Source organism: Streptomyces sp. NPDC048420 (genome assembly GCF_040651535.1).
GTDB lineage: Bacteria > Actinomycetota > Actinomycetes > Streptomycetales > Streptomycetaceae > Streptomyces.
This window is the reverse complement of record NZ_JBEZKG010000011.1, coordinates 169,541-225,592: the sequence shown is the minus strand read 5'-3', so window position 1 is coordinate 225,592 and position 56,052 is coordinate 169,541. Positions and strand designations below refer to the sequence as shown.

Annotated in this window: 50 protein-coding genes, 3 pseudogenes and 1 riboswitch (2 of these 54 only partly in view); of the genes and pseudogenes, 22 read left to right on the top strand and 31 right to left on the bottom strand. The window is 71.2% G+C overall.

From position 1 onward, the window contains the following. Positions 1–1,612: the 5' portion of a glycosyltransferase family A protein gene (locus tag AB0D34_RS22150; protein ID WP_362663884.1), read on the bottom strand. Its footprint begins 335 nt before the window's first position; 1,612 of the gene's 1,947 nt are visible here — the first part of the coding sequence; it begins with the start codon at positions 1,610–1,612; its stop codon lies off the left edge, out of view. 197 nt (positions 1,613–1,809) lie between these two features. On the opposite strand from AB0D34_RS22150, the gene AB0D34_RS22145 reads away from it, so the two are divergent. Next, positions 1,810–2,310 (top strand): metallophosphoesterase, encoded by a 501-nt coding sequence (locus AB0D34_RS22145; RefSeq protein WP_362663882.1) that lies wholly within the window; start codon positions 1,810–1,812, stop codon positions 2,308–2,310. A gap of 36 nt (positions 2,311–2,346) precedes the next feature. On the opposite strand, the gene AB0D34_RS22140 is transcribed toward AB0D34_RS22145, so the two are convergent. From AB0D34_RS22140 to AB0D34_RS22110, 7 genes are read right to left on the bottom strand one after another with little or no spacing between them, the layout of a single operon-like run. Further along, positions 2,347–2,967, bottom strand: coding sequence for an SRPBCC family protein (locus tag AB0D34_RS22140; protein WP_362663880.1), 621 nt, complete (start codon positions 2,965–2,967; stop codon positions 2,347–2,349). Positions 2,968–2,986: 19 nt separating this feature from the next. Beyond that, a complete protein-coding gene (locus AB0D34_RS22135; protein WP_362663879.1) occupies positions 2,987–4,087 on the bottom strand; it encodes an XdhC/CoxI family protein in 1,101 nt (366 codons plus the stop codon). After that, complete coding sequence (locus AB0D34_RS22130; protein WP_362663877.1) at positions 4,080–5,174, bottom strand: VWA domain-containing protein; 1,095 nt, start codon at positions 5,172–5,174, stop codon at positions 4,080–4,082. The genes AB0D34_RS22135 and AB0D34_RS22130 overlap by 8 nt, the downstream gene beginning before the upstream one ends. 5 nt (positions 5,175–5,179) lie before the next feature. Continuing rightward, positions 5,180–6,058, bottom strand: coding sequence for a MoxR family ATPase (locus AB0D34_RS22125; protein WP_362663875.1), 879 nt, complete (start codon positions 6,056–6,058; stop codon positions 5,180–5,182). Continuing rightward, the gene (locus AB0D34_RS22120) at positions 6,055–6,909 is read right to left on the bottom strand and encodes a xanthine dehydrogenase family protein subunit M (protein WP_362663873.1); all 855 of its coding nucleotides are present in this window, start codon (positions 6,907–6,909) and stop codon (positions 6,055–6,057) included. The genes AB0D34_RS22125 and AB0D34_RS22120 overlap by 4 nt, the downstream gene beginning before the upstream one ends. Next, positions 6,906–9,251 carry a xanthine dehydrogenase family protein molybdopterin-binding subunit gene (locus tag AB0D34_RS22115; RefSeq protein WP_362663871.1) on the bottom strand — a complete coding sequence of 782 codons (2,346 nt, stop codon included), beginning with the start codon at positions 9,249–9,251 and terminating at the stop codon, positions 6,906–6,908. Before AB0D34_RS22115 ends, AB0D34_RS22120 begins: the two co-directional genes overlap by 4 nt. Continuing rightward, the gene (locus AB0D34_RS22110) at positions 9,248–9,718 is read right to left on the bottom strand and encodes a (2Fe-2S)-binding protein (RefSeq protein ID WP_362663869.1); all 471 of its coding nucleotides are present in this window, start codon (positions 9,716–9,718) and stop codon (positions 9,248–9,250) included. The genes AB0D34_RS22115 and AB0D34_RS22110 overlap by 4 nt, the downstream gene beginning before the upstream one ends. Before the next feature lie 226 nt (positions 9,719–9,944). Here AB0D34_RS22110 and AB0D34_RS22105 point away from each other — a divergent pair, with 226 nt between their 5' ends. Both AB0D34_RS22105 and AB0D34_RS22100 read left to right on the top strand, forming a co-directional pair. Beyond that, positions 9,945–11,861, top strand: a complete 1,917-nt coding sequence (locus AB0D34_RS22105; protein WP_362663867.1) for a translation factor GTPase family protein — start codon at positions 9,945–9,947, stop codon at positions 11,859–11,861. Positions 11,862–11,920: 59 nt separating this feature from the next. Next, positions 11,921–13,774: an endoglycosylceramidase gene (locus AB0D34_RS22100; RefSeq protein WP_362663865.1), complete on the top strand. Its 1,854-nt coding sequence runs from the start codon at positions 11,921–11,923 to the stop codon at positions 13,772–13,774. A gap of 263 nt (positions 13,775–14,037) precedes the next feature. On the opposite strand, the gene AB0D34_RS22095 is transcribed toward AB0D34_RS22100, so the two are convergent. Further along, the gene (locus AB0D34_RS22095; RefSeq protein ID WP_362663863.1) at positions 14,038–15,282 is read right to left on the bottom strand and encodes a YncE family protein; all 1,245 of its coding nucleotides are present in this window, start codon (positions 15,280–15,282) and stop codon (positions 14,038–14,040) included. 182 nt (positions 15,283–15,464) lie between these two features. Here AB0D34_RS22095 and AB0D34_RS22090 point away from each other — a divergent pair, with 182 nt between their 5' ends. Then, positions 15,465–16,127, top strand: coding sequence for a TetR/AcrR family transcriptional regulator (locus tag AB0D34_RS22090; RefSeq protein ID WP_362663861.1), 663 nt, complete (start codon positions 15,465–15,467; stop codon positions 16,125–16,127). Between the two features lie 66 nt (positions 16,128–16,193). Here the strand turns inward: AB0D34_RS22090 and AB0D34_RS22085 are convergent, their stop codons facing one another. Beyond that, entirely contained in the window at positions 16,194–17,417 is a 1,224-nt protein-coding gene (locus AB0D34_RS22085; protein ID WP_362663860.1) for a glycosyltransferase, read from the bottom strand. 59 nt (positions 17,418–17,476) lie between these two features. Beyond that, entirely contained in the window at positions 17,477–18,319 is an 843-nt protein-coding gene (locus AB0D34_RS22080; RefSeq protein WP_362663858.1) for a bifunctional 5,10-methylenetetrahydrofolate dehydrogenase/5,10-methenyltetrahydrofolate cyclohydrolase, read from the bottom strand. Between the two features lie 22 nt (positions 18,320–18,341). After that, positions 18,342–18,424, bottom strand: a riboswitch (ZMP/ZTP riboswitch). Between the two features lie 79 nt (positions 18,425–18,503). Between AB0D34_RS22080 and AB0D34_RS22075 the strand changes: the two genes are divergently transcribed. Then, positions 18,504–18,776 (top strand): hypothetical protein, encoded by a 273-nt coding sequence (locus AB0D34_RS22075; protein WP_362663856.1) that lies wholly within the window; start codon positions 18,504–18,506, stop codon positions 18,774–18,776. Positions 18,777–18,800: 24 nt separating this feature from the next. Here the strand turns inward: AB0D34_RS22075 and AB0D34_RS22070 are convergent, their stop codons facing one another. Continuing rightward, entirely contained in the window at positions 18,801–19,166 is a 366-nt protein-coding gene (locus AB0D34_RS22070) for a nuclear transport factor 2 family protein (protein ID WP_362663854.1), read from the bottom strand. Positions 19,167–19,339: 173 nt separating this feature from the next. On the opposite strand from AB0D34_RS22070, the gene AB0D34_RS22065 reads away from it, so the two are divergent. Next, positions 19,340–19,636: a hypothetical protein gene (locus AB0D34_RS22065; protein WP_362663852.1), complete on the top strand. Its 297-nt coding sequence runs from the start codon at positions 19,340–19,342 to the stop codon at positions 19,634–19,636. Between the two features lie 71 nt (positions 19,637–19,707). On the opposite strand, the pseudogene AB0D34_RS22060 reads toward AB0D34_RS22065, so the two are convergent. Both AB0D34_RS22060 and AB0D34_RS22055 read right to left on the bottom strand, forming a co-directional pair. Then, a pseudogene (locus AB0D34_RS22060) lies at positions 19,708–20,131 on the bottom strand (type III PLP-dependent enzyme); the annotation flags it as partial. Between the two features lie 159 nt (positions 20,132–20,290). Next, positions 20,291–22,045: pseudogene (locus tag AB0D34_RS22055) on the bottom strand (ABC transporter ATP-binding protein). A 339-nt stretch (positions 22,046–22,384) separates the two neighbouring features. Here AB0D34_RS22055 and AB0D34_RS22050 point away from each other — a divergent pair. The 4 genes from AB0D34_RS22050 (at position 22,385) to AB0D34_RS22035 (ending at position 25,734) form a co-directional block, all read left to right on the top strand. Further along, complete coding sequence (locus AB0D34_RS22050) at positions 22,385–22,645, top strand: metal-sensitive transcriptional regulator (protein ID WP_362663850.1); 261 nt, start codon at positions 22,385–22,387, stop codon at positions 22,643–22,645. 315 nt (positions 22,646–22,960) lie between these two features. Beyond that, complete coding sequence (locus AB0D34_RS22045) at positions 22,961–24,046, top strand: S-(hydroxymethyl)mycothiol dehydrogenase (RefSeq protein WP_362663848.1); 1,086 nt, start codon at positions 22,961–22,963, stop codon at positions 24,044–24,046. Continuing rightward, complete coding sequence (locus tag AB0D34_RS22040; RefSeq protein ID WP_362663846.1) at positions 24,046–24,675, top strand: MBL fold metallo-hydrolase; 630 nt, start codon at positions 24,046–24,048, stop codon at positions 24,673–24,675. The genes AB0D34_RS22045 and AB0D34_RS22040 overlap by 1 nt, the downstream gene beginning before the upstream one ends. Before the next feature lie 144 nt (positions 24,676–24,819). Beyond that, positions 24,820–25,734, top strand: coding sequence for an SDR family oxidoreductase (locus AB0D34_RS22035; protein WP_362663844.1), 915 nt, complete (start codon positions 24,820–24,822; stop codon positions 25,732–25,734). Here the strand turns inward: AB0D34_RS22035 and AB0D34_RS22030 are convergent. Then, a pseudogene (locus AB0D34_RS22030) lies at positions 25,725–26,023 on the bottom strand (hypothetical protein); the annotation flags it as partial. The gene AB0D34_RS22035 and the pseudogene AB0D34_RS22030 overlap by 10 nt on opposite strands. A gap of 101 nt (positions 26,024–26,124) precedes the next feature. On the opposite strand from AB0D34_RS22030, the gene AB0D34_RS22025 reads away from it, so the two are divergent. Continuing rightward, complete coding sequence (locus AB0D34_RS22025; protein ID WP_362663842.1) at positions 26,125–26,934, top strand: SDR family NAD(P)-dependent oxidoreductase; 810 nt, start codon at positions 26,125–26,127, stop codon at positions 26,932–26,934. A gap of 329 nt (positions 26,935–27,263) precedes the next feature. Beyond that, positions 27,264–27,959, top strand: coding sequence for a L,D-transpeptidase family protein (locus tag AB0D34_RS22020; RefSeq protein WP_362663840.1), 696 nt, complete (start codon positions 27,264–27,266; stop codon positions 27,957–27,959). Positions 27,960–27,988: 29 nt separating this feature from the next. Here AB0D34_RS22020 and AB0D34_RS22015 read toward each other — a convergent pair whose 3' ends face one another. Genes AB0D34_RS22015 through AB0D34_RS22000 form a run of 4 tightly spaced genes read right to left on the bottom strand, consistent with a single transcriptional unit; the run spans position 27,989 to position 32,476 of the window. After that, on the bottom strand, positions 27,989–29,191 hold the full coding sequence (locus AB0D34_RS22015; protein WP_362664154.1) for a Gfo/Idh/MocA family oxidoreductase: 1,203 nt from the start codon (positions 29,189–29,191) through the stop codon (positions 27,989–27,991). A 29-nt stretch (positions 29,192–29,220) separates the two neighbouring features. Continuing rightward, positions 29,221–30,561, bottom strand: a complete 1,341-nt coding sequence (locus tag AB0D34_RS22010; RefSeq protein ID WP_362663838.1) for a sugar ABC transporter substrate-binding protein — start codon at positions 30,559–30,561, stop codon at positions 29,221–29,223. 10 nt (positions 30,562–30,571) lie between these two features. Next, positions 30,572–31,492, bottom strand: coding sequence for a carbohydrate ABC transporter permease (locus AB0D34_RS22005; protein ID WP_362663836.1), 921 nt, complete (start codon positions 31,490–31,492; stop codon positions 30,572–30,574). Between the two features lie 18 nt (positions 31,493–31,510). Beyond that, positions 31,511–32,476, bottom strand: a complete 966-nt coding sequence (locus tag AB0D34_RS22000; protein WP_362663834.1) for a sugar ABC transporter permease — start codon at positions 32,474–32,476, stop codon at positions 31,511–31,513. Between the two features lie 167 nt (positions 32,477–32,643). Here AB0D34_RS22000 and AB0D34_RS21995 point away from each other — a divergent pair, with 167 nt between their 5' ends. From AB0D34_RS21995 to AB0D34_RS21985, 3 genes are all read left to right on the top strand, one after another. Further along, complete coding sequence (locus AB0D34_RS21995) at positions 32,644–33,804, top strand: ROK family transcriptional regulator (protein ID WP_362663832.1); 1,161 nt, start codon at positions 32,644–32,646, stop codon at positions 33,802–33,804. 100 nt (positions 33,805–33,904) lie between these two features. Next, positions 33,905–34,090, top strand: coding sequence for a hypothetical protein (locus AB0D34_RS21990; protein ID WP_020134742.1), 186 nt, complete (start codon positions 33,905–33,907; stop codon positions 34,088–34,090). A 51-nt stretch (positions 34,091–34,141) separates the two neighbouring features. Next, positions 34,142–35,002: an EamA family transporter gene (locus AB0D34_RS21985; protein WP_362663830.1), complete on the top strand. Its 861-nt coding sequence runs from the start codon at positions 34,142–34,144 to the stop codon at positions 35,000–35,002. 16 nt (positions 35,003–35,018) lie between these two features. Here the strand turns inward: AB0D34_RS21985 and AB0D34_RS21980 are convergent, their stop codons facing one another. Continuing rightward, entirely contained in the window at positions 35,019–36,380 is a 1,362-nt protein-coding gene (locus AB0D34_RS21980; RefSeq protein WP_362663828.1) for a S1 family peptidase, read from the bottom strand. Between the two features lie 141 nt (positions 36,381–36,521). After that, positions 36,522–36,674 (bottom strand): hypothetical protein, encoded by a 153-nt coding sequence (locus AB0D34_RS21975; RefSeq protein ID WP_362663826.1) that lies wholly within the window; start codon positions 36,672–36,674, stop codon positions 36,522–36,524. 212 nt (positions 36,675–36,886) lie between these two features. On the opposite strand from AB0D34_RS21975, the gene AB0D34_RS21970 reads away from it, so the two are divergent. Further along, complete coding sequence (locus AB0D34_RS21970; RefSeq protein ID WP_362663824.1) at positions 36,887–37,267, top strand: PPOX class F420-dependent oxidoreductase; 381 nt, start codon at positions 36,887–36,889, stop codon at positions 37,265–37,267. 87 nt (positions 37,268–37,354) lie between these two features. Here the strand turns inward: AB0D34_RS21970 and AB0D34_RS21965 are convergent, their stop codons facing one another. Next, on the bottom strand, positions 37,355–40,102 hold the full coding sequence (locus tag AB0D34_RS21965) for a hypothetical protein (protein WP_362663822.1): 2,748 nt from the start codon (positions 40,100–40,102) through the stop codon (positions 37,355–37,357). Between the two features lie 258 nt (positions 40,103–40,360). Here AB0D34_RS21965 and AB0D34_RS21960 point away from each other — a divergent pair, with 258 nt between their 5' ends. Then, positions 40,361–41,746, top strand: a complete 1,386-nt coding sequence (locus tag AB0D34_RS21960; RefSeq protein ID WP_362663820.1) for a Gfo/Idh/MocA family oxidoreductase — start codon at positions 40,361–40,363, stop codon at positions 41,744–41,746. Positions 41,747–41,753: 7 nt separating this feature from the next. Here AB0D34_RS21960 and AB0D34_RS21955 read toward each other — a convergent pair whose 3' ends face one another. Further along, positions 41,754–42,167 (bottom strand): OB-fold domain-containing protein, encoded by a 414-nt coding sequence (locus AB0D34_RS21955; RefSeq protein WP_362663818.1) that lies wholly within the window; start codon positions 42,165–42,167, stop codon positions 41,754–41,756. 155 nt (positions 42,168–42,322) lie between these two features. Continuing rightward, positions 42,323–42,991, bottom strand: coding sequence for a TetR family transcriptional regulator (locus tag AB0D34_RS21950; protein ID WP_362664152.1), 669 nt, complete (start codon positions 42,989–42,991; stop codon positions 42,323–42,325). 334 nt (positions 42,992–43,325) lie between these two features. Between AB0D34_RS21950 and AB0D34_RS21945 the strand changes: the two genes are divergently transcribed. Continuing rightward, positions 43,326–44,018 (top strand): peptidoglycan-binding protein, encoded by a 693-nt coding sequence (locus tag AB0D34_RS21945; protein ID WP_362663816.1) that lies wholly within the window; start codon positions 43,326–43,328, stop codon positions 44,016–44,018. 9 nt (positions 44,019–44,027) lie between these two features. Then, the gene (locus AB0D34_RS21940; protein ID WP_362663814.1) at positions 44,028–44,519 is read left to right on the top strand and encodes a flavin reductase family protein; all 492 of its coding nucleotides are present in this window, start codon (positions 44,028–44,030) and stop codon (positions 44,517–44,519) included. A gap of 34 nt (positions 44,520–44,553) precedes the next feature. Here the strand turns inward: AB0D34_RS21940 and AB0D34_RS21935 are convergent, their stop codons facing one another. From AB0D34_RS21935 to AB0D34_RS21920, 4 genes are all read right to left on the bottom strand, one after another. Then, positions 44,554–46,911, bottom strand: coding sequence for a SpoIIE family protein phosphatase (locus tag AB0D34_RS21935; RefSeq protein WP_362664150.1), 2,358 nt, complete (start codon positions 46,909–46,911; stop codon positions 44,554–44,556). Positions 46,912–47,101: 190 nt separating this feature from the next. Further along, the gene (locus AB0D34_RS21930) at positions 47,102–47,668 is read right to left on the bottom strand and encodes an antibiotic biosynthesis monooxygenase (RefSeq protein ID WP_362663812.1); all 567 of its coding nucleotides are present in this window, start codon (positions 47,666–47,668) and stop codon (positions 47,102–47,104) included. Positions 47,669–47,716: 48 nt separating this feature from the next. Continuing rightward, positions 47,717–48,103, bottom strand: a complete 387-nt coding sequence (locus AB0D34_RS21925; protein ID WP_362663811.1) for a hypothetical protein — start codon at positions 48,101–48,103, stop codon at positions 47,717–47,719. Positions 48,104–48,433: 330 nt separating this feature from the next. Further along, positions 48,434–49,357 carry a MurR/RpiR family transcriptional regulator gene (locus AB0D34_RS21920; protein WP_362663809.1) on the bottom strand — a complete coding sequence of 308 codons (924 nt, stop codon included), beginning with the start codon at positions 49,355–49,357 and terminating at the stop codon, positions 48,434–48,436. 169 nt (positions 49,358–49,526) lie between these two features. Between AB0D34_RS21920 and AB0D34_RS21915 the strand changes: the two genes are divergently transcribed. Both AB0D34_RS21915 and AB0D34_RS21910 read left to right on the top strand, forming a co-directional pair. Continuing rightward, positions 49,527–49,688, top strand: a complete 162-nt coding sequence (locus AB0D34_RS21915; RefSeq protein WP_362663807.1) for a hypothetical protein — start codon at positions 49,527–49,529, stop codon at positions 49,686–49,688. Positions 49,689–49,728: 40 nt separating this feature from the next. After that, a complete protein-coding gene (locus tag AB0D34_RS21910) occupies positions 49,729–50,130 on the top strand; it encodes a DUF3662 domain-containing protein (RefSeq protein ID WP_362663805.1) in 402 nt (133 codons plus the stop codon). A gap of 29 nt (positions 50,131–50,159) precedes the next feature. On the opposite strand, the gene AB0D34_RS21905 is transcribed toward AB0D34_RS21910, so the two are convergent. From AB0D34_RS21905 to AB0D34_RS21895, 3 genes are all read right to left on the bottom strand, one after another. Next, positions 50,160–51,839: a phospholipid carrier-dependent glycosyltransferase gene (locus AB0D34_RS21905; RefSeq protein WP_362663803.1), complete on the bottom strand. Its 1,680-nt coding sequence runs from the start codon at positions 51,837–51,839 to the stop codon at positions 50,160–50,162. Between the two features lie 93 nt (positions 51,840–51,932). Next, on the bottom strand, positions 51,933–53,864 hold the full coding sequence (locus AB0D34_RS21900; RefSeq protein WP_362663801.1) for a phosphatase PAP2 family protein: 1,932 nt from the start codon (positions 53,862–53,864) through the stop codon (positions 51,933–51,935). A gap of 108 nt (positions 53,865–53,972) precedes the next feature. Next, positions 53,973–54,872 carry a BadF/BadG/BcrA/BcrD ATPase family protein gene (locus tag AB0D34_RS21895; RefSeq protein WP_362663799.1) on the bottom strand — a complete coding sequence of 300 codons (900 nt, stop codon included), beginning with the start codon at positions 54,870–54,872 and terminating at the stop codon, positions 53,973–53,975. Between the two features lie 308 nt (positions 54,873–55,180). Here AB0D34_RS21895 and AB0D34_RS21890 point away from each other — a divergent pair, with 308 nt between their 5' ends. Next, positions 55,181–56,052: the 5' portion of an ROK family protein gene (locus AB0D34_RS21890; RefSeq protein WP_362663797.1), read on the top strand. 250 nt of this gene lie beyond the right edge of the window; 872 of the gene's 1,122 nt are visible here — the first part of the coding sequence; the start codon lies at positions 55,181–55,183; its stop codon lies beyond the right edge, outside the window.

The following is a 56,052-nucleotide window of genomic DNA, read 5'->3' as shown; positions in this document are numbered from 1 at the left end:
ACACGTGGAACGGGACCGGCACCTCGACCCGGGGTCCGGGGACCCTGGCCTCCCCGGACCAGGGGCGTCCGGGCTCAGGACGCTCGCTCGTGGTGTCGACACCCAGGGCGAGGGTGCCCTGCTTCGTGGTCCAGTACGGCAGCACGACCCGGCCGCCCACCACCCCGGCGTCCGTGGCCGTACGGCCCCTGACGGCGACCGGACCCAGTCGGCACTCCTTGGTCCAGCCGCCGAGCTTGACCCGGACGAACACGTCCCACAGCCCCGCGCCGAGCGGGTCGCCGCCGGCCGCGGTGGCCGGATCCACGGCCGCGGTGCCTCGCAGCACCAGCCGGACCCGGCCGTCGGTCTGCGTCGGGACGGTCTCCCGGGTGAACTCCACGGGCTGGAAGTACTGGGCGGAGCTGGCCCGCTCACGCAGCAGCAGATCGACCGTGGCACGGCCGAAGGCGGCGACGCTGTGGGCGCCCACCCAGGCCACCGCCTCCTGGACGGAGGCCGGCGATCCGGCGAGCGGGGTCGCGGTGCCGTCGGCGGGGAACGTCATCGGGGTGTTGCGGGAGGCGAGCTCGGCGGACAGGCCGATCCGCAGTACGCCGTCCGCCCACTCGACGCCGTCCGGCGCCGCCTTGGGAGTGATGGAGGCCTCCCACTCGGCGAACGCCACCAGGTCGTCGAGCAGGTCGTCGGCGATCAGGGCGGCGACGACCTGCTGGGTGGGCAGGAGGCCGGCCGCGACACCGGGTCCGAAGCGCTCGACGACCACCCCGCGGATCTCGGTGAACAGCTCCTTGCGGTAGTCCTCCGGCACGGTGAGCAGGCGCTTGCCGCGCATCCGCTCGACCATCTCGTTGCGCAGCCAGCGCCGGAACAGCCGGTCGCGGATGGGGCCCGGCTCGGTGTACTTCTCGACGATGTCGAGCGCCTCACGCAGGTTCTGGAAGTAGCCCACCGGGTCGAAGCGCTGGAAGCCCGCGTTGGAGGCGTCGTCGCGCCTGAGGTGGTAGTAGCAGACGTAGTCCCCGAGCACGGAGACGTTGTCGGCGCGCAGATACGCCTCCGTGACGAAGACGTGGTCCTCCAGCCGCCGCCTGCCCTCGGGGAAGCGCAGGCCGATCCGGTCGAGGAAGGCCCGCCGGAACATCTTGTGGGGTGTGAGGCTGTCGATCAGCGGGGCGTTCTCGACGGTGGCACGCGGGTGGTTGCGGCGGAACAGCTCCACCGGCACCCCCCGCCCCTTGCCGGCCATCTTGCCCACGACCACGTCGGCGGCGTTGGCGACCGCGTAGTCGTACATCCGCTCCAGGGCCTCGTCGCCGAGGTAGTCGTCGTTGTCGACGAACATCACGAACTCGCCCTCGGAGGCGGCGATCCCGACGTTGCGCGGCTTGCCCGACCAGCCCGAGGCCTCCTGGTGGATGACCTTGAAGTTCGCGGTCTCGGCGGCCACCGCGTCGAGCCGGGCCGGCGTGCCGTCGGTCGAACCGTCGTCGACGAAGACCGCCTCGAACTCTTCCGGGGGCAGGGACTGTCTGCGCAGCGAGGCGATGCAGTCCTCGATGTAGTTACCCGGGTTGTAGACAGGGATGACGACGCTGACCTTGACCGGCATCGGTGTCCGGACTCCTTGGGTGGATTGTGGCTTGCGTCACAAAACGACGCTTTGCGGCCCGATGCTAGGGCCGCCCCACAGGAGCCATGTCGGCAAACGGTCCGGCGAGCGTCGCGTCCGTGGTGCCGAGGGGCAGAAGAGCGACGTCACGTCGCCGCTGTCGCGCGGCGGAACGAAAGCCCCTCTAGGGTGATGAGGTGCGCCTGCTGTTGACGTCCGACACTCACCTGCCCAAACGGGCCAAGGAGCTCCCGGCCCCACTGCTCGCCGAACTCCCGCGCGCCGACGTGGTGTTCCACGCCGGGGACTGGGTGGACACCGCCACCCTCGACCTGCTGGAGAGCCGCAGCGCACGGCTCGTCGCGGTGTACGGCAACAACGACGGACCCGAACTGCGCGCGCGGCTGCCCGAAGTGGCGTACGCCGAACTCGGCGGCCTGCGCTTCGCCGTCGTCCACGAGACCGGCGCCGCCCAGGGCCGCGAGGCGCGCTGCGCCGCCCGCTATCCCGACACCGACGTCCTGGTCTTCGGCCACAGCCACATCCCCTGGGACACCACCGCCCCCGGCGGACTGCGCCTGCTCAACCCCGGTTCGCCGACCGACCGCCGTCGCCAGCCGCACTGCACCTACATGACGGCGACCGCGGCCGACGGCCGCCTCACGGACGTACGCCTGCACCGCCTGCCCCCGCGCTGACGCCGTCGCACCGGCACAGTCATGAGATCCGGGGACTCATACCCGTCGACTCCGCCGCCGTCGTCGTATCCGCGTGACCGCGAGCACCACGACGACGGCCGCCGCCACCGCTGCCGCGGCCCGCTTGGCGACCGGTATGCCGATGGCCCGCAGCAGGTCGAGCGGCTCGTCGTCGGGCTCCTGGGCGGGCCGGGCCGCTTCCGGGGCCGCCTCCGGCTCGCCGAGCCGCTCCGCCAGACACCGGGCGAACTGGCCCACCAGCCGGTCACCCACCTCCGCCAGCACGCCCCGCCCGAACTGCGCGGGCCGTCCGGTCACCGCGAGGTCCGTGCGTACCGACACCACCGTACCGCCGTCCTGTCCGGCGAGGGTGCCGGTCACCGTGGCCCGCGCGGTGCCCTGGCCCCGGGTCTCCCGGCCGCTCGCGATCAGCACCATGCGGTGCGCGGTCTCGTCCTGCTCCTCGAAGACGGCGGTGCCCTTGTAGGTCACGCTGATCGGCCCGACCTTGACCTTCACCGAGCCGGTCACCGTCTTGCCGTCGTACTCCTCGACGCTCGCCCCGGGCATGCAGGGCGCGACCCGCTCGATGTCGAGGAGCGCCCGCCAGGCGGTGTCGACCGGGACGGGCACGGTGAACTCGTGGTGCAGTTCCATGACTTCCTCCAGGCAGGCTTCACGGGGACGGATGGATCGCCCCCGCCGTCGCCGTCAGCGGGGCACCGGTGCCGCCCCAGCGCAGCGCGACGATCTCGGCGGCCACCGACACGGCGACCTCCTCCGGCGTACGGGCCCCGAGGTCGAGGCCGACCGGAGAGCGCAGCCGGGACAACTCGGCCTCGGTCAGCCCCGATTCGGCGAGCCGCTTCATCCGCTCGTCGTGTGTACGGCGGCTGCCCATCGCACCGATGTACGCGGCCGGCCGGCGCAGCGCCTCCTCCAGCAGGGGCACGTCGAACTTGGGGTCGTGGGTCAGGACACAGATCACCGTGCGCTCGTCGGTGTCGGTGCCGCCGAGGTAGCGGTGCGGCCAGTCCACGACGACCTCCACTCCCTCCGGGAAGCGCTTCGGCGTGGCGAAGACCGGGCGGGCGTCGCACACGGTGACCCGGTAGCCGAGGAAGGCGCCGATCCGGGCGACCGCGGCCGCGTAGTCGATCGCGCCGAACACCAGCATCCGGGGCGGTGGGGCGAAGGAGTGCAGGAAGACGGAGACCGCGTCCTCGCGCCGCTCCCCGTGCGGTCCGTAGTGTCTCAACCCGGTGGCACCCAGGGCGAGTTCGCCGCGGGCGTCGGCGGTGACCGCCACGTCCAGACCGGTCGTGCCCAGGGTGCCCGCGACCCGGTCCGGCCACACGGCGAGCGTGGCGCCACGCTGTGCGGGGCCCTCGGTCACCGTCGCCACGGTCACCGGGCGGCCCGCCGCCACCGACTCCGCGAGCTCGCCGAACGAGGGATCCACGGCGGCCGTCACGGGACGTACGAGAAGGGTGATCTCGCCGCCGCAGGTGAGCCCCACCGCGAACGCGTCCTCGTCGCTGTACCCGAAGGTCTCCAGCCGGGCCTCGCCGCTCGCCACGACCTCCTGGGCCAGCTCGAAGACGGCGCCCTCGACACACCCGCCGGACACACTGCCGACGACCTCGTCGTCCGGGCCCACGGCCATGGCCGCACCCGGATCACGCGGCGCGCTGCGACTCGTCGAGACGACCGTGGCCAGACCGAACGGCACTCCCGCCGTGTACCAGCCGTTCAGCACCGGGAGGATGTCACGCATCGTCGGCTCCTTTCACCACCGCCGCCAGACGCTCCAGCGCGGCCAGGCTGTGCCCCTCGACGAACGCGTCCACGCTCGGCAGCGCGGCCGCCATCCCGGCGGCCAGGGGTGCGTAACCGGGACGCGTCTTGCGTGGATTGGCCCAGATCACCCGGTGCGCCAGCCGGTGCAAGCGTCGCATCTGGGCCGCGAGCAGCTCCGGATCGCCACGCTCCCAGCCGTCCGACAGCAGCACGACCACCGCGCCCCGCGCCAAGCCCCGCTGCCCCCACCGGTCGAGGAACTCCCGCAGCAGCTCACCGAGCCGGGTCCCGCCACGCCAGTCCGGTACGGCGGCGGCGAGCGCGGCCATCGCCCGGTCCGGGTCGCGGTGGGTGAGCTCGCGGGTGACCCGGGTGAGGCGGGTGGCGAACGTGAACACCTCCGTACGGCCGCCCCGGACGGCCGCGTGCGCGAAGCGCAGCAACGCGTCGGCGTACGGCGCCATCGAACCGCTGACATCGACGAGCAGTACGACCCGGCGGGGCCGCTCGGACCGCTCGTGGTACCTGAGACGGGCCGGCTCCCCACCTCGCCGCAACAACTCCCGCACGGTCCGACGCGGATCGACGGCCCCGCGCCTCACCGGGTGCCGACGTGCGGTAAGGCGGGTCTGTCCGTGCAGTGCGAACGCGGCCAGCAGCCGACGCAGGGCCGCGCGTTCGGCGGCGTCCAGTTCGGCCAGGTCGCGGTGGCGGAGCACCTCGGCGGAGCTCGCGAGGGCGGCGGCCCGCGGAGCCTCGGGGTGGTCGTCCGTACGGCGACGAAGGCCGCCCTCCGCGTCCCGTACGGTGAGCCGCAGTCCGGGAGAGGACGCCCGCCGCTCGGCCGGAACGCCCCGGAAGCAGCCCGCGAACACCTGGTCGTAGCGCTCCAGGTCCTCGTGACTCGCGCACAGCGTCAGCCGCCCCGCCCAGTACACCCGCTCCGGTCCCAGCTCGGCCACCGCCCGCAGAAAGGCGTGCACCCGCTCGGCACTCGCGTCGACACCCGCCCCGCGAAGGGCGCGGGCGAAGGCGAGGAAGACGGCGTCGGCCCTCCCGGTCACGGCGATCACCCGTCCCGCAGAGCCGTCAGAAGCGACCCCCGCGCCCGCTCCGCGTCCTCCCGGTACTTCAGCACCGACCCCAGCGTGGCCACCGCCAGCTCCGTGTCGACCTCGCGCGCGCCCAGCGCGTTCAGCGCCTCCGCCCAGTCGATCGTCTCGGCCACGCCCGGCGGCTTGAGCAGGTCCTCGGAGCGCAGCTTCTGCACCAGCGCCGTCACCTGCTCGGCCAGCCGCACCGACACACCGGGCAGCCGCCGCCGCACGATGGCGAGTTCACGGTCGAAGTCGGGATGGTCGAACCAGTGGTAGAGGCAGCGCCGCTTGAGCGCGTCGTGCACCTCACGGGTCCGGTTGGAGGTCAGCACGACCACCGGCGGCACCTCGGCCCGCAACGTCCCCAGCTCCGGAATCGTCACCGAGAACTCCGACAGCAGCTCCATCAGGAACGCCTCGAACTCGTCGTCGGCCCGGTCGATCTCGTCGATCAGCAGCACCGAAGGGCAGGTCTCCAGGGCCCGCAGCAGCGGCCGGGCGACCAGGAAGCGACGGTCGTACAGCTCGCTCTCCAGCCGGTCGGCGTCGACGGCACCGGCCGCCTCGGCGGCCCGCAGATGCAGCAGCTGACGGGGGAAGTCCCAGTCGTACAGGGCCTGCGAGGCGTCGATGCCCTCATGGCACTGGAGCCGGATCAGCGGGGCGCCGAGCGCCTTGGCGAGGGCGGCGGCGAGCGCGGTCTTGCCGACGCCCGCGTCGCCCTCGCAGAACAGCGGCCGGTGCAGTCTCAGGGCCAGGAAGCAGGCGACGGCCAGCCCGTCGTCGACGAGATACCCCGTCTCCTCCAGGCGGGCCCGCACCTCTTCCGGGCCGTCCACGTCCCTGATCACCCCATTCCGGCGGCGGCCAGCACCGCCCGCCTGGTCAGCACCCGTGCGAGATGGGCCCGGTACTCGGGCGACCCGGACAGGTCCTGCGAGGGCCGGGTCCCCTCGGCTGCCGACTCCGCAGCCCGCGCAACGGCCCGGGCGTCTCCGCGGGCGGTCAGCGCCTCCTCGGTCGTCGTGGCCCGCAGGGGAGTGGAGCCCATGTTGGTCAGCCCGATCCGGGCCTCCGCGATGTGCCCGTCGTCCCGCCGCACCAGCGCGGCCACGCCGACGACCGCCCAGGACTGGGCCACGCGATGGAACTTCTCGTAGTGGAAGCCCCAGCCGTCGGTCTTCGGTATCCGGATCTCCACCAGGAGTTCCTCGGGCTCCAGCGCGGTCTGGAGGTAGTCGACGAAGAACTCCCGCGCGGGGATCGAGCGCCGGCCGCCCGGTCCGACGGCGACCAACTCCGCGTCCAGGGCGAGCGCCACTGCGGGCAGGTCGCCGGCCGGGTCGGCGTGCGCGAGCGAGCCGCCGACGGTGCCCCGGTGCCGTACGGCCGGATCGCCGACCCGGGCCGTGGCGGCGGCGAGCAGCCCCGCGTACCGGCGCACGAGCGGGTCGCCGATCACGTCGTGGTGGGTGGTCATCGCGCCGACGACCAGGGTGCCGCCCTCCTCGCGCACCCCGCTCAGCCCGGGGACGCGTCCGACGTCGACGACCAGTTCGGGAAAGGCCAGCCGGAGCCTGAGCAGCGGCAGCAGACTCTGCCCGCCGGCCAGCACCTTGGCGTCCTCGCCCGCCCCGGAGAGCGCGCGCACCGCCTCCTCGACGCTGCCCGGACGGGCGTACTCGAAGGTAGGAGGAATCATGCCGAGGCCTCCTTCAGGGCCTGCCAGACCCGCTCGGGCGTACAGGGCATCCGAACGTCGCGCACGCCCAGCGGCCGCAGCGCGTCCACGATCGCGCCGACCACGGCGGGGGTGGACGCGATGGTGCCGGCTTCGCCAACGCCCTTGACGCCCAAGGGATTTGTCGTCGCGGGCGTCTCCGTCCGGTCCGTCACGAACTCGGGCAGGTCCGGCGCCGACGGCACCAGGTAGTCGGCCATCGTGCCGGAGACCAGGTTGCCGTCGTCGTCGTAGACCGCCTCCTCGAACAGGGCCTGGGCGATGCCCTGGGCGAGACCGCCGTGCACCTGGCCCTCGACGATCATCGGGTTGATGACCCGGCCGACGTCGTCGACGCTGACGTACGACCTGATCCGCGTCTGCCCGGTCTCGGTGTCGACCTCCACCGCGCACAGGTGGGTGCCGTGCGGATAGGAGAAGTTGTCCGGGTCGGTCAGGTGCCCGGCGTTGATCGTGGGCTCCATGCCGTCGGGCAGGTCGTGCGAGGTGAACGTCTCGAAGGCGACCTCCTGGATGGTCTTGCGCGCGTCCGGAGAACCCTTCACCGAGAAGGCGCCGTCGGTGAACTCCAGGTCCTGCTCGCTCGCTTCGAGCAGATGGGCCGCGATCTTCCTGGCCTTGTCCACCACCTTCGTGGCCGCGTGATGCACCGCCGTCCCGCCCACCACCAGCGACCGAGAGCCGTAGGTGTCCATGCCCTGCGGGGCCGCCTTGGTGTCCCCGTGCACCACCTGGACGTCGTCGAAAGGCACCCCGAGAACGTCGGCCGCGATCTGGCTCCAGCTGGTCACATGGCCCTGCCCGTGCGGACTGGTCCCGGTGACCACCTCGACCTTCCCGGTGGGCAGCATGCGCACGCTCGCCGCCTCCCAGCCGCCGGCCGCGTATCGGAGATCCCTCAGCACCCGGCTCGGCGCGAGCCCGCACATCTCGGTGTACGTCGACACACCGATCCCGAGGCGCACGGTGTCCCCTCGCTGGTTGCGGTCCGCCTGCTCGGCACGCAGCTTGTCGTAGTCGAAGAGGGCCAACGCCTTCTCGGTCGCGGCCTCGTAGTTGCCGCTGTCGTAGGTCAGGCCCGCGATCGTCGTGTACGGGAACTCCTCGTGCCGGATCCAGTTCCGCCGCCGCAACTCCACCGGATCCAGGCCCAGTTCGGCCGCGAGATCGTCCATGATCCGCTCTATGGCGTACGTCGCCTCCGGGCGCCCGGCGCCGCGGTAGGCGTCCGTCGGCGTCCTGGTCGTGAAGACGCCGGTGACGTTGAGCTCGTAGGAACCCATCTTGTAGATCCCCGGGTACATGAACGCGCCCAGGATCGGGATGCCCGGCGTGACCAGCATCAGATAGGCGCCCATGTCCACGAGCAGGTCGGCCTTGAGGCCCAGTAGTTCGCCGTCGCGGTTCGCGGCGATCTCGACGTCCTGGATCATGCCCCGGCCGTGGTGGGTCGCGAGGTAGCCCTCGGAGCGGGACTCGGTCCACTTCACGGGTCGTCCGAGGCGGCGCGCGACCGTGAGGGCGATCGCCTCCTCGCCGTACACCTGGAGTTTGGAGCCGAAGCCGCCGCCCACGTCGGGGGCGACCACCCGCAGCTTGTGTTCGGGGACGCCGGTGACCACGGCGAGCATGACCCTGAGGATGTGCGGGATCTGGGTGGAGGAGTACACCGTGTACTCGTCCGAGGCGGCGATCGGGGTGACGACGACCGCGCGCGGTTCCATGGCGTTGGGGATCAGGCGTTGCTGGTGGTAGCGGCGCTTCAGGGTCACCTCGGCGCGCTGCCGTACCGTCTCGAAGTCCTCGCCGGTGCGCAGCGGCCAGTCGTAGCAGCGGTTGGTGCCCTTGTCGGAGTGGACCAGCGGGGCGCCCTCGGCCAGTGCCTGTTCAAGGTCGAGGACCGGTGGCAGGGGTGTGTAGTCGACCTCGACGGCCTCCAGGGCGTCGGCGGCCGCGTAGCGGTCGCGGGCCACGACGACGGCGACCGGATCGCCCGCGTAGCGCACCTCGGTGGTCGCGATCGGCGGATGGTCGGGCAGCACGATGTCCTCGGTCACCGGCCAGGCGCAGGGGAGGGAGCCCATGCCCTCCGCGAGGTCGGCGCCGGTGAACGCGGCAACCACGCCCGGGCGTTCGAGCGCGGGGGAGACGTTGACCCGGTCGACGCGGGCATGCGCCATAGGACTGCGGAGGATGGCCAGGTGCAGCAGTCCGGTGGCGTCGATGTTGTCGGTCCAGCGGGTCTGCCCGGTGATCAGCCGGGCGTCCTCCTTGCGCAGACGGGGCGAGCCGACCTCGGTCATGTCGTCACCCCCTGGTCGGACGCGGCCAGCACGGCCCGCACGATGTTCTGGTAGCCCGTGCAGCGGCAGAGGTTGCCCTCCAGGGCGTGCCGCACTTCGTCCGAGGTGGGGTGCGGGTTCTCGCGCAGCAGGTCGCGGGCCGCCATGAGCATGCCGGGGGTGCAGTAGCCGCACTGGAGGGCGTGCCGCTCGTGGAAGGCGCGCTGGAGGCCGGTCAGCTCCCCGTCCCGGGCCAGCCCTTCCACGGTGGTCACTTCGCTGCCGTCGGCCTGGACGGCGAGGACCGAGCAGCTCTTGACACTCGCACCGTCCAGATCGACCGTGCACGCCCCGCAGTTGGAGGTGTCGCAGCCGATCGGGGTGCCGGTCAGGCCCAGCCGGTCACGCAGGTAGTGGATCAGCAGAAGACGGGGCTCCACCTCGTCCTGATACACCGTGCCGTCCACCTTCACCGAGATACGGGTCATGTGCCCTCCCAGGACCACGGACGTGATGTGCGTCACTCTAGGACCGCTCCGGGGAGGGGGCGAGGGTCGGGACGCGACTGGTTGAGCGTTAATCCGTTGCCGCCGAGGGCTCGCACCTGCTGCACTTCTCGGGTCTTTGCCTCGCACGATCCAGGAGCCGTCATGCGCACTGCGTCCATGTCCCACCCGGAAGGAAACTCCCTCTCCCCAAAGGACATGACGCTTCGTGCACTTGCTCAACCTCGGGATCCTCGCCCACGTCGACGCCGGTAAGACCAGCCTGACCGAGCGGCTGCTGCACTCGGCCGGAGTCATCGACGAGATCGGCAGCGTCGACGCCGGCAGCACCCAGACCGACACCCTCGCCCTTGAGCGCAGGCGCGGGATCACCATCAAGTCCGCCGTGGTCTCCTTCGCGGTCGACGACGTGACCGTCAACCTCATCGACACCCCAGGCCACCCCGACTTCATCGCCGAGGTGGAGCGGGTCCTCGGCGTGCTCGACGGCGCCGTGCTCGTCGTCTCGGCCGTCGAGGGCGTCCAGGCGCAGACCCGGGTCCTGATGCGGACCGTTCAGCGGCTGCGCATCCCGACCCTCGTCTTCGTCAACAAGATCGACCGGCGCGGGGCCCGGTACGACGGGATCCTGCGGGCCGTCACCGAGCGACTCACCGAGGCGGTCGTACCGATGGGCACGGTGACCGGACTCGGCACCCGCGATGCCTGCTTCATTGCGGGTCTCGGTTCCCACGACGTCCTCGCGGACCATGACGACGACCTGTTGTCGGCCTGTGTCGAGGGCCGGGTCGACGAGGACATGCTGCGCAGCGCACTGGTCGCGCAGACCCGGCAGGCCCTGGTGCACCCGGTGTACTTCGGGTCGGCCGTCACGGGCGCCGGAGTGCCCGAACTGATCGCGGGCGTCTGGGAGTTGCTGCCCGGCACCGACGGCGACCCCGCAGCGGCGGTCTCCGGCACGGTCTTCAAGGTCGAGCGGGGGCCCGCCGGAGAGAAGATCGCGTACGCCCGCATGTTCTCCGGCACGCTTCGCGTCCGCGACCGGGTGCTGTTCGGCGAGGCCCGCGCCGAGGGCCGTATCACCGCGATCAGCGTCTTCGACGGCGGTGCCGAGACCCGTCAGGACACGGTCCCCGCGGGCCGGATCGCCAGGCTGTGGGGCCTGACCGGCATCCGCATCGGTGACGTGCTCGGCGAACCCCGCACATCTCACGGGCAGTTCTTCGCCCCGCCCTCCCTTGAAACGGTCGTCGTACCGGGCCCGGACACTGACCCCAGAGCGCTCCACCTGGCCCTCGTCCAACTCGCCGAGCAGGACCCGCTGATCGACCTCCGGCACGACGAGACACGCCAGGAGACCTCGGTCTCCCTCTACGGCGAGGTCCAGAAGGAGGTCATCCAGGCCACGCTCGCCGAGGAGTTCGGCCTCTACGTCGGCTTCCGGGAGAGTTCACCGCTGTGCGTCGAACGGCCCGCCGGGACGGGAGCGGCCGTCCGGTTCAACAAGAAGGACGGCAACCCCTTCCTCGCGACGGTCGGCCTGCGGGTCGACCCGGCACCGGTCGGCTCGGGCGTCGACTTCCGGCTGGAGGTGGAGCTCGGTGCCATGCCGTACGCCTTCTTCAAGGCCGTCGAGGACACCGTGCACGAGACCCTCGGCCAGGGTCTGTACGGCTGGCAGGTCACCGACTGCACGATCACCATGACCCACTCCGGCTACTCACCTCGGCAGAGCCACGCCCATCAGCGCTTCAACAAGAGCATGTCCAGCACGGGCGCCGACTTCCGTGGCGTGACCCCGCTGGTCCTGGCCGAGGCGCTGCGCCGGGCGGGCACCCGGGTGTACGAGCCCATGCACCGGTTCCGTGTCGAGGCCCCGGCCGACACCCTCGGGACCCTGCTGCCGGCGCTGACCGCGCTGCGGGCCGTACCGGAGACCTCCGAAACCCGCCGAGGCGTCTGCTGCGTGGAGGGTTCGGTACCGGCGGCCCGGCTCCACACGCTGGAACAGCGGCTGCCCGGGCTCACCCGCGGCGAGGGCGAGCTGGAGAGCGCCTTCGACCACTACGCGCGGATCACCTACGGCAATGTCCCGTTTCGACCGTCCCCTACCCGGAAAAGCTGAAACTTACTCATCAGTCATAAGTGTTGACGGTGTGCCGGATGAGTCGGACTGTAAGGTACATGCCGAATATACGCGCGCGTTTGCTCGTTGTTCTGGTTGTCCTCTGTGGATTCCTGACGGTCACGGGTACCCCGTCCGCCTCCGCCGCCACCATCGCCGACTCCCTGTCCTTCGACGGCACCGCCCTCACCGTGGCGAACGGCCGCTTCGTCGACGGCAACGGCCGCGAGGTCGTGCTGCGCGGCTACAACGTCTCCGGCGAGACCAAGCTCGCCGAGAACAAGGGCCTGCCCTTCGCCTCGGTCGCCGACGCCAAGAAGTCGGCGACCGCGCTGAGAGCCCTCGGTGGCGGCAACTCCGTCCGCTTCCTGCTCTCATGGGCCTACGCGGAACCGGTGAAGGGCCAGGTCGACACCACGTACCTGGCCAACGCCACCGCTCAGATGCGCGCGTTCCTCGACGCGGGCATCCGGGTCTACCCCGACTTCCACCAGGACCTGTACTCCCGCTGGCTGTTCAACTCGGGCAGTTGGTACACCGGTGACGGCGCTCCCGCGTGGGCGGTGGCGCTCGGCAACTACCCCGCCGAGTCCTGCGGCATCTGCATCATGTGGGGCCAGAACATCACCTCGAACGGCGCGGTGAAGGCCGGCCAGTACGACTTCTGGCACAACAAGTACGGCCTCCAGGACTACTTCCTGGCCACCGCCCAGAAGACCATGGCGTACATCAAGACGAACCTCAGCGCCGAGGAGTTCGCCGGCGTGGTCGGCTTCGACCCCTACAACGAGCCTTACGCCGGCACCTACGACTCCGGTCAGAACAGCCGCACCTGGGAACGTGACGTGCTGTGGCCCTTCTACGTGAAGTTCCGGGCCCGGATGGACGCGGCCGGCTGGACCGACAAGCCCACGATGATCGAGCCCAACCTCTTCTGGAACGGCAACGTCAGCAAGGAGGAGGGCGGCCTCCTCGACGCCGGCACGCTCGGCTCCCGGTACGTCTTCAACACCCACTTCTACGACCAGAAGGCCATCTCCGGCATCCTGATGTGGGGCAACGCCTCCGACGGCCAGTACGTCGGCGACTTCGGCACCGTCCGCGACCGGGCCTCGGCCCTCGGGACGACGTCCGTGGTCAGCGAGTTCGGGCACCCACTGAACGGCTCGACCGCGGGCAAGGCGCCGACCGTCCTCAAGGCCATGTACCAGGCCCTCGACTCCCGGGTGAAGGGCGCCAACTGGTGGTCCACGCCCGCGGGTTCGGGACCCGTCCTCTCCGGCAGCCAGTGGCAGTGGGACATCTACAACGGCCGTCACCACGAGCTGATGAACGACAACCCCGACAAGGTCATGACCTCGGGCGACGCCTGGAACGACGAGGACCTGTCGGCCGTGAAACTCAACGACTCCGGCACCGCGGTGCTCCGCCAGGACGCCCGGCTCCTGGACCGGATCTACCCGAGCGCCACCTCCGGCTCCACGGTCGCCTTCACCTACGAGGACCGCTCACGCGACGGCTCCACGACCCTGACCTGGAACCCGGTGCCGAGCAGTCTGCCGAACGTGTCGTCGCTGGTCGGGTCAGGACAGTACGCGGTGCTGGTGTGGCGGTCGGGGAGCGGCTCCGCACCCACCGAAGTCCACCTGCCCGCTTCCTTCCCGAACACGACGACCACGGTCGTCTCCGACCTGGGCACGGTGTACGGCCCGCCGGCGTACACCTCGTCGACCCCGGTGGGCACGGCCGTCGAGCCGGGCGGTACGGGCAGCCGCCGGCTGCTGCTCACCGACTCGGACTCCGGCGTCCTGCACTACGCGCTGGTGACCAACGGCGCCACCTCGCCGTCCGCGTCCCTGCTGAGCGCGGCCAAGGCCGAGCTCGCGAACTGGGTGGCCCAGAAGATGGGTTGACCTTGCCCGCGTCCCCCACACGGGAGCAGGGCCGGGTGCGCCTCGACGACGAGGCCCACCCGGCCCGGCTGCGACGTCCGCGCTGCTCGACCGGCGGGGGCAACGCCGTGCGGGCACCTCGGCGGTGGAACCGCACGCCGGGGTGCCCGCGGTATGGGTGGCGGCGACGGCGACCGTCCGTTCCGGGCGGAGGGCAGACCGTGATCGTCGCCGCCGCCGACCTGGACCCTCGACCGGCCAGGACCGTGGATCGTCGACGATCCCTACGACGAGGGGCTCGTCCAGTCCGCGGCCACATGCCCGAGCCGCACCCGCTGCGGATGGTCGCCCACCGCCACGGACGCCGTCTTCTGCCCGGTCGCGAAGTCGATCGCGGTGACCTGGTCGGCACCGCTCTCGGAGATCACACAGCTCTTGCCGTCCCCGCTGACGGTGGCCCAGTAGGGCTTGGACGCGGTGACCAGCGGGCCCTCCTGGAGGGTCGTGCGGTTGACCACCGTCGCGTAGTCGTCCATCGTGCCCGCGACACACAGCTTGCTGCCGTCCGGGCTCATCGAAATACCGTGGTGGCGCGAGTCGTTGACCATCGTGGTGCGGTCGTCGCTGGTCGCCGGGTTCTTCGGCAGGGTCTTGGTCCGGGTGATCTTGTCGGTGGCGATGTCGTACTCGAAGAAGCCGTTGAAGAACGACACCTGGAAGTACAGCTTGGACTCGTCCGGCGAGAACACGGCGGGCCGGACCGCGTCCGAGTAGTCCGTGAGGCCGATCGCGTCCAGCTTCTCCCGCATGTCGATGACCTTGACCTGCTTGTAGGTCGTCGCGTCCACGACCGTGAGGTGCCGGTCGCCCTTCGTCCAGTCCAGCCAGGGCGCGTCGGAGTCGGTGTTCACATCACCGATCGCCATGTTCCAGATGTACTTGCCGTCCTTGGTGAAGATGTTCTCGTGCGGCTTGTCGCCGGTGGCGAAGGAGCCGAGCTGCTGGCCCGTGTTGATGTTCAGCACATGCACGGTGTTCGCGGTCGAGGCCGACACCGCGACCCGGGTGCCGTCGGGGGAGACCGCCATGTGGTCCGAGCGGTAACCCGACACCGCGAAACGCCAGTTGATCTTCCCGGTGGCCAGGTCGATCGAGACGACGTCCGCGAAGCTCGGCCGGGAGACGACCACCGACTTGCCGTCCGGAGTGGAGTACATGTCGTCGACGAACTGGTCGTGGCCCTCGCCCACGCTGTTGCGGATCGCCATGAAGTAGATCCACTTGATCGGGTCGGCGTTGATCGCCGCCATCCGGGCGTCCTTGTCGGGGATGACGTTGATCCGGCCGATCTTCGCCAGATCGCCGGAGGACTTGATCACGTCGGCCGTGCCGTCCCAGTTGTTGCCCACGAACAGCACCTGGCGGAGCGCGGCGCTGTCCGCGGCGGAGGCGGCGGTCGCGGGCGCGGTGACGGTCAGGACGACGGCGGCGGCCATGGCACACAGGTGCCTCGGTCGGAGAACGGGCATGGGGACTCCCTCTGAGCGGCTCATGATGTGGGCATGCCAAGGCAGTGAATCTGAAGACGCGTGCATTCAGAGTGAACTTACTGCAAAGTAAGGAAGGGGCGCCCTTCTCCACAAGACTGCGTACACGACAAAATTGGGCGGGCTGGGGAAGGCCGGACGGACCGGCCGGGACGGGAGGTGCGGTGACGGGCAGACTCAAGGCCCCGACCGGTCGCTACGGCGGCAAGACCGCCGCGGAGCGGCAGGCCGAGCGGCGGCGGCGTTTTCTGGACGCGGCGCTCCAGCTCTTCGGGGACGCTCCGGGTTACCGCGCCACGACCGTCTCGGCCCTCAGTGAGGCGGCGGGGCTCTCCACCCGTCAGTTCTACGAGGAGTTCCGCACCCTTGAGGACGTCCTGGCCGCGCTGCACCTGGAGGTCAACGACTGGGCCACGGCGGCGGTGCTGGGCGCGGTGGCCGACGCGGATCATCTGCCGCTTCCCGAGCGGGCGGCCGCGATCTTCCGGGCGTACGCGGCGAATGTCACGTCCGATCCGCGGCGGGTGCGGATCACGTTCGTGGAGATCATCGGGGTGAGTCCGCGGCTGGAGGAGCAGCGGTTGGCCCGGCGGGCGCACTGGGTGGAACTGGTGTGCGCGGAGGCTGAGCGGGCGGTGCGTCGGGGGGAGGCGGCGCCTCGGGACTTCCGGCTCGCGGCGACGGCGTTCATCGGTGGGGTGAACGGTCTGCTGCACGACTGGAACGCGGGGTGGGTGGACGCGACGTTGGACGAGGTGGTGGAGGAGTTGGTGCGGCAGTTGCTGGGGATTCTGCGGCCGACGGGGTGGGGGCCGGTTGAGGAGTGAGTGCTGCGCCGTTGTGGCTGGTCGCGCAGTTCCCCGTGCCCCTTCGGGGCACGTCTCGGTACAGGTTCACAGTCCGTTCACGGCTTGCACTACCGGGGTGACGCCATCCTCCTCGCGGATCTCTCCCCCCAGTACCTGAGCCCGTTCCTGATACTCGGCATCCCTCGTGGCCCGGGTCAGTGCCGTCCCCAGCGCATCGGCGGTCAGGTGTCGCAAGGGCACCGCGCGCGGAGCGACGCCCAGGGACACCAGCCTTGCCGCCCAGAAGGTCTCGTCGAACTGGATCGGGACCGGTACCGCCGGTACCCCCGCGCGCAGGCCCGCCGCGGTCGTGCCCGCGCCGGCGTGATGGACCACGGCGGCCATCCGCGGGAACAGCGCCGCGTGGGGCACCTCGCCGATGGTCAGCATGTCGTCGCCCGTCGCCGTCAGGCCCGCCCAGCCGCGCTGGATCACTCCGCGCAGCCCGGCCCGGCGCAGCGCGCGCACGATCTCGGTGCTGGTCCGGGTGGGGTCGGGCACGGTCGCACTGCCCAGGCCCACGAAGACCGGCGGGGGGCCGGAGTCGATGAACCTCAGCAGGTCGTCAGGGAGCCGGTCGTCTCCGTCGTACGGCCACCAGTAGCCGGCCACATCCAGTCCGGACCGCCAGTCCCGGGGCCGGGCCACCACCCGCGGGCTGAATCCGTGCAGCACCGGCCAGCCCTGGCGTTCACGGGCACGGAGTGCCGCGGCCGGGCGCTTCGAGGGCAGACCCAGCCGGGTGCGCACCGCCGGCACGGCCGAGGCGAAGACCTGTTCCACGGCGAGGTTCAACCCCACCCCGGCGACCCGGTTGCCGAGCCCGCCCCAGGAGCCGATGCCCAGCATCGGGGGCGGGAACTCCCTTGTGGCGCCCAGGGGTTGGAGATTGAGTCCCAGGCTGGGCAGTGCCAGCCCCTCGGCGATGGCGTGCCCCAGCGGGGCCACCGACCCGGACAGGAGCAGCGCGTCGCTCGTCCGTGCGGCCGCCACCAGGTCGTCGGCCATCTCACCGGCCAGCGCTCGCGCCATCGCGACCACCCGTACCAACTTGCCCACACCGGTCGAGCTGCGGTGCAGGGCCCGGCCGCGCGAGGACTCCAGCTCGGCGCGGGGGTCGACGGGGAGCGCGTGGAACCCGAGCCCGGCCCGTGCCGCCAGCGGTCCGAAGCGCTCGTGGGTGACCAGGGTGACCTCGTGCCCTGCTCGCGCAAGACCGTGCCCGAGGCCGGTGAAGGGGGCGACATCGCCCCGGGAACCCGCTGTCATGATCGCTACCCGCACGACGGACAGTATGCCGCCGCGAGGAGCGAACGCCCCGTGCCGAACTAGTGACTCTGCCGTGCGGCGGCCGAAACCGTCTGCTCCAGCAGCGTGGCGATGGTCATCGGACCGACGCCGCCCGGCACCGGCGTGATCAGGGAGGCCCGCTCCACCGCGGAGTCGAAGTCGACGTCGCCGACGTTCCCCTCGTTGTAGCCGGCGTCGACCACGACCGCGCCGGGCTTGATGTCCTGGCCTCGGATCAGCCGGGGCCGCCCCACCGCGGCGACCACGATGTCCGCCTCCCGTACGGCCGCCGACAGGTCCGCCGTACGGGAGTGGCAGTAGGTCACCGTGGCGTCGCGGGCGAGCAGCAGCATCCCGGCCGGCTTGCCGAGGATCGCGCTGCGGCCCACGACCACGGCCCGCTTGCCGGCCGGGTCGACGTCGTACTCGTCGAGCAGCCGCATGATCCCGCCGGGCGTGCACGACACGAACCCCGGCAGGCCGAAGCTCATCGTGGCGAAGGAGGCGAAGGTGACGCCGTCGACGTCCTTCTCCGGCGCGATCGCCTCGAACGCGGCCCGCTCGTCGATGTGCGCGCCCATCGGGTGCTGGAGCAGGATGCCGTGCACGGTGGGGTCGTTGGACAACTCCCGCAGCGCGCCGACGAGTTCCTCGGTGGTGGTGGCGGGCAGCTCCACGTGCCGCGACTCGATACCGGCCTTGCGGCAGCGGTTGCGCTTCATCCGGACGTACGTGACGGACGCGGGGTCCTCACCGACCAGGACCGTCGCGAGACACGGTGCCTGTCCCGTGCGGTCGGTGAGGTCGGCCGCCCGCTTGGCGGTCTCCTCGACCATGCGCCGGGCGAGTGCGGTGCCGTCCATGAGCCGTGCCTGGGACATGAGCCACTCCTGAGCCGATCGTAGGAATCGCCCAGGCGCGCGGCATCGAGTGTGCGGACCGCTCCCCGGTGGTGCTCCACCTCAGCGCCAGTCACGGCCCGCTCATCAGACTAACCGACACGCTGCGCAGGACAGGCCCAGGTCAGGAGTCAGTGTCGAGATCTGGGCGAGGGAACTCGACTGGGTGGGCCCGGTGAAGGAGGCGATCTTCGCTCGGCTGGCCATCCTGGCCCGGCACGCGTCCCAGGCCCGCCGCGCCACCCTCGACTCCGACGGTCTGCGGAACTGGCAGTACAGGGTGCTGCTGACCCTGCGCCGGCTCGGCCCGCCGTACATCGGCAGCCCCTCGCTCCTCGCCGAGCACCTCGGACTTACAAAAATGGTTGTGGCCACCGAGTCGCAGTCAGCCTGGCAGGCACCGTCCGAGCCAGGAAGGTCCAGGTCAGCCGCGTCCTGATCTGGACCTTGGGCACCCTCCTCGCTACTCGTCCCAGGCCTGGATCAAGGTCTGTTCGGTGATCTTGCCGTCCTGCAGGGTCAGCATCGACTCGGACAGGACTCGTACCCCGTCGGAGTACAGGCACGACTCGCTGAACGCCACATGGTCGCCGTCCACGACACACTGTTCCATCTTGTGCGTCATGTCACGGCTGTAGACGTCCTCGAGCATCGCACTGATCTCGTCCCTGCCGTGCAGCACCTTAGGGTGACTGGGCTGGGTGTTGCGGTCGACGACGCGCATCTCGGCGTCGTCCGCGTAGAGCGACAGAAGAATCGCCGCGGAGTCTCCTTCGATCCCCCGGCGCAGTGTTTCGCTGGTGAAGCCTGAGCTTGCCGCCGTGCCCATGGTGACCTCCTTCGAGGGCCGCGACCCGACGAGGAACGGGCCGCCGTAGGGCCTCTACTACGAGACTCCTCCGCCCCGGCGGTCACGGCAAGCGCAGGCCGGGCGCTCCGCCTGACGGGTGAGCGGCGCCGGGCGGCCGTGTCCGCGAGGGCCCCGCGGGCGTTGCTGAACACATGATCTCAACTCGACGTATCGTCGCCGCCGTCGGTCTCGCCGTCGGCGTCACCGGTCTCGCCGCTCCCCTCGCGAACGCGGCCGACGCGGCCGCCCCGACCGCGGGTCCGCTCAGCCCGATGGCCATGCTCGACTCGCTCGCGATGAGCGACATCCCCGCGGAGCACAGGGCCCAGATGCCGAGGGTCTCCGAGCAGCTCAACAAGGCCAACGACCTGTACAAGCTGAACGAACTGCACCAGGTCACCGACCTCGCGGCCCCCGTCACGGGGTTGCTGCCCGCGATCGAGGGCTGACCCCTCCCGCACGGAGACCGAGGGCCGCCCGGAACGCCGGGCGGCCCTCGACGTATGTCCACTCGGAAGTCCAGGAAGTGGAACCCGGGTCGGGGATGCGTCATGAAGTCGTGGTGCGAGACGTTCGACGCGTAGGCGCCGGCCGGCGAGAACAGCACCCCGTCACCTGCCCGCAGCCCGGACACGGGAACCCGGCGGGCCAGCACGTCCTTCGGGGTGCACAACTGCCCGGCGAGAGTGATCCGGTCGCCGCTTGCCGCGGGTCTTGGCCGGGGGTGTGGCTACGCCTCCACTCCGCAGTACGCCGTCAGCGCCCGCCCCGGCTCGATCCGCAGGGTCGGCCCAGGGTAGGCCTCCGCCAGCCGGGCGAGCCCCTCGCCGTACGCCGCCCATCGACAGGACGGCCTCGGCGCCCCCCAGCTGCTCCGCCACTGCCAGGCCGTTGGCCAAGTGGGCGTGAATGCCCCGGAGTTCGAACTGAGGATAGGAGCTGTCGGCGAGGGCCACGGCGACCCGCGCGTGCGGGCAGCACCCCCACCCACGGCGATCACCTCGCCCGGTGTCTTGCCCGGACCGCCGAAGGCGAGCAGCCGGCCCGGGACCGCCTGAGCCTGGCGAGGTTCCAGGAGTGCGGGGCAGCCGCAGACCACGAACTCACCCGGCCGTGGCAAGAAACTGGGTGGCCGCGAGCTCCGCGTACAAAGGATCCCCGGCAACCAGTTCCTGATGCGTCCCCACCGCCCGCACCTGCCCCGCGTCCATCACCACGATCCGGTCAGCCATCGTCACCGTCGACAACCGGTGCGCCACCACCAACACCGTGGTCGTCCGTGCCACATCCGCCACCGTGTCCCGCAGCGCCGCCTCGTTCACGGCGTCCAGCTGAGACGTGGCCTCGTCCAGCAGCAACAACCGGGGCCGCCGCAGCAAGGCCCGGGCGATCGCCACCCGTTGCCGCTCGCCGCCCGACAGCTTGGTCCCCCGATGCCCGACCAGCGTGTCCAGTCCACTGGGCAACTTCGCCACCAGCCCGTCGAGCCGGGTCGTCTTCAGCACACGCGCCACCGCGTCCTCGCCCGCCTCCGGATTCCCCAGCAGCAGATTCTCCCGCAGTGACCCCGACAGCACGGGCGCGTCCTGCTCCACGTACCCGATGGCGGACCGCAGCCCCGGCAGCTCCCACTCCGCGAGGTCCCGCCCGTCCAGCGTCACCACCCCGGCCTAGGGGTCGTAGAACCGCTCGATCAGCGAGAACACCGTCGTCTTCCCCGCCCCGGACGGCCCGACGAACGCCGTCATCCCCCGCGCGGGCACGTCGAAGGTCACTCCGTGATGGACATACGGCAGGTCCTCGGCATACCGGAACCGGACGTCCGAGAAGGCGACCGAGGCCGGTTCCGCGCCGTCGAGGGGCAACGGCGCGGGTGCGGCGGCCGGTTCGGCGGGCAGCCGTAGCGCCTCCTGGATCCGGGCCAGAGCCGCCGCACCCGTCTGGTACTGCGTGACCGCGCCGACGACCTGCTGGATCGGCGACATCAGATAGAAGACGTACAGCAGGAACGCCACCAGCGTGCCGACGTCGATCGCCCCGGTCGCGACCCGCGCCCCGCCCACGGCGAGGACCGTGATGAACGCGATCTGCATCGCGAGCCCCGCCGTGTTGCCCGCGGCCGCCGACCACTTGGCGGCCCGCACGCTCTGCCGCCACGACTCCTCGGCCGCCGCGTGCAGCGTCGCCTCCTCGCGGTGCTCGGCCCCGGACGCCTTCACCGTGCGCAGCGCGCCGAGGATCCGTTCCAGCGACGCGCCCATCACACCGACCGCGTCCTGCGCCTGCCGGCTCGCCCGGTTGATGCGCGGCACGATCACGCCGACGACCGTGCCCGCGGCCAGGATCACCGCCAGCGTGACACCCAGCAGGACGGGATCGACCAGGCCCATCATCACCACGGTCGCGACCAGCGTGAGGCCGCCGGTGCCCAGGCCCACGAGCGAGTCGGTGGTGACCTCGCGCAGCAACGTGGTGTCCGAGGTGATCCTGGCCATCAGATCGCCGGGTTCGGTCCGGTCCACGGCGGTGATGCGCAGCCGCAGCAGATACGACGACAGCGCGCGCCGTGCACCCAGTACCACCGACTCCGCGGTGCGCCGCAGTACGTACGAACCCAGCGCTCCCATCGCTGCGTTGGTGACGACCAGGCCGGACATCACGAGCAACGCACCAGTGATCGTGCGGTCGTGGGACAGGTCGTCGATCAACTCCCGTGCCACCAACGGCAGCAGCAGACCGGTTGCCCCGGTGAGAAGCGAGAGCGTGGCGCCGGCCAGGAGGGTCCAGCGGTGCGGCCGTACGTATCCGAGGAGCAGCCGCCAGGTGGGCGGACCGGTCTCCGTCTCGGTGCTGCTCACGGTGCTCCTTCGTGCCCGGCGGCGTGGTGGCCTTCAGGCTACGTCGGCGCTCTCCCGCAGAGCTCGCCAGCCCGGGCGACGCAGACCACGAGCGGCCGGGCCGCCTCCGCAGACAGGCAGTCGGCGAGCGTCCCGGCCAGCACCTGGGCCCACGAGGCTCCGAGTTGACCGGTGCCGCGGTGATGTCGGAGAGCAGCGGGATGCGCGGGGGACGCGGGGCGAGGGCGAGCAGGGCGCAGCGACCTCGGTGGGCGGTGGGGGGCATGCCGTTCGTGGTCCTTCCTGACGTGAGGAGGATGCGAGAGGGTGACCCGAAGGAAATGAAATACCCCCATAGGTATGCAGAGTAGTGAGAACCGGCTGCGCAGGGCGCAGGGGCAGATCTCCGGAGTGATCAAGATGATCGAGGAGGGCCGGGACTGCGAGGGCGTGGTCACCCAGCTCGCCGCGGCTTCCCGTGCCCTGGACCGGGCCGGCTTCGCGATCATCGCGACGGGACTGCAGCAGTGCCTGACCGACCCGGAGCGCAACCGGGGCGAGGGTGAGACGACGGAGCAGATGAAGGCCCGGCTGGAGAAGCTGTTCCTGTCGCTGGCGTGACCCACTCCAGTCGACGTCGACGGTCGTGCCCGCCCGTGCCGCCAAAAGGGGAGGGGCTCGGCGCGGTGACCGGGGAACGCGACGAGCGCGGCGACCACGGGAAAGCCCCCGTGCCCTCGTGCCACCGCACCGCACCGCACCGCGCCCGAGCGACCGTGGGTCATGCTGCCGCCCCCACCGAGCGCACCCGGCGCCAGTGGAATCCGGCTCCATTTACCCCCCGGGGGTATTTTCCCGTGCGGGAACGATGCCGTTACTGATCAGTCACGCGTAGGGTCGAAGGGACGTACACCGGGCGACAGAAGGGGTCAGGCCATGGCGCAGGAGGTACGCGGAGTGATCGCACCCGGCAAGGACGAGCCGGTGCGGGTGGAGACGATCGTGGTGCCGGATCCGGGACCCGGCGAGGCCGTCGTACAGGTGCAGGCCTGCGGGGTCTGTCACACCGACCTGCACTACAAGCAGGGCGGGATCAACGACGACTTCCCGTTCCTGCTCGGCCATGAGGCGGCCGGTGTCGTGGAGTCCGTCGGCGAGGGGGTGACCGATGTCGCGCCCGGCGACTTCGTGATCCTCAACTGGCGTGCCGTGTGCGGCAATTGCCGGGCCTGTCTGCGCGGGCGGCCCTGGTACTGCTTCAACACCCACAACGCCGAGCAGAAGATGACCCTGACCGACGGCACCGAGCTCTCGCCCGCCCTGGGCATCGGCGCCTTCGCCGAGAAGACCCTGGTCGCCGCCGGACAGTGCACCAAGGTCGACCCGTCGGTCTCTGCCGCGGTCGCCGGGCTGCTGGGCTGTGGCGTGATGGCCGGTATCGGCGCCGCGATCAACACCGGGCAGGTCGGCCGGGGCGACACCGTCGCCGTCATCGGCTGCGGTGGCGTCGGCGACGCGGCCGTCGCCGGCTCGAACCTCGCGGGCGCCGCGAAGATCATCGCCGTGGACATCGACGACCGCAAGCTGGAGAAGGCCCGCACGATGGGCGCCACCCACACCGTCAACTCGCGCGAGAACGACCCCGTCGAGGCGATCCGCGAACTGACCGGCGGCTTCGGCGCCGACGTCGTTATCGAGGCGGTCGGCCGCCCCGAGACGTACCAGCAGGCCTTCTACGCCCGTGACCTCGCCGGCACGGTCGTGCTCGTCGGCGTGCCCACCCCCGAGATGAAGCTGGAGCTGCCGCTCCTCGACGTCTTCGGGCGCGGTGGCTCGCTCAAGTCGTCCTGGTACGGCGACTGCCTGCCCTCCCGCGACTTCCCCATGCTGATCGACCTGCATCTGCAAGGCCGCCTGGACCTGGAGGCGTTCGTGACCGAGACCATCCAACTCGACGAGGTGGAGAAGGCGTTCGAGCGCATGCACCACGGCGACGTCCTGCGTTCGGTGGTGGTGCTCTGATGGCCGCCCGCATAGAACGCCTCGTCACCTCCGGGCAGTTCAGCCTCGACGGCGGCACCTGGGACGTCGACAACAATGTGTGGATCGTCGGCGACGACCACGAGGTGATCGTCATCGACGCCGCCCACGACGCCGACGCCATCGTCGAGGCCGTCGGCGACCGCAGGCTGACCGCGATCGTCTGCACCCACGCCCACAACGACCACATCGACGCCGCGCCCGCCCTCGCGGACCGCACCGGCGCCACGATCTGGCTGCACCCCGACGACCTGCCGCTGTGGAAGCAGACCCACCCCGACCGCGACCCCGACGCCCACCTGCGCGACGGCCAGGTCATCGAGGCCGCGGGCGCAGACCTCCGGGTGCTGCACACCCCCGGCCACGCCCCGGGCGCGGTCTGCCTCTACGACCCGGGCCTCGCCACCGTCTTCACCGGCGACACCCTCTTCCAGGGCGGCCCCGGCGCCACCGGCCGCTCCTGGTCCCACTTCCCGACGATCATCGACTCGATCCGCGACCGCCTGCTGGCCCTGCCGCCCGAGACGAAGGTCCTCACCGGCCACGGAGACCCCACCACCATCGGCGCCGAGGCCCCGCACCTGCAGGAGTGGATCGCCCGCGGCCACTGAAGCGGGCAGGCGAGTGACGCCGTACAAAACACGACAGAGGTTGTCCGACTTCCCCGTCATGCTCGAAGCGAGAAAGCGCAAAGACGCAAAAGACGCAGAGGCGCCGAAGCGCAGAGGCGCCACGGGCACAACGGGAGGTCGGACATGTCACAGCCGCTGGCAGGCAAGGTCGCGCTGGTCGCCGGGGCGACACGCGGGGCCGGACGCGGAATCGCCGTGGAACTCGGCGCGGCGGGCACCACCGTGTACGTCACCGGACGCAGCACCCGGGCCCGCCGCTCCGAGTACGACCGCCCCGAGACCGTCGAGGACACCGCCGACCTCGTCACCGCGGCCGGCGGCCAGGGCATCGCCGTACCCACCGACCACCTGGAGCCCGAGCAGGTCCGCGTCCTCGTCGACCGCATCGCCGACGAGCAGGACCACCTCGACATCCTCGTCAACGACATCTGGGGCGGCGAGAAGCTTTTCGCGTGGGAGAGCCCCCTGTGGGAGCACGACCTCGACAACGGCCTCAGGCTGCTCAGGCTCGCGATCGAGACCCACGCGATCACCAGCCACCACGCCCTGCCCCTGCTGCTGCGCCGCCCCGGCGGCCTGGTCGTCGAGATGACCGACGGAACCGACGCCTACAACCGCGAGAACTACCGTGTCTCCTTCTTCTACGACCTCGCCAAGTCGTCGGTCCTGCGCATGGCGTTCGCCCTCGGCCACGAACTCGGCCCGCGCGGCGCCACCGCGGTCGCCCTCACCCCGGGCTGGCTGCGCTCCGAGATGATGCTCGATAACTTCGGGGTGCGCGAGGAGAACTGGCGTGACGCCCTCGACCGGGTGCCCCACTTCGCCATCTCGGAGACCCCGCGCTACGTCGGCCGGGCCGTGGCCGCCCTGGCCGCCGACCCCGACGTGGCCCGCTGGAACGGCGAGTCCCTCGACAGCGGCTCGCTCGCGCGGACGTACGGCTTCACCGACCTCGACGGCAGCCGCCCGGACGCCTGGCGCTACCTGGTCGAGGTCCAGGACGCGGACAAGCCGGCGGACGTCACCGGCTACCGCTGATCCGGGGTGCGCTGCACAGGCATGGGCAGTGGCCAGCGCGCCGAGTGCCCCGGCGGCAGCGCGAGATCCTCCCGTACGGCCGCGTAGTAGGCCTCCCGGCCGGCCCGCCGGCGTTCGAGCAGCGCCTGCCAGCCGGCCGGGTCGAGTGTTCCGGACCGCAGGAACTGCTCCATCTCCATCGACAGCGGATGCGGTGCGGGTCGTTGCCGAGAGACGCGGCGATGCGGTACGTGAGCGTCACCGAGGTCTTCAACGCGCGTGCGTAGTCGGCGTACACCTTCAGTCGGCGTACACCTTCAGTCGGCGTACACCTTCAGTCGTCGCTCCTCCCACCGAGCCGCCTGCTCACGGTAACCGCCCTGTTGATCACCGAGGGACTACCTTCGCCTGATGACTCACACACAGCGCTTCGAAGGACACGGCGTTCTCGTCACCGGCGCCGGGGCCGCCCGCGGTATCGGCGCGGCCACGGCGCGCCGCCTCGCCGAGGAAGGCGCCGGGGTCCTGCTCACCGACCGGGACGGGCCGGTGGTGGAGAGGACGGCGGCACACCTACGCGAACAGGGCCTCAACGCACGGGCGTTGGCGTGCGACGTGGCGGACCGCACATCCGTCGAAACGGCCGTAGCCCACGCCGTCGAGGCGTTCGGCTCGCTCGACGTCCTGGTCAACTGCGCCGCCCGGTGCACCCCGGAGACCCCGCTCTTCGAGGACGACTCCGACGAGGAATGGGCGCGTGACCTCGACATCACCCTGGGTGGACCGTACCGCTGCTCGCGCGCCGCGCTCCCGCACCTGGTCGCCTCGGGGCGCGGCGCGATCGTCAGCATCGGTTCCGTCAACGGCCTCCAGGACTTCGGCAACCACGCCTACAGCGCGGCGAAGGCCGGTCTCGGCTCCCTGACCCGCACCCTCGCCGGCCACGCGGCCGCGCGCGGGGTCCGCGTCAACCTGGTAGTCCCGGGTACGGTCCGCACCTCGGCCTGGGAAGGACGCGAGGCCGACCTCACCGAGATGCAGCGGCTGTACCCCCTCGGCCGGGTCGGCGAACCCGAGGACATCGCCGCCGCCGTCGCCTTCCTCGCCTCCCGCGACGCGGCCTGGATCACCGGCACCACGCTGGTCGTCGACGGAGGCCTGACTGCGGTCAACACCGGGTTCCACGCGGCGATCCATCCCGGCAGGGGCGCTGCGCGGTAGCTGTCGAAGCACCGACGCCGGGGTTCTCCGAGGCGAGATGGAGGAAGTCGCCCCCGGCCGAAGCCGACAGCGCCTTGGCGACCGGAGGGCGGCCTGCCGGACAGCACGTCGACCGGATCCAGCGCGGACGCCCCCTCCCGGGCGACGGACACCCCGATCCGTTCACTCATCCACGCGGGGGCGACTGCCCTGCGGCACCGCACCCGGCAGCCACCCCGCACGCCCAAGAATTGTCACCGTTTCGTCGCAGCCCACCCCGTAGTACAACGAAGACGTGCGGACACCTGTCTACATGGCAGAGATCAGAACCGTACTGAGGAGACAGGGCCATGGGGGACATACGCAGACGGGGTGCCGTCGTACTCGGGATCACCGGACTCGTCGCACCGCTGACGATCGCGCTGGGCGCCGGCCCCGCGCAGGCGGCGAGCTGCACCACGCAGGCGGGGCCGTACCAGAAGCAGGTGGAGAAGTTCCTCGGCCGCCCGGTCGACGGCAGGCAGTCCACCGCCGACTGCAAGGCGATCAAGGCCTTCCAGACCAAGCACGGCATCACGCCGAACATCGGCTACGCGGGCTCCGTCACCTGGGGCGTGATGGACCTCATGAACAAGCAGAAGGCCGTCGGCGACGACCCGAACAAGGCCGGCAAGTGCCCGGAGAACAAGGGCCGCATCGCCTGCGTGAACCTCACCCTCCAGCTGAGCTGGATCCAGGACGGCGACAAGCTCGTCTACGGCCCCGTCCCGGTCCGTACCGGCCGTAACGGCTACGAGACCCGCACCGGCCTGAAGAAGATCTACTGGCGCGACATCGACCACGTCTCGTCGATCTACAACGTACCCATGCCGTACAGCCAGTTCTTCGACGGCGGCCAGGCCTTCCACTCGGTCAACCTCAGCATGTGGAATCCGCCCGGTTCCCACGGCTGCACCAACATGACCCCCAAGGACGCCAAGAAGTACTGGTCGCTCCTGAAGAAGGGCGACGACGTCTTCGTGTACGGCCGCAAGCCGGGCACCTGAGACACCAGGCGCCCGGCGCGAGGACACGGTCATGCGTCGGGCGCGTCCCCGAAGTCCGGGATCTCCAGCCTCGCCCCACCCTGTCGCGCGGAGTCGTGCGCGACGATGCCCGGCAGGGTGTAGCGGGCCGCCACCCAGGCGTTCACGGACGGCAGGGTGCGGGTATTGACCGCGGTCACGAAGTCGTCCACCAGGAAGTGGTGGCTGCCCTCGTGGCCGTTGTGCAGGTTGTCGAACTCCCGCGGCAGCCGCGCCCGGTCGTGCACCGGTGCCGAGCCCGAGGTGAAGGCGGCCCGGAGTTCCGGCGCGATGTGTTGAAGTGACGGATCGTCAGGAGACATGGTGGGCTTGGGCTCAAGGAACTCGCTGATGTCGTTCAGCCCTTTCTTGTCCTGCCACAGGGCGACGGTCGCGAGCTGTTCCATGCTCGCCTCCGTCCCGAAGAACCGGAAACGCGACTCCCGGATGTGGGACGGGTAGCCGACCCGCCGGAACTCGTTCGTACGGAACGACCCGCCGCCCGCCACCTCGAACAGCGCGGTCGCGTTGGAGAAGTCGTTGCCGAACTGGCTGACCTCCTTGTCGAACACCCCGTCCCCGCGGTCGTCCACCACACCGATCGCCGACACGCTCACCGCGTGTGTCTGCCAGGCACCGAGCACCCCGCCCACCGAGTGCGTGGGGTAGAGCAGCGGGGGATAGCTGGCGGTCTCCTTCCACTTCTCGCCGCCGCTGTACTGGTACGCCTCGTAGAACCCGAGGTCCATGTCGTGGACGTAGTCGCCCTCGGCGTAGAAGAGCCGCCCGAAGGCGCCCTCGGCGATCTGGTTGCGGGCGTGCACGGTCGCGGGGTTGTACTGGCTGGTCTCGCCCATCATGTACGTCAGCCCGGTCGCCCGGACCGCGTCGACGATGGCCGCTATCTCCTCGGTGGTGATGGCCATGGGAACCGCGGAGTACACGTGCTTGCCGGCGCCGAGACCCTGGAGGACCAGGGGGCCGTGTGTCCAGCGCTGGGTGAAGATCGCGACCGCGTCGACCTCCTTCGACTCCAGCATGGCCTCGTACGTGGGAAAGGTGCCGGCGAGTCCCTGTGCTTCGGCGAGCTGCTCGGCCCGCTCGGGCAGCAGATCGGTGACGTACACGTCGCCGACGCCGGGGTGGGCCTGGAACAGCGTGGCGAACTGGCCGGAGAACTGGCCGGCGCCGACGATGCCGAGGGAGAACGTCATGAAGTGCGTGCCCTTCAGTGGATGAGAGATCACTGCGAGAGGATCAGGTTGATCTGGTCGTTGGTCTGGTCGAGACCCGTCACGGACGCGCCGTTGCCGAAGATGTCCTGCATGGCGGGATGCATCAACGCGAACACGTCCGCCGCGTAGTTGGTGATCGGGTAGGAGAAGGTCGTGAAGTCCTTCTTGTCGGCGACCGGCTTTGTGAAGGCCGTGACGTCGATGCCCTTCTTCTTGTACGCGGCCACCGCGGCGGCGGTGCCGTCAGGGGTGGCCGGGAAGACGATGCCGTAACCGCCCACCGTCTTCTGGCACTCGTTCGACGACAGGTACCTCACCCATTTCCGGGCGCCCTCCTTGTTGCGGGCGTTCTTGGTGATGGAGTCGGCGAGACCGTTCATCATGGTGGCGCGCTTGCCGGTGGGGCCCTCGGGTGTGACGGCCGTGCGCATGTCGAGGCCCTTGAACCCGGCGTACGTCGAGATCATCCAGGCCCCGTCGAAAGCGGTCGCGGCCTTGCCGGACGCGATCTGGGTGTTGGCCTGGTTGGACTGCGAGTTGTAGTCGGTGAAGGGCACCATGTAGCCCTTCTTCGCCAGTCCGAAGTACCACTCGACCACCGACTGGAAGGTCTTGCTGTCGTACTGGTACTTCGTGCCCCAGCGCTTCTCGTCGGTGTAGCTCCAGCCCGCGGAGGCGGCGAAGTTGCTCCACTGGGTCTGGCCGTCACCGTCCCCGCCGCCGTTGGTGGCCAGGCCGTACACCTTGACGTTGTTCTTGTCGAAGCCGGGCTCGTCGCCCCGCTTGCCGTTCTTGTCGACGGTGAGATGGGCGATGGCCTTCTCGAAGGTGCCGCCGTCCTTGGGGTTCCACGACAGGTCGTTCAGCTGGGCCGCCGTGAGCCCGGCCGCGTCGGTCAGCTTCTTGTTGTAGAACAGGGCCACGGTGTCCCAGTCCTTCGGGGCGCCGTAGCGGTGGCCGTCCTGGCCCATCCAGTTGGCCGCGAGACCCGGCTGGTACGCGGAATCGTCGACACCCAGGTCGTCCAGAGGTTCGAGGACCTTCAGGTCGGCGAACTGCCCGAACTTCTGGATGTGGTCGGTGAACACGTCCGGCTCGGTGCCCGCGATGAAGCTCGCGGTGAGCTTCGTCCAGTAGTCGTCCCAGCCCAACTGGGTGATCTTGACGTGCAGTCCGGGGTTCCGCTTCTCGAAGTCCTTGGCGCAGGCCTGGTAGGCGGGCTGCTGGTTGGAGTCCCACAGCCAGTACGTCACCGTGTTCGAGGAGGACCCGGCGGAGCCGCTCTTGGCACACCCCGTCAGACACAGGGCCAGAGCGCCGGCCAGCGCGGTCAGCGTACGAAGTCGCATCACGAGTCCCTCACTTGATCCCGGTGAAGCTGATGGTGGACACGATGCGGCGGGCGAAGAACCCGAACAGCGCCAGCATCGGCAGCGCGGCGATGAGCGTCGCCGCCATGAGGCCCGACCAGTCGACGCCGGTCGCCGGGGTCTGCGCCCGGAAGATGGCCAGGGCGACGGTCAGCACGCGTGAGCTGTCGCTGTAGGACACCATCAGCGGCCAGAAGTAGTCGTTCCAGGAGGTGATGTACGTCAGCACGGCCAGCGTGAGGATCGGCGTGGACGCCATCGGCAGCAGCACCCGGAAGAAGATCCGCACTTTCCCGGCCCCGTCGAGCAGGGCCGCCTCCTCGACCTCCCGGGGCACGTTCATGAAGAACTGCCTGAGGAAGAACACCGCGAACGGCGTCATGAACATAGTCGGCAGCGCGATGCCCAACAGGTTGTCGATCAGGCCGAGTTCCTTGATGAGTACGAAGTTCGGCAGCAGCGTGAAGATGGTCGGCACCATCAACCCGGCGAGGAACAGCGCGAACACCTTGTCGCGCCCGCGCCAGCGCAGCCTCGCGAAGGCGTACGCGGCCATCGCGGAGAAGAAGATCTGACAGGTCGTCACGAGCGTCGAGACGATCACCGAGTTGAGCAGGTAGCGCCAGAACTTCAGCCCGCCGCCCGCGCCGCCCTGCGCGATGGCGTCCTTGGTGGACTCCAGGCCCAGGGCGCGGGCGAACCCGGTGCCGGTCAGGCCCACCGGAAGCGGGTCGGAGGCGTGGGCCGCGAGGCCCGAGTTGGTGGACAGCGCGGTGCGCAGGATCCAGTAGAACGGCAGCAGGGTGACCAGCACGATGAGGCCCATCGCGGTCCAGGCGAGAGCCCGGCCCGGGGAGAACCTGCGTGCGGCCGGGCGTGGCTGCGGAGTCGTCGTGGCGACGGTGGCCATGGGGTTTCTCCTTCCGGGTCAGCCGAGATCGGTCTGGCCGGCCCGGGTGAGCCGGTACTGCAGGACGGTGATGGCGCTCAGCACGACCAGCAGCGCGACGGACATCGCGGACGCGTAGCCGAACTGGAAGCGACCGAAGGCCGATTGGTAGATGTAGAACTGGAGCACGTTGGTGGCGTTCGCCGGACCGCCCGCGGTCGTCACGGCGACCGTGTCGAACACCTGGAACGAACCGATCACCGTCATGATCAGGACGACCGCCAGGACCGGCCGCAGCAGTGGCATGGTGATCCGCCAGAACATCCGCCACTCGCCGGCGCCGTCCACCTTGGCCGCCTCGTACATGTCGTTCGGGATGGCCATGAGCCCCGCGAACAGCAGGAGCGCGGTATAGCCGACGTGCCGCCACACGTTGACCAGCGCGATCGTGGGGATCGCCCACGTCTCGTCCGCGAGGAAAGGGATGCGGTCGAAGCCGAGCCCGGCGATGATCTCGTTGCCGATGCCCAGCTGGTTGTCGAGGATCCACAACCAGACCAGACCCGCGACGACGTTCGACATCAGATACGGCGTGAGCACGATCCCGCGCAGTACCGCGGACTGCGTCAGGCGTTGCAGCAGCACGGCGACGGCGAGGGCCGACACCGTCTGGACACCGATGTTGATCACCACGTACTCGACGGTGACCTGCAGCGAGTCCCAGAAGATCGGGTCCTGGAACATTCGCTCGTAGTTGGCGAGCCCCACCCACTCCGCCGGAGTCAGCAGGTTGAAGCGGGTGAAGCTCAGATAGATGCCCCGCAGCGTCGGCCAGAGCAGGAACACCACGAAACCCACCAGGGCCGGTGCGATGAACACCGCGGCGAGCCGCCCGTCGCCCCTGCTGTGAGCGCCCGCGCCCCGGTCGGTCCTCGGTTTGGTCCGTGCCCCCTCGGCGCCGCCCACGGGCAGACGCGACGGAGGGCTGCTTGAGGCGATGGTCATCGGGAGACTCCCTCGTCTGCGGCGGCTCATCCTCGGCCACTTACTTTTGTGGCGAAAGAATCCATGCGTCAAGAGGTGCGCAAACATCTTTTCGGAGCGGCCACGATGGCCGTAATGTGGTCATGTTGTTTTTATGGTGAAAGAAATCATGTGGGAGTCTGACCTTCATGACCGCAGTTGCCGCCAGCTGGCTACCCCTGAGCACCGGCGAACGCTCGGTGGCGATCGAGGTGCTCGTCCACGGCCCGCTGTCGCGCACCGAGATCGCCCGCCGCCTCGACCTCTCCGCGGGCAGCCTCACCCGGCTGACCAAACCCCTCATCGAGTCGGGCCTGCTGATCGAGGTCCCCGAGGCGGGCGCGCAGACCGAGATCCGTCAGGGCCGCCCCTCGCAACCGCTCGACGTCGTCGCCGAGTCCCGGTCCTTCGTCGGGTTCAAGATCACCGAGGACATGGTCTACGGCGTCGTCACCACTCTCCGCAGCGAGATCGCCGCCCGCCACGACCGGTCCCTCACCAGCCACGAACCCGCCGAGGTCGCCGACCTGCTCGCCGAGATGACGGCCGAACTGGCCCAGTCGTACCCGCGGCTCGCCGGCATCGGCATCGGAGTGGGCGGACTGGTCCAGGAGCGGGCCGTGGTCGGCGAGTCCCCGTTCCTGCACTGGCGGGACGTCCCCCTGGGCGAACTCGTCGAGGAACGCACCGGATTGCCGGTGGTCGTCGAGAACGACGTCTCCGCCCTCGTCGAGGCCGAGACCTGGTTCGGCGCCGGGCGCGGGCTCGACCGCTTCGTCGTCCTCACCATCGGCGCAGGTATCGGCTACGGCCTCGTCCTGGGCGGCCGGCGCGTCCCGTACGCCGAGGAGGACCGGGGCTTCGGGCGCCACTGGATCATCGACCCCAACGGACCGCTCACCCCCGACGGCACCCGCGGCAGCGCCGTCTCCCTGCTCACCATCCCCAACATCCGCTACCAGGTGCGGGCCGCCACCGGCCGCGACCACACCTACGAGGAGATCCTCGCCCTGGCCGCCGCGGGCGAGCCCATGCCGGCCCGCGTCATCGAGGAGGCCGGGCGCGCACTCGGCGTCCTGGTCGCCCAGATCGCCAACTTCGCGATGCCGCAGAAGATCCTGCTCGCCGGCGAGGGCGTCGGCCTCATGGACGTGGCGGGCGAGACCGTCGAGGACACGATCCGCGCCCACCGCCACCCCCTGGCCGCCCCGATCGACCTGGAGACCAAGGTGTCCGACTTCCACGACTGGGCCCGCGGAGCAGCGGTGCTGGCGATCCAGGTGCTGGTCCTGGGTGTGGCCGAGGTGTGAACAGGGCCCCACGCCTTGACAGATGGACGTGATCAGTAACACGGTCCGATATGCCCGCTTCTGCCGTGATTACTCACGTCGCCTTCACTTCCGGAGTCCTATGCTTCACACCATGTCCACCACTGTTGAACCCGTTACCGATCGATCGGCCGACGAGGTCAACGAGGAGATCCGGGCCCTGTGGCGCCGGGCGGGCGGGACACTGAGCGGCGAGCAGCGCGAGGAGTACCAGCGGCTCGTCCTGGAGTGGGCCGCCGCCGCTCCGCAGCCGGTCCCGGCGGCCTGACAGCCCCGCCCGGCGGGAATCACCGGGCCTTTCCAGGGCACCCCTGACGGGATGGGCCCTCTCCTCGCACTGGCCTCAGCGGTCTGCTACGGCATCGTCGTCCCCCAGCTCTCGGCTTCGCTCGAGCCGGGAGGTGCCCCCACCACCGGCGGCCTGCTGTCCCGCCGCGCGCACTTCGCCGCCGTCACCTTCCTCGGCCAACTCGGCGGGCTGCTGCTCGCCACCACCGCGGCCCTGCTCCTCCCCGCCGACGCCGTACGGCCCGTCGACCTCCTGTGGGGCGCCCTCTCCGGGGTCGGAAGCGGCGCCGCCATGCACTTCCTCAACCGCGGCCTCAGCCACGGCTCGATGAGCGTCGTCGTGCCCGTCAGCGCCGTCACCGGGGTCGCCCTGTCCGTGGTGTGCGGGGTGCTTCTCGGCGACCGGCCGACCGCCGTGGCCTGGCTGGGGATCGCCCTCTCGGCGCCCGCGCTGTGGATGGTCTGCGGCGGCGGCAGGGACGACGGCGGGGGAGTCCCCGACGGGCTGCTGGCCAGCGCCGGGGTCGCGCTCCAGTACATCGCCCTCGCCCAGGCCGGTGCCGCCGGCGGACTGTGGCCGGTCGCCGCGGGCCGGGTGGCCGCCGTACTCGTCCTCCTGCCCGCGGCGGCACGGCACCCGCGCCGCCTGGTCCTGCTGCCCGTGCAGGCCGTTCAGGCGGTGCTCGTCGGCGCGGGCGCGGCCCTCGGGCTCATCCTGTATCTGCTCGCCGCCCAACGGCAGTTGCTGGCGGTCGCCGTCGTCCTCGCCTCGCTCTACCCGGCCCTTCCCGTGATCCTCGGGCTCGCTCTCCTGCACGACAGACTCAGCCGGAAGCAAGTCGTCGGCCTTCTCGGCGCCGGAGTTGCCACGGTCCTGCTGAGCCTGGGCTGAGGAGCCCCTCGCCGACTCAGCCCCAAGTCGCCGAGTAGTACCGCTGATACGCCTTGCGGTCCTGCTCCGAGCGGATGTACCGCGTCGCCACCAGCGCGAGCAGGCTGCCCCCGACGACCAGCAGACCTGGCCCGACGTTCCGGGTGTCCGTGAGCCGGGTCAGCAGCGGCGTGCCCTGCGCCTCCACCGCAGCCGAGGAACCGGGAGAAGCGGCACCGGGAGCGATCGAGCCCTGCGCGGAGGTGGCCGACGGCGCCGGCGAGGCCGCGCCGGCCCCGGCCGGGTTCGACACGATCAACTGCATGCCGACCTCCTTCAGCGCCTTCGTCACCGGCTCGAAGAACGTCGTCCCTCCCTGGGTGCAGTCACCGCTGCCGCCCGAGGTGATACCGAGCGCGATCCCCTCCGAGAACATCGGGCCACCGCTGTCCCCGGGCTCGGCGCACACGTTCGTCTCGATCAGACCGGTGACCGTGCCCTCCGGATAGTTCACCGTCGCGTTGACCGACGTCACCTGCCCGTCGCGCAGCCCGCTGGTGCTGCCGCTGCGGAACACCCGCTGCCCGATGGACGGATCGGCCGCCCCGGTGATCTGCACGCCCTTGCCGTTGCCGATGAACACGACACCGGCGCCGTCGCCCGCCTTCCCGTCGGCGTACTGCACCAGCGAGTAGTCGTTGCCCGGGAAGCTCTGGGTGACCGTCCTGCCCAGCTGGTTGGTGCCACCGGTGTCCGCGAACCAGATCGAACCGGTGGGACCGCAGTGCCCGGCGGTGAGGATGAAGTCGCTCTGACCGTTCGTCACGTTGAACCCCGCCGAACAGCGCCCGCCGGTCGACAGGATGGGCTGCGCCCCGTTCAGCCGGGGCGTGAAGGTGCCCTCGGTGCGCTGCATCTTCACGAACCCGCCGATGCCGTCCGCGACCTTCGTCATCGCGGCCCAGTCGGACGCCGAGACGGTGGTGTCGCCCTGCACCACCACCTGGTTGGTCCGGTAGTCCATGGACCAGGCGGTCCCGGCGACCCGGGGCGCCGAACGCAGCGTCCTCGCCGCCGACTTGAGCTCGTCCATGCTGTGCTCGACGACCTTGGCCGTGGCGCCCGCGCCACGCACCTCGGCGGCCGCCTTCTCGTCGGTCACCGCGACGACCGGCTTGCCGTCGGCACCGATCCAGGTGCCCGCCGTACGGGAGTCACCGAGCCGTGACACCAGATCCGCGCCCGTCTGCCCGGCCTCCATGGCGTAGGTGCGCGGCGCGGTGGTGGCGGGATTCTCGCTCGCGACGGCTCGCGTGACCATCGCACCTCCCAGGAGGAGTCCGCCGACGGCCGCCAGCCGTGTCACTCGCCGGACGACCCGTCGTCGTGCGTGCCTCATGCATGGCTCCCGAACCAGAACAAGCGGTGTCTGCACCGCGGGGCCCTCCGGTCGTTGAGCGCCCTCCTTACATACGTGGCCCGGGCCGGGCGCGTTCACGACAGCCGGTGATCCTGTGCCGCAGGAGTCGGCCGAGGCATCTCAACCAGCCACGCCCAGGCCCGTGTTGGCCGGTTTCCCACGCCTCCGGGCCCAGTCGGCCGCGTCGCCCCACACGGACTCCGCGCCGACGTACGGGCGCAGCAGAGCGGTGAGCCGCGCGTCACCGTGGCCGTTGAGCTCGCCGGAGGCCACTTTGCGGACGACCCTGGCGAGGATGATCGGCCGACTGCCCGCAGCTCGGCGAAGAGGCAGGCAGCGACGGCCGTCGGGAGCCGTACGTTTACGTGGGCGAACACCTCGGTGTTCCCGGCCAGGAGGTTCTCGCCGGCCGAGCCGGACTCGTCGCACCTGATCTCGCGCACCGGGCCTCCGCCGGTCGAAGGCGTTTGCCTAGACTTCCCGTCATGAACGACACGCCGCTGGACCGGCTGGGCACGGGCAAGTACCTGCTGCTCACGAGCTACCGCAAGAACGGCACCACCGTCGCCACCCCGGTGTGGGTGGTCCGCGACGGGGACACGCTCGGCGTGTGGACGGTCGCCGACTCCTGGAAGGTCAAGCGCATCCGGGCGCGCGGGGACGTCCTCGTCGGACCCTGCGACGCGCGCGGCAACCCCACCGGTGACCAGATCCCGGCCACCGCGGAGATCTGCGACGCCTCGACCACGGCCCGCTACCGGGAGCTCCTGGCCCGGAAGTACGGCATCCTCGGCCGGCTCACCCTCCTCGGCAGCAGACTGCGACGGGGGCTGGACGGGACGGTCGGTATCCGCGTGACGCTGTAAGGGAAATGCGGGGCCCGGGATGCCCGGACCCCGCACCGGAGGCGGTCGTACGAGGAGAGGCTCACGGCCCGTCGTACGACCTCGTGATCACGGCGTGTCGAGCACCGTCCCCGTCAGTACCGGCGTGTCGGGCAGCGGCTCGGCGTTGCGGTCGGTCAGCGCGAGGCGCATCGACTCGGTGGGCTCGGCCACCTGGTCCCGGACGGTCGGCACGACGAAGTCCACGCTGGTGCTCCCCCGAGGGATGTTCATCCAGACCCACAGGTTCGCGTCGGACAGCGGCCGCTCGGGGTCGGGTACGTCACCGGACCAGTCCTGGAGCCACTGCGGGTCCACGTCCTTGGTGGACAGTTCGGTGCCCTCGGTGACCGGCTGCACCCGCACCGGCGCCCAGATGTCCACCACCGAGGGCGCCTCGATCGACAGCCGCCAGGTCAGCGTCTCTCCCTCGGTCACCCGGTCGGCGACCGGCGACAGGGTGATCAGCGGCTCGGGGTCGTCGTTCTCGACGGTGATCCCGCCCCGGTGGTTGCCGACGACGGCGCCCCGTACGGCCTTGACCGCGATGTCGTGCCGTACGTCCTCGCCGTAGACCGTGTCGCCCTTCACCTCGACCGGCACGTCGATCGCGTGGCTGCCCGGTCGTACCGTCACCAGCCTGCTCTCGGCCCGGCCGCTGTCCGGCTCGATGACGTACACGCGGACCTGGCCGCTGCCGTGCCCGGAGATCTTGACCGGGACCCGGTAGGTGCGGGTGCCCGAGTCGCCCTCCTTGACGGTCGTGCGGCCCACGTCGACGCGGGACAGTGCGGCGGCCTTGACCGCGGGAGTGCCCGGCGCCCAGCCCCAGGCGTCCATCAGCCAGGCCCGCCCGGACCGCGAACGGGGCGTCAGCTCAAGGGACTTGACGTGCCGGAGATCGAGTCCGGCCCGGGTCGCCGCCGTCAGCGGAACCCGCAGTTCCTGGGCCCAGTAGGAGGCGGTGTTCTCGGAGCCCGGCAGGCCCGCCATCTCGACCCGGCCCAGCGTCACCCGGCGGTTCGAGGAGTCGGTCACGGACACGTCGAACTTCGTGCCGGTCGTGTTGGGCGGTACGAAGACCCGCAGCGCGAGCTTCTGCGAACCCCGGAGCGAGAGCGGCTTGGCAGGGGCGACGCGCGCGGCCGTGCCCGGCGCGGACCACTTCAGGTCCACCGCGCTGCGGCCGGTCTCCTTCTCCGTCTCCCACCACGCGAAGTGCGGGGACGAGCCGGGGGTTTCGGGGTCCAGACAGGCCACGGCCGGGTCCGGGTCGATCGCCGAGCACAGCCGGGCACCGGTCACCTTCACCCCGCCGTCCGGAAGGAAGCCGCCGCTGCGGCGACCGCCGACCGCGTGGGTCAGCACCCGGGCGGGGTCCGCGGAGGGGGCCCGCTTGCCGGAACCGTCGAGCAGCGGACGCACCCGGTCGTCACCGGCGAGGAAGAGCCGGGCCGCCGCGGCGATGTAGGTGGAGCCCGCCTTGTGCTGCTGGGCGGCGGTCAGCCGGGTCGCGGCACCCGGGGTGCAGACCGGGTCAGGCTGCTCCTCGGGGTCGTTCCAGAAGTCGTCCTGGGCCGGCGCCTCGGCCTCGCCCGGGGTCCACTCGCTGTTGAAGTAGTTGTGGTTGGCGCCGACCATGTAGACCGCGCTGTGCAGCGCGGTGCCCCGGCTGATGCCGCGGGTGCCGTCGACGAAGTCCTCACCCTGGAGGTCCGACACATCGCCGTCGCAGCCCGGCAGCAGCGTCACGGACGGCACGTCGGCGACCGGATTCTGGCCGAAGATCGTCGGTCCGATGAGTACCGTCCCGCGCACCTTCCAGCGCACCGGCCCCCGGTAGCCGTCCGCTGCGGTGGGCGGCGGGTAGAGACTGTCCATGGCGGCCCGGTTGACGCCCTCGCCCCCGCGCGAGTGGCCGACGAGCAGAACCCGGGAGAGGTCCGCCTTCGCTGCCTCGCGTACGGCGGCCGGGGCGGTGGAGCGGTGGGCGGTCCACTCGGCCCAGCGGGCGAGGTGCTGCCGTACCAGGGAGGAGCGTGCCTGTGCGCCGGCGTCGTCGGGCTCCCAGTCCTGGGCGTTGATGCCGTTCGCCGAGATCGACACGGTCACATAGCCCTGGGAGGCCAGGAGTTCCTGGTCGCGCAGATAGCCCTTGTCGCTGGGGATCGGCTTGTAGCCGTCCGCGCAGGGCCAGTCGATGTTCACGTCGTCCTCGCTGCCCGGCTTGTAGCAGGTCGCGTGACGGCCGTGCAGGAACAGTGCGAGCGGCCGGTTGCCGGTGGCACCCTTCGGCGCCACCACCTGGGCACGCATCTCGACCGGGGTGGCGAACCCCGGCAGGCGTACCGGGTCGAGGTCGTACTCGCCGGTGACCGTGCGGTACGAGCCGGGCTTCCCGGGATCGACGCCGTTGGCCGGTGCCTGCGCGGGGAGCCGCACCCCTCGTGGGGCGGACTCGCGCGGCTCGTCGGCCGCCGCGTCCAGACGGCGTCCCGCGGCGGTGACCTGCAGGTCCGTCAGGCCGTTGGACGCGGCCTCGTCGAGGGCGAGCCGGAAGGTCCGCCCGTCCTTCGCCGGCTTCGGCACTCCGAGCAGCCGGTTCCCGGTACGGAACTCGACGCGTGCGTCCCCCATGGGCACGGTCTTCGGCGCCCGCCAGACCAGCTCACGCGCGCCGCGTTCCCCGTCGATCCGCCAGCCCGGCGGAAGTCCGTTGTCGTCCGTCGCGCTCAACAGTCCCGCGTGGGGCGGCTGTTGAGCCTGTGCCAGTCCGGGCGAGCCCGCCAGGGCCGCCAGTACCGCCACGGCGGTCACACATATTCGCCGGGCACGGATCAATGCCTCTCTCCTCAAAACCCCGTGCGCAGACGTCCCGTCGGTCCCGGGCGCCTCTCGCGTCACATAGGACGGGGGAGCGGTGTCTGTGGGTTGTCTGTGCGGGGCGGCCGCTCGCGGACGAACGACGCGATCAAGCCAGCGAGTCAGAGAGCCAGCGAGTCAGAGAGCCAGAGAGGCACAGAGCCAGAGAGGTCGCGGGGACTAGCGGATCACCGCACGGGGGAAGCGCTTTCCATGAGCCGAACTCCCCACCTCCGCGCGGCCGTCGTCGGTACCGGCCACCGCGCCCAGCTGTTCACCCGGGCTCTCGCCGCCCGCCCCGGCCACCGCGTCGCCGTCCTGTGCGATCCCAGCCCCACCCGTATGGCCTTCCACAACCGGCTGCTCGCCGAGGCCGGCGAACCCTCCGCCGCCCAGTGGGAGCCCGAGCACTTCGCCGACCTGCTCGCCAAGGAGGACATCGGCGAGGTCGTCGTGACCACCGTCGACGCCGAACACGACCGCTACATCGTCCCGGCCCTGAAGGCGGGCTGCCGGGTGGTCACCGAGAAGCCGATGACCGTCGACGCGGACCGCTGCGCCCGCATCCTGGACACGGTCAGGGACACCGGCAACTCCCTCACGGTCGCCTTCAACTACCGCTTCAACCCCGTGCACGAGAAGGTCCGCGCCCTGCTCGCCGACGGCGCGATCGGCGAGGTCCTCTCCGTCCACTTCGAGTGGCTCCTCGACACCCGGCACGGCGCCGACTACTTCCGACGCTGGCACCGCGAGAAGCGGTACAGCGGCGGCCTGATGGTCCACAAGTCGAGCCACCACTTCGACCTGGTCAACTGGTGGCTCGCCGACGAGCCGCAGGACGTCTTCGGCTACGGGCGGCTCGGCTTCTACGGCCACGAGGCGGGCGAACGCCACGGCCTGCGCCGCGACTACACCCGGGCCCACGGCGCCGACCCGGCCGCCGACGACCCCTTCGCCCTCGATCTCGCGGCCGACGACACCCTGCGCGCCCTGTACCTGGACGCCGAGGACGACGACGGGTACGTCCGTGACCGCAACGTCTTCGACGGGCCCGTCACCATCGAGGACGACATGGCGCTCCTCGTCCGCTACACCCGGGGTGCGACGATGACCTACCACCTCACCGCCTACTCCCCGTGGGAGGGCTACCGGGTCATGTTCAACGGCAGCGCCGGCCGTCTCGAACTGGAGGTGGAGGAGAGCCGCTGGCAGGCGCCCCTGACCAGGATCACCTCGGCGAGCGGTGCGCTGCACGGGGACACCGCGGCCGACCACGCGGGCGGCGCGCGTCTGACCCTGCGGCCACTGTGGCAGCCCCCGGTCGACGTGCCGCTCGTCACCGCCCACGAGGCGCACGGCGGGGGAGACCCACGCATGCTGGACGCGCTCTTCGGGCCGGTGAACCCGGATGCGGGGCCCGTTCGTGCGGACACCGGTGCCGCGACCCACCCGACGGCCACCGAACGGGACGGTGCCCTGGCGCTGGGGGTGGGGCTGGCCGCCAACCGGTGCTTCGAGACGGGGCAGCCGGTGCGGGTGCGGGATCTGGTGCCGGGGGCGTGGTGGGGCGCCAAGTCCTCGCCGGCTGACCGGGGTTGATCCGGTGTCAGCTCCAGGCGCGGTAGGGCTCGTCGAGCAGCTGGAAGACGGGCTCACCGCGGACCGGGTCCTTGACCGTGGACATCCGCACCCGGTCACCGCTGTGGATGGCGGCGGGCGGACCGGTGACCCGGCCCCGGACCACGAAGCCCTCGGCCAGCTCGATCAGCGACACGTTGCGCGCGGCGGGGGTGTTGCGGTGGACCACGGTGGAGTGGCGGACCGTGCCGACCCCCTCGCTGCGCTCCGTGCGCAGGTCGCCGCCCTGGCAGACCGGACACAGCAGCCGGTGGTACATGGCGGTGGCGCACCAGGTGCAGCGCTGGAAGAGGATCCCCTCCGTGGGCGTACCGACGGGATCGAGGAGGCTCGTCGCGGAGCCGCCTGCCGGACGGGCCATGCTGCCTGAGTGGTGGTACACGCTGGTCAACTCCCTGCGCTCGGCCGGAATCCCCCGTGCGCGGAGCACCGTGCACGGACGTGCCCGGTTCCCTGTGCCACCGTGCACGCCGTCAGCGTATGGCACTCAGTGCCAGGAGTAAAGGTACTCGGTACCCCAAAATCGAGCAGGACCGCTCAGTCGCCGTCCAGGGTGGACTCGATCTCCTGGACCACCCGCCACAGCGGGGCGCCACGGCGGGAGACGATCACCACCACGTCCTCGGGCTGCTCCTCGGCGAACGGGGCTGGAGCCGCCCCGAACGCGGCCTGCACGTAGTTGAGCGCGTGCTCCACCTCCGCCTCGGCGTCGCCCTGGCCGTCCGAGCGCAGCCAGGAGCGCAGGGCGTTGTTGTGCGCCGCGGCCACGGCGGCGGCGATCACGTCGGCCCGGAGCGTCCCGTCGTGCAGCCCCTTCAGGCGCCCGCGCAGATACTCCGCGAAGGAGCGCTCGTAACGCCACACCACGGAGAGCTCGTAGGCGCGCAGGCCGGGAACCTGCTTGGTGAGCCGGTAGCGCTGCACGGAGAAGGTCGGGTTCTCGGTGTACATCCGCAGGACCAGCCGCACCGCCTCGCAGACCCGTTCGAGCGGGTCGCACCCCGGGTCGCTCGCGGCCAGGAAGGCCGTCATGTCGGCCAGGCAGCGCTCGTGGTCGGGGAAGACCACGTCCTCCTTGGAGGGGAAGTACCGGAAGAACGAACGGCGGCCGACTCCGGCGAGCGCGACGATGTCGTCGACGGTGGTCTGCTCGTAACCCCGTTCCAGGAACAGCTGGAAGGCGGCCGCGACCAGCGCGTCCCGCATGGGGGGCTTAGTGGAGCTCATGGTCGCGAACGTAGCACCTGAACCACTCCGATGGCACTGGGTGCAGCCTTGTGAGGGAACTGAGTGCAGTTCTTCATGTTGTCCGCTCGGCGTCCCGCCGCGTACTGCGACGAGGACATCTTCCTCACCTCGCGCGTGCGGGCGGACTTCGGCCTCGCCCTGTGGCTGCCCATCATGGACCACTACGTGCCCCCTCGACACCGGCGTGGCGGCATCCGCACCCTTCAGGCGCTGAACTCCCGGGCCCGCGCCCCCGTATCACTCCCCGGGGGCCGGCGCAGACCCGTGTGCACGGGGACGGAAGGAGACGAGGATGCCCACACCGTCCGACCGAGGGGTGCCGCCGGACGGGCCGCCCATCGAGCCCATCCGAGTACTGCGCCCGCGCCGCACCGACGCGCTCGCGGAACTGCTCAGGGACCTGCCGCCCCGGGGCGCCGTCGGCTACGAGTCCATCGCCCTGCCCGGCCCGCCGTCCGGAACCGAGGACGCGACCCAGGAACTGCCGCCCGTCAGGGACAGGGACAGGGACAGGAACGGGGGCCGGGACCGTACCCGCCCCCGGGACGTCTCCCGCGGACGGGTGCCGGGGCTGCGCCGCACCGCGATCGCGGCGGCCGTCACCGCGGCCGCGGTGATCGGCTTCGGCAGTGCCCTCCTGCTCGCCGGACGCGGCGAGAGCACCGCCGAAGCCGCCCCCCGGCCGACCGCGACGGCCTCGGAGGCCGCCCCCACACCCGCCCCGACCGCCTCCGGCGCCCCCGATCCCGACGGCGCCGGCACCCTCCGCGAGGGGGACAGCGGCCCCGAGGTGACCGACCTGCAGGAACGCCTGCTGCGCATCCCGGACGTCTATGCCCAGGGCTCCACCGCCGGCACCTATGACGCGGCGCTGACCGCCGCCGTGGCCCGCTTCCAGCTCTGGTACGGCATCCGCGGCGACGAGGACGGCGTGTACGGCGACGACACACGTCGCGACCTGGAGTCCCGCACGGGCGGCGGCTGATCGCGGAGGATGGCGGGCATGGACGCCTTCATCGACCGCCTCGACCCCGACATGTGCGTCGTGACCGCCACCGCGGACGGCGAGCGCGCCGGCTGCCTGGTCGGATTCGCCTCCCAGTGCTCGATCGAACCCGTGCGGTACGTGGTGTGGCTGTCGAAGGCCAACCACACCTACCGGGTGGCGGCTACCGCGGAACGGCTCGCCGTGCATCTTCTCAACCGCGAACAGCACGGTCTTGCCGAGCTGTTCGGCGGGGAGACCGGCGACCGGACGGACAAGTTCACCCGGGCCCGCTGGCGGGAGGAGGCCGGCGGGGCCGTCGTACTGGAGGACGCGGTGGCCTGGTTCGTCGGCACGGTCGTGCAGCGGACCGACGGCGGTGACCACGTCGGGTTCGTCCTGCGACCGGAGGCCTGGGGCGAGCGCGAGGACGCCGGGGGCGGACCACTGCTGCGGCTCTCCGACGCGGTCTCCATCCGGCCCGGTCACCCGGCGGACTGACCCCGGGCGGAGGCACCGCCCGTGGTCCGGCGGCTCACTCCGGTTCGGACGGCAACCGGATGTCCAGGACGCAGACGTCGTCGCGTCGTTCGACCTCCAGCACCGACGTCAGCAGCGGCACCAGGGAGCCGGGCCCGTCCGTGTGGTGGGCGGCGACGGCGGCGGCGAGCCGGTCCAGACCGTGGTCGATGCCCTCGGAGGGCCGCTCGACCAGGCCGTCCGTGTAGAGGAGGATCCGGTCGCCCGGTTCCAGGACGCAGCGCGCCTCCTCGAATTCCGGGGTGGCGCAGGCCCCGAGCAGCATGCCGGCCGGCCGGTCGAGGTAGCGCACCTCACCGCCGCGCACCAGCAGGGGCGGCGGATGACCGGCCTGGGCCCAGACCAGGCAGCGCTCGCCCGGGTCGTAGCGGGCCAGCACCATCGTGGCGGTGCCGTGGGAGTCGCGTGAGTGCAGCAGCAGGGTGTTGAGGCGGGCGAGCGCCCCCGTCAGCGACGAGCCCGTGATGACCATGCCCTTGGCGGTGAAGCGCAGTTGGGCCATGGTGGCCACGGCGTCGATGCCGTGCCCGGCGACGTCGCCGACGACGAACAGGGCGTCACCGTCGGGCAGTTCGATGGCGCTGAACCAGTCGCCGCCGACATGGATCCCCGACTGGGCGGGCAGATAGACCACTTCGACGCGCATCCCGGCGAGGCCGACAGGGCGGGTGGGCAGCGGAAGCAGTGCGTGCTGGAGCCGGGCGGCCAGGTTGCGCTCCGCACGCAGCACACCGTGCTGGGTCATGATCGCCTGCTCGCTCTCGACGAGGGCGAGTTCGGCGCTGCGCTGCGCGGTGAGGTCCTGGACGAAGCCGTGCACTTCGACGGGCCGGTCCTCGGTGTCCGTCACCACCTCGGCGACCATCCGCACGTGGCGGACCTCGGACCCGGACCGGACCCGGAACGGTACGTCGAACTGCCGCCCCGTGCGCACGAGTTCGCGCACCGTCCGGGCCAGCAGGGGGGCGTCCTCGGGCAGCGCGAGTTCGGGCAGGTCGGCGAGGCGGACCGGCCCGAGGGCGGGATCGCGGTTCAGGACGAGGAAGGCCTGGGAGGACCAACTGCCCTCGTCGGTGACCAGGTTCCAGTTCGCCCAGCCCAGGTTGCCCAGCCGCTGCACGTCCGCGAGGCGCTGCTCCTGCCGGTCGGAGGAGTCGTGCCGGACCCAGGTGACGACCAGGGCGCCGCCCAGCCGGGCCGAGTGGATCGCGTACGTGGACAGTTCGGCGGTGCCGTCCACGACCTCCTGGTAGGCGAACGGCTCGCCCTCGAAGGGCTCTCCCGTGGCCAGCGTGCGCAGGCAGCCGTGCCACACGGCCTCGTCCGCCATGCTCGGGAAGCACTCCAGGATCCGCCGGCCCAGAAGTTGCCTGCCGCTGCGGCCCACGACGTCGACCGCCTCCTCGGTGGCGGCGTCGATCCGGTAGTCCTCGACCTCGCCCGAGGGGCCGCGCAGGGGCGTCAGCAGCATCGCCGAGCCCGGCAGCGAGTCGAAGACGGGCTGTGCGGTGGCGGCCGCGGCACCGGCGCCGTGCTCCGGTCGGGCTCCGTAGGACCGCAGCCAGCCGGCGCACAGCCGGGCGACGGCCCTCAGGAGCTGCCGGGCCTGCGGTGGGAACGGCCCGCCGCGTGTGCGCAGGATCCCGATGCAGACCTCGGCCCCGTCGCCGGTCGACACCGGCAGCCAGGCACGGGACAACCAGCGCTCCGGCGGGTCCCCGATGAGCAGATACCGCTGCCGGTCCGTCGTGAAGTCCTCCAGCCACCGGGGCTCGCGCGCCCGGAGCGCCTCCAGCGCGGTGATGCCGCTCAGCGGAGGAACCTGGGCCCACTGGTCGGCCAGGGTGTCGTCGACACCGGCGTGACCGATCAGTTCGAGTCCCCCCGCCGGCATGGTCCGGAAGAGGAGGAGGGCGTCGGCGTCCACGTCGCCCGCGAGTTCGTCCAGGAGACAGCGGGCCAGGTCGTGGGGTGTGACGACGTGCACGAGGGCCTTGCCGAGCCGGCCGAGGGCGGTGAAGCCGTCGTCCGGGACGCGAACCTCCCGGTCGGCGGGTTCGGCGGCGCCTGCCACCGGGGACCGCGGACCGGCGGGTCCGGGGACCGCGGACAGCGGAGCGCCGGACAGGTCGTCGCCGCGGTAGTCGGGCTCGGGAGGAGCGCCGGGCAGCGGGGGCACCAGGGCGGCGAAGGTGAGCCAGCACTCCTCCAGCAGGGTGCGGTCGGCCGCCTTGGCCCGCTGGAGCAGTTCCTCGCCTGCGGCGTCCGGGGTGCACCCGGTGAGCGCCATGAGAGCGCCCTTGGCCCGCTCCACCACCGCCGAGGTGGCGGCGTGGTCCCGGAGCCGGTCCATCTCCGCACGTTGTCTGGCCACGACCTTGGCCAGGGCGGCCGTGTCGGGCGCGGTGCCGGCGTGCGAAGCGCCGGCGGGCTCGCTCGTCACGCGTTGAGCATCGCACATGTGGCAGGGATCGATCGCGCTCTTGTGCACACGCATCCCACACGGTGACCCCGCGGGTTGACGCGTCCGGCTCGCGCCCCGCTCAGTGGTCGGCCACCGGGTACAGCCACCTCCGCAACAACCGGCTCAGCAACGGCATCACCAGATACGTCAGCACCGGCAGCAGCACGACCGGGAACACCGCCGCCCGCAGAGGCAGGGGCCAGGCGGCCGTGCGGGGCGCCACCAGCCACTGGATCAGCAGCGTGCACGGAAAGGCACCGAGGAACGTGGTGAGCACCATCTTCCAGCGGACCGGGGGCCGGACGGTGGTGCCGGGCAGGCTGAACCAGGTCTCGAGACCGGTGGTCGACTGCCGTTCGCCGCCGAGCTCGGTGGCGATGTCCTCGATCCGCGCGTGCCAGTCGGCCCGCTCCCGGGACTCCAGCCAGGCGGTGAGCCGGTGCGCGTCGGACCAGCGCAGCACCGCGTGGAAGCGGTGGCCGTCCTCGGGACGGAGCCAGGAGACGCCCTCGTTGCCGGGGAACCGTCTGGCGCAGCGGGTGATCCCGCGCGTCCAGCGCTCGAACTCCCGCTCCCGGCCTGGACGCACCTCCCAGGTGAGAACCGTGGTGACCGGATCGCCGCGCCGTACTTCGGTGGTGCTCATGCTCACCACGGGTCCCACGTAAGGCGGGGATCATGCCCGCCGGGTGGTTCAGCGGCCGTGGTGGTGGTCCACCAGCGCCTGGGTGACCTCGCGGACGCTGCGGGCGATGTGCTGGAGCTGCAGGACCTCGGCCGCGTACAGCTTGATCGTGTGTTCGATGACCGACTCCGGCAGCCCGAGCGCCGGCAGTTCGGCGCGGGCGCTCTGCAGCGCCGTGCGGGCGACCCGGATCTCGTGCTGGACCTGGATCTGCGCGTGCCGGGCGAGCAGCACGGTGTGCCGTATCAGCGCCGGGTAGCTCGCGTACCGCGCGGGCACCAGCTCGCGCAGCCACTTGGCCGCGGAGCGCTCCCAGTCGTAGCTGCCGGGGCTCTTGACCTGGCACGGCCAGTCCGGGCCAAGACGGGTGGTGGTCCGCGTGGTCGTCAGGGTCATGGTGATCGCTTCCGGGTGGTACGGCGTGGTGCGGGTCGAGCGGCGGATTGGGCGGCCCCGGTCTAGGGGATGACCGGGGCCGCCGCGGGCCCGCGTGCAGGCGAGGCCCCACCGAACACCCCGGGCGCCGACGCGGGTAGGAGACGACGGCTCGGGATGTCCGTACAGGTGCCCTTTCGGGCGGATGTGCGGAACGCTCCCGGAGCGGTCCCGGAGTGATCCGTGAGCAGTATTTATATATGCCGTCCGCTTTGCAAGAAGCATGAAAACATTCATACGTGATTTGGGCATGAATATGGTGCTGTGACCCGATATGACCCGGGGGGGGGGTCAGTCCCGTAGGAAGAACTGATGCTGGTCGGAGATCTGCTCGTACTCCTCAAGCCGCGCCTGGGTGCGCTCGGGGTCGGCGTCGGTCATGGCCTGGAGCAGGGCGGAGGCGATCACGCCGGGCGCCGCGTAGGAGTCGAAGACCAGGCGGGAGCCGGTGCCGGTGGTGAACAGGACGTCCGCCTCGTCGGCCACGTGCCCGAGTGCCAGGTCCGTGACGAGGGCGACCTTCAGGCCGGCGCTGCGGGCGACCCGCAGGGCGGTGAGGGTCTCCTGGGCGTGCCGCGGCATCGAGAAGGCCAGCACCCAGGTGCCGCCCGCCTCGCGCGACTGCAGGAGGGCGTCGTAGGCGACGCTCCCGCCGCGCGTGACCAGCCGTACGTCGGGATGGATACGGCGTGCCGCGTAGGCGAAGTACTCCGCCAGCGACGCCGAGATGCGCAGGCCCAGGATGGTCAGCGGGGTCGACTCGGACAGCTTGCGGCCGAGGTCGATCACCTGGTCGGGGTCGGCGAAGTCGCGGCGCAGGTTCTCCAGGTTCTCGATCTCCGCGTCGACGGCGGCCTGGAGTTCGTTGCCGCGCGACTCCTCGTCGGCGACCGGGCCGCCGGCGAGGGTGCCGAGCGCGATCGACTGGAGCTTCTCGCGCAGCGCGGGGTAGCCGCTGAAGCCCACGGCCGCGGCGAACCGTGTCACCGAGGGCTGGCTCACGCCCACCCGCTCCGCGAGATCGGTGATGGAGAGGAACGCCGCTTCGGTGATGTGCTCGATCAGGTACTGCGCGATGCGCCGCTGCCCCGGGGACAGCCGAGGCCGGTCGAAGAGCGTCCTGAGCTGGGAGGCCGGGGCGGCCTCCGTTTCCGGTGCGGTCTTGCCCGAGGTGATTGCGGATGCCTGTGCGCGTGCCTGCTGCGGCGATGGCACCGAGGCGCCTCCTTTGTCTCCCACGGTGAGTCAACATAGCCCACGCCCCCCGGTGACCAGCGCTTGTGCGAAAGCTTCCGGCAACCGCCGATCAGGACGGATACGCCCCCGCCGGACGGGAACCCGCTGCGGGGCAACACCTTCGACGACCCCCGAGGAGCAACTGCGCATGACCCTCCCCGAGGAGAACCGGCGCAAGACCGACGCCACCGACAAGCTGCTGGAAACACCGGTGGAAGGCGAGTCCGGCACCCCCGGCGCCAGCGGCCGCACCCTGCGTGAGGCGTTCGAGGAGGCGCGGGTGGAACCCGACGACTTCGCCCAGGAGTGACACCGCACGCGACACCGGAACGTTCGGCAGGTGAGAGGCAATGGGTGCGCTGAGCACGCTGGAACAGGCCATGGAACACGGGTGGGAGACGCTCTGGGCGCGGATCGTCGACCGCGAGCCCGTCGAACTCCTCGACGCGCTGCGACGCGAGTGCGACAGCAACGTCGTCGTGTGCAGCGAACGCCGGGTGGTGGTCCCGAACGCGTACGACGTCGAGCTCGCCGACTTCGCCTACGACGAACTCGTCCGCCGGGGCAGCGACGTGGGCCAGGAGCTCACCGACAGCCTGGCCCGGCACGGCGAGCGGCAGGGCTACGAATGGGCGGGCCCGCTCACCGTGCACATCACCAGGTCCGACCAGGTGCCCAACGGCCGTTACCGGGTGGCGAGCAGGGCGATGGCGCACGTGAGCGCGGAGGGGTTCCAGCACGCGCTGCGCTGAGCGGGAGCCCGCCGCTCCCGGCCGGCTGATCATCGGCGGTAGATCGTGATCGAGTGCCCGACCTCGTCGATGGCACGGCTGCTGTCGATCAACTCGGCCAGCCGGCCCTTCGCTTTGGCGACCGACGAGTCCGAGACGACCAGGAGCCCGCGCACCTCGTCGACCGGCACCCCGCGCGGCTCGGACGCCTCGATGCCGTAGGCGGACGGCAGGCCGCTGCCCTGGTAGACGAGCCAGATCCGTTCGTCCGGGTAGCGCTCGCGCAGCCGGTCGGCGAGCCGGCCGAGGTCCTGGCCCCAGTCGACGTTGGAGTCGTGCAGCCGCAGATGGGTGCGGGCCGGACCGCCGAACGCCTCGTTCGAGTACGGCAGATAGTAGGGGAAGGTCCGCAGCGAACTGACCACGACGAACAGCACCAGCGCCGCGGTCACGCCCGTCACCCAGCGCCGACGCACGGTCAGCACACAACCGGCGGCGACCGTCAGGAACATCGGCAGGAAGAGCGTGTACCGGGTCCCGAAGTCACGCGACCCCGTCATGGCCGAGGCGAGCAGCACCCCGGCAGGGACGAGCAGATACGGCGCGGCCGGCCGCAGCCGCCGTACCGCCACCACTACGACGGCACCAGCGGCCCACAGGGCGAGCAGACCCAGCGGGGTCTTCACCAGCAGCGCCGCCGGCAGGTAGTACCAGAGGTGCCCGGTATAAAACCGCCCGAACAGGAAGCCGCCCCAGGGCTGGTTCTCGAAACGGAACTGGAGGCGCATGCCGTCCGCGTACGCCTGCGGGAACGGCAGCAGATCCACGAGCGTCGCCTTGAGCCCGTGCACCACCGGCACCGGCTCCTGGGACGTCCACCGCAACCGCGGATCGACCACGAGATACGAGGCCCATACGACGGCGATCGCGGCCAGGGTCACGACAGCGGCCGCGGCGAGCACCCGCAGCAGCCTGCGGCGCGTCTCGGCACCCCCGCAGGCGCTCCACACCGAGACAGCGGTCAGCCCCAGCGTCACCGGCACAGCCGGCAGCGCGCTCATCTTCGTCGCCAGTGCCGCACCGAGGGCGAGACCGGCGAGCGGCACATACAGCCGAGGCCTTGCGCGGGCCCGCCACAGCAGCCACGCCGAGGTGAGCAGGAAGCCGGCCGTCGGCACGTCGAGCGTGGCCAGCGAGCCATGGGCGACGAGGTCGGGGGAGAAGGCGTACAGGGCGAGTGCCGCCAGGCCCGCCGCTCTTCCGGCGAGATCCCGGGCGAAGGCGAACACCACCAGCCCGAACAGCAGCGTCAGCACGATCACCGGGAGCCGGCCCCAGAACATCAGCTGCCAGGGGTCGTTGCCCGACTCGTACAGCAGATGGGGGCCCAGGTCGATCTGGGGACCGGCGAACGCGGTGTCCACCTGCGGGTCGGCGATCGCCACCCCGACGGCGATGACGAGCTTGCCGAGCGGCGGGTGCTCGGGGTTGTAGCGGATGCCCTGGCCGTGCAGGTACTCGGCGGCCGTGGCCACGTAGACGGGCTCGTCGATCGTCGGCGTCTGCTGCACGGCGGTCGTCACCATGACGGCGGCCATCTGCGCGAGCAGCACGACGACGAGGAGCGGCACCAGCCACCGCCGGGCGGGTCGTGGTGGTCGCTGCTCGTCGTCGTGGATCCCGGACCCGGGTACCGGGTCCAGGGCCGTCCGCTGCTCGCTCGCCATCATCCGCCCCGCGGCGACGCCGACCGGACGGTGGCGGAAGCGATCCGGAGAGACCTCATGAGGGCCACTCTCGCATCGGCTCCCGCCCCGCGGGCGTCACCGCTTCAGGAGTCGTACCGACAGACCTTCCGCCGTGTAGACGGGTACGGCCCGCAGCGTGTCGGAGTTCAGTTCGACGCGGTCGAACCGGCCGCGCAGCCCCTGGGAGGAGAGGACCCGGACCGTCTGTCCGGCTTTCGGCGGCTTCTGCGCGTCGAGCTGCAGCGACAGCACACTGCCCGCGCCGAGCACCGCGCGCCGCGTCACCTCCAGGACCGGCTCCTGGCCGGAGCGCAGAGTGAGCTCCAGCGTGCCGGCCTCCTGGCTGTAAGTGCCGTGCACCTGAAGGGACTTGTGGCCGAGCGTCAGCGTGCCGCCCTGGACGCGGACGTCGCCGTGACCGAGCGCGTGAGCCGAACCGGCCACCAGCCCGCCGTCCTTGAGCACGGTCCCGCCGGTGTACCGGTTGTGGCCCGTCAGGGTGAGCGTGCCGCTGCCCCGCTTGGTCAGCCCGCCGCAGCCGTCGATGTCGTTGCGCCAGCTGTCGGCCGCCTGGAAGCCACCGGCCGCCGCGTCGAGGGTGACCGTGACGTCGGAGTCGAAGGAGCCGTAGCCGTCCGCCGCGGTGAACAGGTCGAGGCGGCCCCACTGCTCGAAGCCGTCCAGCAGGACGTAGCCCGAGGGCAGTCCGGTGGTCCGCAGCACCTCACGGCGCTGGGCCGCGTCCAGGTAGGGCAGCCGCGTCTCCAGCAACACCTCGGCGCCCTTGGGCACGGTGAAGGGCTGGTTGCCGCCGTCCCGGTTCAGCACATAGGTCAACCGGGGCTTGACGGAACGGGCGTTGGCGTCCCGGTCCGCGTACGCGTCGGCGGCGTCCGAGTGGGCGTAGGCGAAGAGCGTGTCGGGCGTGGTGCCGGTCTGCTCGGTGAAGTACGTCAGCGCCTGCGCCCGGGCCGCGGCCTTGAGGCCGGCGTTCGCCGGGTCGGCGAGGGTGGCGGCGGCCAGCGCGGTGGCCATGATGCGGCCGCCCATGACGTCGACCGTCGAGTGCATGCCGGACATGATCCGGGTGTGGCTGAGCTCGAAGGCGCGGGTCACCAGCTCCTGGAAGCGCTCAGGGACCGCGTACGCGAAGGCCAGACCCGCCAGGTGGAAGGCGTTGGTGTGACCGCTGGGGAAACCGCCGTCGTCGACCGGGGAGGTGTTGCGCTGGCGCAGCAGCTGGGTGGCGACGATCACCTGCGAGTCGTAGACCGGGAAGCCGAGCGCGTCCTTGGCGCCGGTGTCGACGACCTGGCTGTCCTCGTTCATGCGCCACGGCCGCGGGTACTGGAAGGCGTACTTGCCGGGGTTGCCCGAGGCGTACGGGCCGCGCACGGTGTCGACCAGCTTGGCCACCTGGCCGAGCGAGGAGTCGTAGGAGCCGGCGCCGAGCGCGGAGCCCGCGGGGGCGCCGGCCGGGACGGCGTCGCTGATCGTGGTGGCCGGGGTGGTGTCCGGCGCGCTGGTGATCGAGGTGACCGCCTTGGCGCCGGAGCGGTAGAGGCCGGCCAGCGGGCCCAGGGCGCCGATCATGGCGTAGCTCTGGTGCTGGCGGTCGTAAAGGAACGCCTCCTTGGCCTGGGCCTCGGTGCGTGCCTGGGTGACGCGGGCGCAGTAGCGCATGTTGGCGCGCAGTATCTCGGGCCGCAGGGGAGTGCCGGTGTTCCAGGCGTCGCCCGTCTTCCACACCTCGGCGAAGCCGCTGAGGACCCGGACCACCGCGTTGGTCTCGGGCGTCAGGTTCGCCATGACGTTGGTCTTGTAGTCGTCCACGAACGCGGCGGCAGCCGTGGCGGCCTTCGCGTCCGCGGCCCCCAGCCACGAGACCAGCGTGGGTGCGGCCACGACACCGGCGGTGGCACCCAGGGAGGTCCTGAGGAACCCCCTGCGGTTGACGGTACGTTCGGCGACGCGCGCGGGGGAGTGCTGCCCGGCGGATGACGGCATGGGTGGGCCTCTCTTGAGTTCTGCGGCCGTGCGGCCGGGGAGGTCGTACGAGCGAAGATCTACGGGCGAGTCATGTCGAAGCAGAGGAGACTCGGCGACAGGAACATGTCACACAAGTGAACGGGCCATCGCCACGGCCCCGTCGACCGGGGGCGCGCGCAGCGGCGTGGGCCGGGCCGAGGGCACACTCTCAGCCAGTGCCGTGACGAAGGCGTCGTACAGCGACGGCTGGGCGAGCACGGTACTGCCCGCGACCACGACGTCGTCGACGACCACCCCACGGGCGGCGAGCCGTTCGACCAGCGCGGCCAGGGCGCGGCCCGCCTCGGCGATCACGGTGCGGGCGAGTGCGGATCCGGCCTCGGCGGCGGCGAAGACGGCCGGGGCGTGCCGGCCCCACTCGGCGGAGGGGGACGTCACGTGCTCCAACGCGGCGCCGAGCGCGGGGACATCGGGGACGTCGAACCCGGCCAGCAGGCTGAGCGCCAGTGCGTCGGGTTCCTCACCGCGGTCGTGTGCCGCCCATACGGCACGGACGGCCTCGCGGACGAGACCGGCGGCGCCGCCCTCGTCGCCGAGGAGCGCGCCCCAGCCGCCGACCTGGACCGCGGTGCCGTCGGCGAAACGGCCCACCGCGACGGAGCCGGTGCCGGCCACCAGGCCGACCCCCTTGTCCAAGCCCGCGGCCGGGACCAGCAGTTCGGCGTCGCCCACGACCAGCGCGGGGGCGTCGAAGTGCAGTTCGAGAGCGGTGCGGATCTGCGCGCACTGGCGCGGGGTCTCGCAGGCGTGCCCGCCGACGGCGAGGGCGGACGGGCGGGCGCCCGCGGGGAGCGCGTCGGCGGCCAGCGCGGCCAGCCAGCCGACGGCGGCCACCGGGTCGTGCGGCCGCCAGCCGCTGCTGGAGCGGACGTGATCGGCCACCAGGGTGTCGCCCGCGTACGCGCGGAGCTGGGTCTTGGTGCCGCCCACGTCGATGCCGACCACCAGGCGTGCCATGTCCTGCACAGGTCCTCTTTCGTCGGTGCGTTGTGTGCTGCGACGGTGGGCGAACCGTGCCTGGAGGCAGGGGAGTTGATGAACTCGGGAAGCCCCGGGACGGGCTTCTGACGGACCACGGCAGGCGAGTACCGTGACGTTCGTTAGGAAGTTAACTAACGAAGTACAGTGCGTGTCAATAGGCGTCACGAACTCGGCTTCCCCGGCCTCTCGTCGGGTCGGGAACGCAGGACGCCAGGGCAACCCATCGCCGCCTCCCGCCGAGCCGATCGGCCCTGGAGAGCGGCCCGTGACCTGGGGGAAGTGTGGAAGATGACGTGGTAAGAGCCCCCCGTCTGACCGAGAGCGCAGGCGCCGTATTCGCCGTGCTGGCCCAGGCGGGCACCGCGACGCGGCCGCAGCTCGCGAGTCTTGCGCGGCTGTCCAAGCCGACGGTCTCCTCCGCCGTCGCGGAACTGGAGGGCGTCCACCTCGCGGCGCACTCCGGTACCTCCTCCGGCGGTACCGGCCGCAGTGCCGCCGTATACCGTCTCGGCCCGGCCGCGGGCGCCGTGCTCGCCGTGGACCTGGGGCCCGCACTGACCCGGGTACGGGCCTGTGCTCTGGACGGCAGCCTGCTCGCCGAGGCCACCGGCCCCCGGGAGGACGCCGCCGACGTCGTACGGGACGCCCTCTCCGCGCTGCCCGGGGACGCCCCGCTGCGCACCATCGTGGTGGCCGTCGGTGACGTCACCGCACCTCAGCGCATGCGGCCCGCCACCGCCAAGGCCGGCCCCGTCTTCGACGCGGTGACCGTCGCGCTGCCGCCCGGAGTGCCCGTCCATCTGGAGAACAACGTCAACTGCGCCGCGCTCGCCGAACTGCACGAGGGCTCGGCCCGCGGCCGTCACACCTTCGGCTATCTGCGGATCGGCGTCGGTATCGGTCTCGGCATCGTCGTCGGCGGACAGGTGCTGGCCGGGGCCAACGGCGCGGCCGGGGAGCTCGCCCGGCTGCCCTACCCCTGGGACGACGGCCTGGAGCCCCGCCACGAGGCCCTGGAGGAGTACATCGGGGCCCGCTCCCTGCTGCGCCGGGCCGCCGAGGCCTGGCCGGACACCGACGGCAGCTGCCCCCGCACCGCCGAGCAGCTCTTCGCCCGGGCCGCGGAGGGCAGTGCCGCCGCCCGCGCGATGGTCGACCGGCACGC

Bases quoted from the DNA above. Each gene is read 5' to 3' on its own strand.
- AB0D34_RS22140 (WP_362663880.1), bottom strand. From the start codon at position 2,967: ATGGAACTGCACCACGAGTTCACCGTGCCCGTCCCGGTCGACACCGCC.
- AB0D34_RS22135 (WP_362663879.1), bottom strand. From the start codon at position 4,087: ATGCGTGACATCCTCCCGGTGCTGAACGGCTGGTACACGGCGGGAGTG.
- AB0D34_RS22120 (WP_362663873.1), bottom strand. From the start codon at position 6,909: ATGATTCCTCCTACCTTCGAGTACGCCCGTCCGGGCAGCGTCGAGGAG.
- AB0D34_RS22115 (WP_362663871.1), bottom strand. From the start codon at position 9,251: ATGACCGAGGTCGGCTCGCCCCGTCTGCGCAAGGAGGACGCCCGGCTG.
- AB0D34_RS22110 (WP_362663869.1), bottom strand. From the start codon at position 9,718: ATGACCCGTATCTCGGTGAAGGTGGACGGCACGGTGTATCAGGACGAG.
- AB0D34_RS22100 (WP_362663865.1), top strand. From the start codon at position 11,921: ATGCCGAATATACGCGCGCGTTTGCTCGTTGTTCTGGTTGTCCTCTGT.
- AB0D34_RS22095 (WP_362663863.1), bottom strand. From the start codon at position 15,282: ATGCCCGTTCTCCGACCGAGGCACCTGTGTGCCATGGCCGCCGCCGTC.
- AB0D34_RS22085 (WP_362663860.1), bottom strand. From the start codon at position 17,417: ATGACAGCGGGTTCCCGGGGCGATGTCGCCCCCTTCACCGGCCTCGGG.
- AB0D34_RS22080 (WP_362663858.1), bottom strand. From the start codon at position 18,319: ATGTCCCAGGCACGGCTCATGGACGGCACCGCACTCGCCCGGCGCATG.
- AB0D34_RS22070 (WP_362663854.1), bottom strand. From the start codon at position 19,166: ATGGGCACGGCGGCAAGCTCAGGCTTCACCAGCGAAACACTGCGCCGG.
- AB0D34_RS22065 (WP_362663852.1), top strand. From the start codon at position 19,340: ATGATCTCAACTCGACGTATCGTCGCCGCCGTCGGTCTCGCCGTCGGC.
- AB0D34_RS22050 (WP_362663850.1), top strand. From the start codon at position 22,385: ATGCAGAGTAGTGAGAACCGGCTGCGCAGGGCGCAGGGGCAGATCTCC.
- AB0D34_RS22045 (WP_362663848.1), top strand. From the start codon at position 22,961: ATGGCGCAGGAGGTACGCGGAGTGATCGCACCCGGCAAGGACGAGCCG.
- AB0D34_RS22040 (WP_362663846.1), top strand. From the start codon at position 24,046: ATGGCCGCCCGCATAGAACGCCTCGTCACCTCCGGGCAGTTCAGCCTC.
- AB0D34_RS22035 (WP_362663844.1), top strand. From the start codon at position 24,820: ATGTCACAGCCGCTGGCAGGCAAGGTCGCGCTGGTCGCCGGGGCGACA.
- AB0D34_RS22025 (WP_362663842.1), top strand. From the start codon at position 26,125: ATGACTCACACACAGCGCTTCGAAGGACACGGCGTTCTCGTCACCGGC.
- AB0D34_RS22020 (WP_362663840.1), top strand. From the start codon at position 27,264: ATGGGGGACATACGCAGACGGGGTGCCGTCGTACTCGGGATCACCGGA.
- AB0D34_RS22015 (WP_362664154.1), bottom strand. From the start codon at position 29,191: ATGACGTTCTCCCTCGGCATCGTCGGCGCCGGCCAGTTCTCCGGCCAG.
- AB0D34_RS22010 (WP_362663838.1), bottom strand. From the start codon at position 30,561: ATGCGACTTCGTACGCTGACCGCGCTGGCCGGCGCTCTGGCCCTGTGT.
- AB0D34_RS22005 (WP_362663836.1), bottom strand. From the start codon at position 31,492: ATGGCCACCGTCGCCACGACGACTCCGCAGCCACGCCCGGCCGCACGC.
- AB0D34_RS22000 (WP_362663834.1), bottom strand. From the start codon at position 32,476: ATGACCATCGCCTCAAGCAGCCCTCCGTCGCGTCTGCCCGTGGGCGGC.
- AB0D34_RS21995 (WP_362663832.1), top strand. From the start codon at position 32,644: ATGACCGCAGTTGCCGCCAGCTGGCTACCCCTGAGCACCGGCGAACGC.
- AB0D34_RS21990 (WP_020134742.1), top strand. From the start codon at position 33,905: ATGCTTCACACCATGTCCACCACTGTTGAACCCGTTACCGATCGATCG.
- AB0D34_RS21985 (WP_362663830.1), top strand. From the start codon at position 34,142: ATGGGCCCTCTCCTCGCACTGGCCTCAGCGGTCTGCTACGGCATCGTC.
- AB0D34_RS21980 (WP_362663828.1), bottom strand. From the start codon at position 36,380: ATGAGGCACGCACGACGACGGGTCGTCCGGCGAGTGACACGGCTGGCG.
- AB0D34_RS21970 (WP_362663824.1), top strand. From the start codon at position 36,887: ATGAACGACACGCCGCTGGACCGGCTGGGCACGGGCAAGTACCTGCTG.
- AB0D34_RS21960 (WP_362663820.1), top strand. From the start codon at position 40,361: ATGAGCCGAACTCCCCACCTCCGCGCGGCCGTCGTCGGTACCGGCCAC.
- AB0D34_RS21950 (WP_362664152.1), bottom strand. From the start codon at position 42,991: ATGCGGGACGCGCTGGTCGCGGCCGCCTTCCAGCTGTTCCTGGAACGG.
- AB0D34_RS21945 (WP_362663816.1), top strand. From the start codon at position 43,326: ATGCCCACACCGTCCGACCGAGGGGTGCCGCCGGACGGGCCGCCCATC.
- AB0D34_RS21940 (WP_362663814.1), top strand. From the start codon at position 44,028: ATGGCGGGCATGGACGCCTTCATCGACCGCCTCGACCCCGACATGTGC.
- AB0D34_RS21935 (WP_362664150.1), bottom strand. From the start codon at position 46,911: ATGGACCGGCTCCGGGACCACGCCGCCACCTCGGCGGTGGTGGAGCGG.
- AB0D34_RS21930 (WP_362663812.1), bottom strand. From the start codon at position 47,668: ATGAGCACCACCGAAGTACGGCGCGGCGATCCGGTCACCACGGTTCTC.
- AB0D34_RS21925 (WP_362663811.1), bottom strand. From the start codon at position 48,103: ATGACCCTGACGACCACGCGGACCACCACCCGTCTTGGCCCGGACTGG.
- AB0D34_RS21915 (WP_362663807.1), top strand. From the start codon at position 49,527: ATGACCCTCCCCGAGGAGAACCGGCGCAAGACCGACGCCACCGACAAG.
- AB0D34_RS21910 (WP_362663805.1), top strand. From the start codon at position 49,729: ATGGGTGCGCTGAGCACGCTGGAACAGGCCATGGAACACGGGTGGGAG.
- AB0D34_RS21905 (WP_362663803.1), bottom strand. From the start codon at position 51,839: ATGATGGCGAGCGAGCAGCGGACGGCCCTGGACCCGGTACCCGGGTCC.
- AB0D34_RS21900 (WP_362663801.1), bottom strand. From the start codon at position 53,864: ATGCCGTCATCCGCCGGGCAGCACTCCCCCGCGCGCGTCGCCGAACGT.